Source organism: Streptomyces sp. NPDC005963, from assembly GCF_040638655.1.
GTDB lineage: Bacteria > Actinomycetota > Actinomycetes > Streptomycetales > Streptomycetaceae > Streptomyces.
The window spans coordinates 1-57,671 of sequence record NZ_JBEXVD010000029.1 but is presented as its reverse complement, the minus strand read 5'-3'; the positions used below and the strand labels follow the sequence as shown (position 1 = coordinate 57,671).

At 68.8% G+C, this 57,671-nt stretch carries 45 protein-coding genes and 1 pseudogene (1 of these 46 running past the window's edge); 27 read left to right on the top strand and 19 right to left on the bottom strand.

What is annotated here, in order from left to right; genetic code table 11:
* Window positions 1-985, bottom strand: partial view of a transketolase C-terminal domain-containing protein gene (locus ABZ348_RS29165; RefSeq protein WP_358938053.1) — the 5' portion only. 32 nt of this gene lie to the left of the window's left edge; only the first 985 of its 1,017 coding nucleotides appear in the window; its start codon is at window positions 983-985; its stop codon lies beyond the left edge, outside the window.
* Window positions 982-1,857, bottom strand: a complete 876-nt coding sequence (locus ABZ348_RS29160; protein ID WP_358938051.1) for a transketolase — start codon at window positions 1,855-1,857, stop codon at window positions 982-984. The genes ABZ348_RS29165 and ABZ348_RS29160 overlap by 4 nt, the downstream gene beginning before the upstream one ends.
* Before the next feature lie 303 nt (window positions 1,858-2,160).
* On the opposite strand from ABZ348_RS29160, the gene ABZ348_RS29155 reads away from it, so the two are divergent.
* The 16 genes from ABZ348_RS29155 (at window position 2,161) to ABZ348_RS29080 (ending at window position 20,080) form a co-directional block, all read left to right on the top strand.
* On the top strand, window positions 2,161-2,724 hold the full coding sequence (locus ABZ348_RS29155) for an Lrp/AsnC family transcriptional regulator (RefSeq protein WP_358938049.1): 564 nt from the start codon (window positions 2,161-2,163) through the stop codon (window positions 2,722-2,724).
* Window positions 2,717-2,941, top strand: coding sequence for a hypothetical protein (locus ABZ348_RS29150; protein ID WP_358938047.1), 225 nt, complete (start codon window positions 2,717-2,719; stop codon window positions 2,939-2,941). The genes ABZ348_RS29155 and ABZ348_RS29150 overlap by 8 nt, the downstream gene beginning before the upstream one ends.
* 607 nt (window positions 2,942-3,548) lie before the next feature.
* Window positions 3,549-4,628: a hypothetical protein gene (locus tag ABZ348_RS29145; RefSeq protein ID WP_358938045.1), complete on the top strand. Its 1,080-nt coding sequence runs from the start codon at window positions 3,549-3,551 to the stop codon at window positions 4,626-4,628.
* A 612-nt stretch (window positions 4,629-5,240) separates the two neighbouring features.
* On the top strand, window positions 5,241-6,440 hold the full coding sequence (locus tag ABZ348_RS29140) for a hypothetical protein (RefSeq protein WP_358938043.1): 1,200 nt from the start codon (window positions 5,241-5,243) through the stop codon (window positions 6,438-6,440).
* A 303-nt stretch (window positions 6,441-6,743) separates the two neighbouring features.
* Complete coding sequence (locus tag ABZ348_RS29135) at window positions 6,744-7,589, top strand: IclR family transcriptional regulator (protein ID WP_358938041.1); 846 nt, start codon at window positions 6,744-6,746, stop codon at window positions 7,587-7,589.
* Window positions 7,590-8,173: 584 nt separating this feature from the next.
* The gene (locus tag ABZ348_RS29130) at window positions 8,174-8,893 is read left to right on the top strand and encodes an aspartate/glutamate racemase family protein (RefSeq protein ID WP_358938039.1); all 720 of its coding nucleotides are present in this window, start codon (window positions 8,174-8,176) and stop codon (window positions 8,891-8,893) included.
* Window positions 8,894-8,942: 49 nt separating this feature from the next.
* On the top strand, window positions 8,943-9,926 hold the full coding sequence (locus ABZ348_RS29125; protein WP_358938037.1) for a membrane dipeptidase: 984 nt from the start codon (window positions 8,943-8,945) through the stop codon (window positions 9,924-9,926).
* A gap of 40 nt (window positions 9,927-9,966) precedes the next feature.
* Window positions 9,967-11,571 carry an NAD(P)/FAD-dependent oxidoreductase gene (locus ABZ348_RS29120; RefSeq protein ID WP_358938035.1) on the top strand — a complete coding sequence of 535 codons (1,605 nt, stop codon included), beginning with the start codon at window positions 9,967-9,969 and terminating at the stop codon, window positions 11,569-11,571.
* The gene (locus ABZ348_RS29115) at window positions 11,568-13,220 is read left to right on the top strand and encodes an ABC transporter substrate-binding protein (RefSeq protein ID WP_358938034.1); all 1,653 of its coding nucleotides are present in this window, start codon (window positions 11,568-11,570) and stop codon (window positions 13,218-13,220) included. Before ABZ348_RS29120 ends, ABZ348_RS29115 begins: the two co-directional genes overlap by 4 nt.
* Window positions 13,221-13,233: 13 nt before the next feature.
* On the top strand, window positions 13,234-14,181 hold the full coding sequence (locus tag ABZ348_RS29110) for an ABC transporter permease (protein WP_358938032.1): 948 nt from the start codon (window positions 13,234-13,236) through the stop codon (window positions 14,179-14,181).
* 19 nt (window positions 14,182-14,200) lie between these two features.
* On the top strand, window positions 14,201-15,148 hold the full coding sequence (locus ABZ348_RS29105) for an ABC transporter permease (protein ID WP_358938030.1): 948 nt from the start codon (window positions 14,201-14,203) through the stop codon (window positions 15,146-15,148).
* Window positions 15,149-15,160: 12 nt separating this feature from the next.
* On the top strand, window positions 15,161-16,183 hold the full coding sequence (locus ABZ348_RS29100; protein ID WP_358938028.1) for an ABC transporter ATP-binding protein: 1,023 nt from the start codon (window positions 15,161-15,163) through the stop codon (window positions 16,181-16,183).
* Window positions 16,180-17,217, top strand: a complete 1,038-nt coding sequence (locus ABZ348_RS29095; RefSeq protein WP_358938026.1) for an ABC transporter ATP-binding protein — start codon at window positions 16,180-16,182, stop codon at window positions 17,215-17,217. Before ABZ348_RS29100 ends, ABZ348_RS29095 begins: the two co-directional genes overlap by 4 nt.
* Window positions 17,214-18,695, top strand: coding sequence for an aldehyde dehydrogenase (locus tag ABZ348_RS29090; RefSeq protein WP_358938024.1), 1,482 nt, complete (start codon window positions 17,214-17,216; stop codon window positions 18,693-18,695). Before ABZ348_RS29095 ends, ABZ348_RS29090 begins: the two co-directional genes overlap by 4 nt.
* Before the next feature lie 68 nt (window positions 18,696-18,763).
* A complete protein-coding gene (locus ABZ348_RS29085; RefSeq protein WP_358938022.1) occupies window positions 18,764-19,051 on the top strand; it encodes a muconolactone Delta-isomerase family protein in 288 nt (95 codons plus the stop codon).
* Between the two features lie 261 nt (window positions 19,052-19,312).
* The gene (locus ABZ348_RS29080; protein ID WP_358938020.1) at window positions 19,313-20,080 is read left to right on the top strand and encodes an aminoglycoside adenylyltransferase family protein; all 768 of its coding nucleotides are present in this window, start codon (window positions 19,313-19,315) and stop codon (window positions 20,078-20,080) included.
* A 218-nt stretch (window positions 20,081-20,298) separates the two neighbouring features.
* Here ABZ348_RS29080 and ABZ348_RS29075 read toward each other — a convergent pair whose 3' ends face one another.
* The 14 genes from ABZ348_RS29075 to ABZ348_RS29010 form a co-directional block, all read right to left on the bottom strand.
* A complete protein-coding gene (locus tag ABZ348_RS29075; protein WP_358938018.1) occupies window positions 20,299-22,194 on the bottom strand; it encodes an ABC transporter ATP-binding protein in 1,896 nt (631 codons plus the stop codon).
* Between the two features lie 111 nt (window positions 22,195-22,305).
* Window positions 22,306-22,968 (bottom strand): lysophospholipid acyltransferase family protein, encoded by a 663-nt coding sequence (locus tag ABZ348_RS29070; RefSeq protein WP_358938016.1) that lies wholly within the window; start codon window positions 22,966-22,968, stop codon window positions 22,306-22,308.
* 227 nt (window positions 22,969-23,195) lie between these two features.
* Window positions 23,196-24,641 carry an IS607 family element RNA-guided endonuclease TnpB gene (gene tnpB / locus ABZ348_RS29065; protein WP_358938014.1) on the bottom strand — a complete coding sequence of 482 codons (1,446 nt, stop codon included), beginning with the start codon at window positions 24,639-24,641 and terminating at the stop codon, window positions 23,196-23,198.
* A complete protein-coding gene (locus tag ABZ348_RS29060; protein WP_358938012.1) occupies window positions 24,638-25,222 on the bottom strand; it encodes an IS607 family transposase in 585 nt (194 codons plus the stop codon). Before ABZ348_RS29060 ends, tnpB begins: the two co-directional genes overlap by 4 nt.
* Window positions 25,223-25,536: 314 nt before the next feature.
* On the bottom strand, window positions 25,537-25,968 hold the full coding sequence (locus ABZ348_RS29055; protein ID WP_358938010.1) for a nuclear transport factor 2 family protein: 432 nt from the start codon (window positions 25,966-25,968) through the stop codon (window positions 25,537-25,539).
* 116 nt (window positions 25,969-26,084) lie between these two features.
* On the bottom strand, window positions 26,085-26,801 hold the full coding sequence (locus tag ABZ348_RS29050; protein ID WP_358938008.1) for an SDR family oxidoreductase: 717 nt from the start codon (window positions 26,799-26,801) through the stop codon (window positions 26,085-26,087).
* A 56-nt stretch (window positions 26,802-26,857) separates the two neighbouring features.
* On the bottom strand, window positions 26,858-27,361 hold the full coding sequence (locus ABZ348_RS29045) for a DoxX family protein (RefSeq protein WP_358938006.1): 504 nt from the start codon (window positions 27,359-27,361) through the stop codon (window positions 26,858-26,860).
* A gap of 19 nt (window positions 27,362-27,380) precedes the next feature.
* Window positions 27,381-29,126 (bottom strand): FAD-dependent monooxygenase, encoded by a 1,746-nt coding sequence (locus ABZ348_RS29040; RefSeq protein WP_358938004.1) that lies wholly within the window; start codon window positions 29,124-29,126, stop codon window positions 27,381-27,383.
* A 56-nt stretch (window positions 29,127-29,182) separates the two neighbouring features.
* Window positions 29,183-30,106 (bottom strand): VOC family protein, encoded by a 924-nt coding sequence (locus ABZ348_RS29035; protein WP_358938002.1) that lies wholly within the window; start codon window positions 30,104-30,106, stop codon window positions 29,183-29,185.
* Between the two features lie 727 nt (window positions 30,107-30,833).
* Window positions 30,834-31,373: an ATP-binding protein gene (locus ABZ348_RS29030; protein WP_358938000.1), complete on the bottom strand. Its 540-nt coding sequence runs from the start codon at window positions 31,371-31,373 to the stop codon at window positions 30,834-30,836.
* A gap of 353 nt (window positions 31,374-31,726) precedes the next feature.
* Window positions 31,727-32,401, bottom strand: coding sequence for a CoA transferase subunit B (locus ABZ348_RS29025; protein WP_358937998.1), 675 nt, complete (start codon window positions 32,399-32,401; stop codon window positions 31,727-31,729).
* 70 nt (window positions 32,402-32,471) lie between these two features.
* On the bottom strand, window positions 32,472-33,254 hold the full coding sequence (locus ABZ348_RS29020) for a CoA transferase subunit A (RefSeq protein WP_358937996.1): 783 nt from the start codon (window positions 33,252-33,254) through the stop codon (window positions 32,472-32,474).
* Between the two features lie 80 nt (window positions 33,255-33,334).
* On the bottom strand, window positions 33,335-35,104 hold the full coding sequence (locus ABZ348_RS29015) for an FAD-dependent monooxygenase (RefSeq protein ID WP_358937994.1): 1,770 nt from the start codon (window positions 35,102-35,104) through the stop codon (window positions 33,335-33,337).
* A 364-nt stretch (window positions 35,105-35,468) separates the two neighbouring features.
* A complete protein-coding gene (locus tag ABZ348_RS29010) occupies window positions 35,469-36,308 on the bottom strand; it encodes a fumarylacetoacetate hydrolase family protein (protein ID WP_358937992.1) in 840 nt (279 codons plus the stop codon).
* Window positions 36,309-36,442: 134 nt separating this feature from the next.
* Here ABZ348_RS29010 and ABZ348_RS29005 point away from each other — a divergent pair, with 134 nt between their 5' ends.
* Both ABZ348_RS29005 and ABZ348_RS29000 read left to right on the top strand, forming a co-directional pair.
* Complete coding sequence (locus ABZ348_RS29005; protein ID WP_358937990.1) at window positions 36,443-37,144, top strand: GntR family transcriptional regulator; 702 nt, start codon at window positions 36,443-36,445, stop codon at window positions 37,142-37,144.
* A 251-nt stretch (window positions 37,145-37,395) separates the two neighbouring features.
* Window positions 37,396-39,756 (top strand): SpoIIE family protein phosphatase, encoded by a 2,361-nt coding sequence (locus ABZ348_RS29000; protein WP_358937988.1) that lies wholly within the window; start codon window positions 37,396-37,398, stop codon window positions 39,754-39,756.
* Between the two features lie 44 nt (window positions 39,757-39,800).
* Here the strand turns inward: ABZ348_RS29000 and ABZ348_RS28995 are convergent, their stop codons facing one another.
* Both ABZ348_RS28995 and ABZ348_RS28990 read right to left on the bottom strand, forming a co-directional pair.
* Window positions 39,801-41,609 carry an ABC transporter ATP-binding protein gene (locus ABZ348_RS28995; RefSeq protein WP_358937986.1) on the bottom strand — a complete coding sequence of 603 codons (1,809 nt, stop codon included), beginning with the start codon at window positions 41,607-41,609 and terminating at the stop codon, window positions 39,801-39,803.
* Entirely contained in the window at window positions 41,606-43,483 is a 1,878-nt protein-coding gene (locus ABZ348_RS28990; protein ID WP_358937984.1) for an ABC transporter ATP-binding protein, read from the bottom strand. The genes ABZ348_RS28995 and ABZ348_RS28990 overlap by 4 nt, the downstream gene beginning before the upstream one ends.
* 55 nt (window positions 43,484-43,538) lie before the next feature.
* On the opposite strand from ABZ348_RS28990, the gene ABZ348_RS28985 reads away from it, so the two are divergent.
* From ABZ348_RS28985 to murJ, 8 genes and pseudogenes are all read left to right on the top strand, one after another.
* Window positions 43,539-44,429: an AraC family transcriptional regulator gene (locus ABZ348_RS28985; protein WP_358937982.1), complete on the top strand. Its 891-nt coding sequence runs from the start codon at window positions 43,539-43,541 to the stop codon at window positions 44,427-44,429.
* A gap of 122 nt (window positions 44,430-44,551) precedes the next feature.
* The gene (locus tag ABZ348_RS28980) at window positions 44,552-45,571 is read left to right on the top strand and encodes an ABC transporter substrate-binding protein (protein WP_358937980.1); all 1,020 of its coding nucleotides are present in this window, start codon (window positions 44,552-44,554) and stop codon (window positions 45,569-45,571) included.
* Window positions 45,568-46,455, top strand: coding sequence for a siderophore-interacting protein (locus tag ABZ348_RS28975; protein WP_358937978.1), 888 nt, complete (start codon window positions 45,568-45,570; stop codon window positions 46,453-46,455). Before ABZ348_RS28980 ends, ABZ348_RS28975 begins: the two co-directional genes overlap by 4 nt.
* Complete coding sequence (locus tag ABZ348_RS28970) at window positions 46,452-47,567, top strand: iron chelate uptake ABC transporter family permease subunit (RefSeq protein WP_358937976.1); 1,116 nt, start codon at window positions 46,452-46,454, stop codon at window positions 47,565-47,567. Before ABZ348_RS28975 ends, ABZ348_RS28970 begins: the two co-directional genes overlap by 4 nt.
* A complete protein-coding gene (locus ABZ348_RS28965; RefSeq protein ID WP_358937974.1) occupies window positions 47,564-48,619 on the top strand; it encodes an iron chelate uptake ABC transporter family permease subunit in 1,056 nt (351 codons plus the stop codon). Before ABZ348_RS28970 ends, ABZ348_RS28965 begins: the two co-directional genes overlap by 4 nt.
* 28 nt (window positions 48,620-48,647) lie before the next feature.
* Window positions 48,648-49,649, top strand: a complete 1,002-nt coding sequence (locus ABZ348_RS28960; RefSeq protein WP_358937972.1) for an ABC transporter ATP-binding protein — start codon at window positions 48,648-48,650, stop codon at window positions 49,647-49,649.
* 107 nt (window positions 49,650-49,756) lie between these two features.
* Window positions 49,757-49,951 (top strand): annotated as a pseudogene (locus ABZ348_RS28955) (peptidoglycan bridge formation protein FemAB); the annotation flags it as partial.
* An 83-nt stretch (window positions 49,952-50,034) separates the two neighbouring features.
* Entirely contained in the window at window positions 50,035-51,714 is a 1,680-nt protein-coding gene (gene murJ / locus ABZ348_RS28950) for a murein biosynthesis integral membrane protein MurJ (protein ID WP_358938093.1), read from the top strand.
* Window positions 51,715-51,808: 94 nt separating this feature from the next.
* On the opposite strand, the gene ABZ348_RS28945 is transcribed toward murJ, so the two are convergent.
* The gene (locus tag ABZ348_RS28945) at window positions 51,809-53,248 is read right to left on the bottom strand and encodes an MFS transporter (RefSeq protein WP_358937970.1); all 1,440 of its coding nucleotides are present in this window, start codon (window positions 53,246-53,248) and stop codon (window positions 51,809-51,811) included.
* A 1,177-nt stretch (window positions 53,249-54,425) separates the two neighbouring features.
* Between ABZ348_RS28945 and ABZ348_RS28940 the strand changes: the two genes are divergently transcribed.
* A complete protein-coding gene (locus tag ABZ348_RS28940; RefSeq protein ID WP_358937968.1) occupies window positions 54,426-57,551 on the top strand; it encodes an RHS repeat-associated core domain-containing protein in 3,126 nt (1,041 codons plus the stop codon).
* Window positions 57,552-57,671 lie beyond the last annotated feature (120 nt).

Here is a 57,671-nt window from a genome sequence, read left to right as displayed (position 1 = left end):
TGCCGGGGGCGTCGAGACGGTACTTCGCGTACAGCGCGGCGGGCGGACCGACGGGGATGTATTCGTCGGGCACGCCGTGCTTGCGGAACGGCACCGCGCGTGCTCCGCCCTCGAACAGTGCCTCCGCGACGGCCGTGCCGAGCCCGTTGGTGACGTTGTGCTCCTCGACGGTCAGAATGGCGCCGGTATCGCGCGCCGCGGCCAGCACTTCGTCGACGTCCAGCGGGGCCACGGTGTGCATGTCGACGACGCGCGCGCTGATGCCCTGCGCGGCAAGGGATTCGGCGGCGTCCAGAGCGGGTTTGACCTCGCTGCCAGTGGCCACGATCGTCAGGTCTGCACCCTCGCGTAGCCGAATCGCCTTGCCCAGCGTGATATCAGGGACTTCGGCGTAGACCTCGGGATCGCGACCACGGCCGAGCCGGATGTACATGGCGCCGGGATGGTCCACCGACGCCCGCAACACCGCGCGCAAATGGTTCTCGTCGGTCGCACACACCACCGTCAGGTCGGCGAACGTGCGCAGGACACCAAGATCTTCCAGGGCGTGGTGGCTGGTGCCGTAGAACCCCATCGACATGCCGGAGTGGTGGCCGACGATGCGCACTGGCATCCGCGGATAGGCGCAGTCGGTGCGAATCTGCTCCGCGCACAACAATGCCGAGAATGAAGCAAACGTCGCGGCGAACGGCACATAGCCGCACGATGCGATGCCTGCCGCGGTGGTGATCATTCCCTTCTCGGCGATGCCCAGATTGAAGAAGCGCTCAGGGTGCCGCGCAGCGAAGTCGGTGGCCCGGTTCGCACTGGCGAGGTCGGCGGTGAGCACGATGACACGGGGGTCGCTGTCAGCGATCTCGGCGAGCTCTTCGCCGAATACGAACGCCGGTATGGAGCTGACGTCGCTGCCGTCGAAGGAGCGCTTGTCGCTCAGCTTTGCCGCGCCGCCGCCGAAGATCTCTGCCTGGTCTTGAGTTGCGGTCACTTTGCTGCCTCCAGCGGACGCAGACCCGCCTGCAGTTCCGCGATCACGTTGTCGTAGTCGGCACCGACGAGGTTGCCGACGTGCCAGTCGGGGTTGTACTCCATGAGCCGCACACCGCGGCCCTTCACCGTGTCCGCCACGATGAGTTGCGGAGGACCGTCCTGCACAGTGGGCAGTGCGTCGAACACGTCGAGCACAGCGTCGAGGTCGTGGCCATCGACCCGGTGGGTTTGCCAGCCGAATGCCCTGAAACGGTCCTCGATCGGCTCGACGCTCATCACGTCGTCGGTGAAGCCGTCGATGCACAGTTTGTTGCGGTCGACGATCGCAACGAGTCGGCCCAGCCGGTAATGGCCGGCGGCGTTGGCCGCCTCCCAGACCTGGCCCTCGTGCAGTTCGCCGTCGCCGAGCATGCAGAAGGTCCGATACGGCCGGTCACCAACGCGCCCACCCAGTGCCATGCCGACCGCGATCGACAGCCCGTGGCCGAGTGAACCCGAACTGAAGTCGATGCCGGCGATCTTCTTCATGTCGGGGTGGTCACCGAACGGGCTGCCAAGGCGCGTGTAGGTGTCGAGTTCGGACGGGTCGAAGAAGCCCACGTCGGCCAGCACCGGATACAGCCCGATCGCGGCATGTCCCTTGCTGAGCACGAACCGGTCCCGGTCCGCCCACCTCGGTTCCGCCGGTTTGTAGTTCAGTACCGAGTAGTACAGGGCCGCGAACAGCTCCGCGGCCGAGAACGAGGACGTGTAGTGGCCCGCGCCGGCGATCTTGGAGAGTCGCACCGTTTCGAGCCGGATGAACTTCGCGCGGTCGGCCAACTGGTCGAGCTGCGCCTTTCGTTCGGGCGTGTTGGTTGCTGGAATCACTGATTGCTGCTCCCTTGCAGGGTCGTGACGGTTTCAGGGTGGGTAGCGGCGAGCCACGCCGAATTGCGTTGTGGTGAAAGGTGCGTGGGGTGGGTCATGCCGACCCGTCTCGGGGTGACCTGGATCCCATGCTGGGAGATCGTTCGCCAGAACGCCGTCGAATCTGAATATTCTTCGAAGACACGCTTGACTCAGGCAGATTTTTCGCCCAGGGTCGAAATCGCCTGGGCACCTCCGAACGTTCTACTGTCTCGCGGACAGACCGCGACCCGTCGGCCCAGGCTGTGCACGAGGAGGTCACCAATGCGGCGCTACGCGAACGAGCGGTCCAGGGAAATCAAGATCGACGAGATCGACGAGATTCTGCTCTGGGAACTGACCACGGACGGCCGGATATCCAACAACGACCTGTCACGCAAGGCCGGCATCGCCCCGTCTACGTGCCACGCCCGAATCAAACGACTTGAGAATCTGGGTGTCATCAGGTCGATCAATACCTTCGTGAACTACGAGGCGCTCGGGTTCCCGATCCAGGCCATCGTGTTCGTGCGACTCCAGGCCCAGGCCCGGGATCAGGTGAAGGCCTATGCGGGCCGTGTCATTCGATTCCCACAGGTGCTCAACGTGTTCTTCATGGGCGGCCCGGACGACTTCCTGATCCATGTGACCTGCACTTCGAGCGCGCAGCTGCGCGACTTTGTCGCCACGAGGCTCAGTACGGGCCCTGTAGCCGCAACCACCACCAGCATCGTGTTCGACCACTTCATCGGTGTGCAGCACATGGAGTACGTGAGCGGATACGAGGAGATGCGCCGTCCCATTCCCCCACGCGACTCCACCGGCACGGCAGGTGCACTTCGTGACTGATGTCATCGGGGCTGGCGTGGTCGAACGCGTCTCCGGCTCGGCGGATGGCTTCGAGTGCGTGAGTGGTGTCTCCGTGGCGGGCGAGGACGCGGGCTTCCCGGCGGGCGCTCCGGTGGGGGTACGGTGGTGCGACGGGCGCCCCTGGAGCAGTACGCACACCACGATCACAACACCGCCGATGCCGGCGAAGCCCGTTGTGATGGGCGTCTTCGGCTAGAAGGAAGTCACGAACGGGGCCTCCACGTCACAGAAGTTGGTGACCGATGGTTCGGCGGCCGAGCCCACCCACCTCACCTACGGCCACGGCAAGGTCTAGGGCAGCCGAGATCGGCGGGCCCTCGGGCGTTCGAAGTGGCGGACGGTCGTTCCGGACGATGGGCCGCCGATTGCGGGAGCCGAACCGGTGCCGCGCCGTTGACGCATCGGAGCGGTCATACCGGGCCGCTCCTCCTGCATCCGAACGGGCGAAGCACAGATGTCCCACGCCGCAACGGCGCACTCATCTGCAGCGTCTCGATGGCCTGGTGGTGTCCACGCGCCCCGGCGCCCACCGTTGAACCGGCGGCCGGCTGGGCGCGTCACCGCCCTCACTCGCCCCCGGAGTCAGTCTTGTAGTGCGGCGGAGAGGTCATCCACACTTGCACCCGGAGTCGAATGCTCCGCCGGTTGACCGCCCCCCGGCACCGGCCGCCCATCCCCGATCTGGTCACCCGGCGCTCAACCGCCGCACCGACCGCCTTCCCACCACGGAGGAAACGGGCCTTGCACCCCCCGGAGAGACGACCGACGACCTCTTGCCCCAGGCCCCGACCAGGACGGACGTCGTGGAAAGACTGATCATCCGCAACCGCGCCGCCGACCGCGCTCGACGCACACCGTTCACCGATTCCCCGTACGGATTCGCCTCACTGACCCCTTCCGGCAGAAGGGCCGAGACTCCGGTCGTCATGCGACGACGCTGCGCGGACAGCGAGGTCTCGCCCGAGGAGGCGAGGACCCTACAGGCGATGTCCCAGGTCTTCGCGAACCGCATGGAACGCCATGGCGGTACGCACGCCCGCAGGGCTCTGGCGTCCTATCTCACCCACTACACCAGCGGTCTCCTCTCGGCGCCCGCCACACCTGAACTGCGCCGGCAGGTCCTCGTCGGCGCGGCCCAACTCATCCATCTGCTGGCCCGCATGACCATGGACGCCGGACGTCCCGGCCTGGCTGACCGCCACTTCGCCACCGCCCTGGACCTGGCGCGCCAGGCCGAAGATAGACGCATCTACGCGATCACCCTGCGGGCCATGAGCCTCAAGGCGCTACGCCAGGGCCTTCACGAGAAGGCATGGCAACTCGCCGACACCGCAATCGACATCGTGGGCCCATCGGCTGACCCGGCCACGCTGTCCTTCCTCCTGAGCCAACGGGCGCTCACCCACGCCCATGCCCAACAGCGCGGCAGAGCGATCGCCGATCTCTCGGCCGCCGAGGCCCGGCACGACCGTGCGACCAGTCCTCCGGGGGCCTTCAGCTCCTATCCCCGCGCCGGCCTCGACTACCAGCGCGGTCAGACGCTCCTCGCCCTCGGGGATTCGGCCCAGGCCGCCGAGGCCCTCACCTCGTCGATCATGGGTCGTCCACATGATCGACACCGGTCCGCTGCACTGACCCATGCCCGGCTCGCCGCAACGCTGTTGCCGCTGGGCCGGCTGGAAGAGTCCTGTCTGCACTGGCACGCCTTCCTCGACCACTACCCGAGCCTGCGTCTCGTTCCGGCCGACCAAGCGCTCAAGCACCTTCGGGTGTCGCTGCACTCGTTCCGTGACCAGTCCCATGCCACGGCCGTGCTCCATCGAGCGCGCTCCGTCACCCGTACGCGTTCCGCCTTCGGTCGGCCAGCCGGGCACCAGGACTGAAGCGGGTGGCGAGGTCCCGTCCGGCGCGGCCCACTCTCGGGTCGGGCGCGACCGACCGGCAACCACCGCCTAGTGGTTGACCGGTTCGTCGGGGACTGCGTGTTCGGCCGCTGCCGACCCGTGGGAGCGAGCGGGAACCCGGCCGTGTGTGACCCAGACACAGGGCACGGCCAGACACCCTGCCCATCTCCTGGGCTCGGGGATGACCTTGAGGGGCTCTCCCCACGCTCTCAGAGGACTGAACGCAAAGGGATCATCCATGCCCGATGTCTAACGTATGTGCGGGAACAGAACGGCGAATCGGCGGGCGAAGCGTGGGCATACACCCGCAAAATCGATTCGTGTCTACTCCATCTGCCCGTACGGATCGGGGGCTCGCCCCGGAGGTTCCCCTCAGCCGCGCCCCGGTCGCCACCCACACAAAGCGGGCCGTTCTGCAAGCACCAGAGCGAGGGCATCATTTCATCGCCTTTCCCGCTCTTTCACTCATTCGTGGATGAAGTGCATGTTCGACGGGATGCTCTGGGTAGGCCGACGCGGGCACGGTGCAACGACGCGCTCTCGGTCGGCCCGCACCGGCCGAACGCCTTCATCACATGTGAGGACCCACGCATGAGCGAGCAGAACGAGCCCACCATCGAGCCGTGGAGCTTTCTCGCCCCCACGCCGGGCACCGAGGTTCCGCCCGCACCGGAGCCCGACCGGACCTGGGAGCTTCGCGGTGGCACCGCCTGGGTCTACCACGGGGTCGGCAATCAGGGACTGACCAGGCCGGTCGTTCTCTCGGACGGCTTCGAAACCGGTGGCAGCAAGCTGGACGTGCTGTGGCACGGTCTGGAGCGGGGGCGATTCGCCTTCATCAGTGAACTGCGCTCCCGTGGCTACGACTTGGTCATCCTCGGCTATGACGACCGCAGTGCTTCGCTCCTCAAGAACGCCGATGTCGTCCAACAGTGCATCTTCCAGACCATCCAGGAACGGCACGGCGACCATCCGCTGACCGTGGGCGGTTTCAGCATGGGCGGTCTCGTCACCCGGTACGCCCTCGCCGAGATGGAGGCCCAGTCCATCGACCACCAGACAGCCGTGTACCTCTCCTACGACAGTCCCCACCGGGGGGCGTGGATCCCGATCGGGTTGCAAGCCCTCGCCCACTTCCTCAAGGCCACCCCCGCCCTCTCGCGTCAGATCAACAGCGACGCCGCGCGCCAGCTCCTGTGGCGACACATCTCCACCACCACGGCGACACCCGAACAACACCAGTTGCGCACCGAGTTCCTCGCGGCGCTCGAACGGGTGGGTTCCTGGCCGGCGAGGCCGATCAAACTGGGGGTCGCGAACGGCAGCGGTACCGGTACGGGGAACGGGGTGAAGCCCGCCACGGACGCCGTCAAGGTCACATCGGGCTACTTCAACGGCACCACTCTGCGGACCCAGAGCACCGGCAGTTCCCAACAGGTCGCGCGCCTCAAGGGTCTGCTCACCGAGCGCACCATCACCACCGATGACCTCCCCGAACTCGACGGCGCTCCGGGCGGGACCCTGGAGAGCTACGGGATCGCCGGCCGAAAGCTGAAGATCACCGGCAGCACTGAGATCGAACCCTCCGCCGCGTGGGTGTGTTTCGTCCCCGCCGTCAGTGCCGTCGCCGTGCGTGATCTCGATCGTCAGGAGGACCTCTACGTCGACATCAGCGACCTCGATCCGGGGCAGAGCGAACTCGACGACTTCAAACTGTCCACCGAGAACACACCGCACAGCCAGATGACCGAGGAACTCGGCACCTGGATCCTCGACCGGCTGCCCCGCTGACCTCCTCGCGACCTTGCCGGTGCCCCGGACCCGTACGACGGTCCGGGGCACCTCCGGGTGCGAGCGCGTCGAGGAGCAGCGGGAACGGCGAGGGCTTTGACCAGGTCATGGGGTGGGCGTAGTGACAGGCGGCAGCCCGGGGAGAAGTGGCCCCGGCAACCGTTCGGAAGTGACTCCTCCTGGTCGCTGTGTGATAATCGCGAACGATCACTCGATTTGGCACTGTCCGACAGCGGAGGGCGTCTTCGCTGCGCGGAGCCCGCACCGGGCTTCCGTCGTTCACACGGAGAGGAACCGGTCTCCATGGCGACCGAGCAAGGGTCGGAGCCTGCGGAGCCGGCCTGGCCGCGATCCGAGTCGGAGCCATCGTCCACCGCGGGAGAGCCCGCCGCGCCGAGCGGCAACACGGTGCAGATCGTCGACCACGCGCTCTTGGTCCTCAAGGCGATCGCCGAGGCCGACAGGCCGCGCGGCGTCCGTGAACTGAGTCGCGATCTGATGATCAGCAAGAGCTCCACCCAGCGGATCCTGGCCTCTCTGGAGCGTGTGGGCCTCGCAGTGTTGGAGGAGCACTCCCGGAAGTACGTCATCGGACCGGCCGCACTGACCCTGGCGTGGAAACACGCGGCCAACAGCGATCTGGTGGGGGCCGCGGCCGAGGCCACAACCCGTATCGCGGCGGTGACGGGCGAGACCGCCTGCGTGTCCACCGTGGTCGACGGCCGTCGGGTGACGGTGTTCGAGGCGGAGAGTTCACAACCTCTGCGACTGATCACCGGGGTCGGCCGACCGTACTCCCTCTTCTCCGGCGCCACCGGACGGATCCTGCTCTCCATGCTGCCCGAGACCGAATTGGGGCGGCTGGTGCAGGCCCATGAGACGAGCGGTGCGGGTGTGGCATCGGACTCCCCGGAGCTCGTCGACCGGATCGCCGCCGCCCGGGACCTCGGGTACGCGGTGAGCCGCGGCGAGTGGATCAACGGTGGCTGCGGAGTGGCGGTGCCCATCGGTACCCAGGGCAGCATCACCGCCGCATTGAGCATCTACGGGCCGGAGGCGCGGCTCAGCGACCAGAGGATGACGGATCTGGTCCCCGCCCTGAGGTCGGCAGCCGCGCAGATCGCGGTTCGGTGGCGCCAGCCCGCTTAGGACCCACCGGTGCGTTTTCCGCGCGCCCACTTCCCCGCGGCCTTCGGCCCTGACATGGGGAGGTGGGCGCGCGGCGCTTCCCCACCGTGTTGTGGCCTGCCGTGGGAGTGCACTGTCCCGTGCGCGGCCGGACGAGCCGGTCCGCCACGGCGTGGCAGGGGGCGCCCTCCTTCGGGAACGCCCAACGGGCGCGTACCCGATGCTCGTGTCCTGAGCGCCGCCGGCAGACCTCGCCAGGTCTGACCAACACCCGCGGTGCGTCCGCCGCGATGGGGAGTGCCTTCGTCGGAGCCTGGCGCACCGAGGCCGGTGCGGCCCCTGCCGGTCCAAGGAACACGGCCCGTGTGCCCCATGAGTTCGACGGTTGTCTTCGCCTACCCCATTGACCTGGCCGAAAGCCGTCGGTACGTTGTCCCAAACAATCTGGTCCACTGTCCCAGATTGACGGAGCGGCGCACGAGGGCCGGTGGAACCCGGTCCCGTCAACAGCTCGGACCGCGCTCGGAGCCACCCCGTCGGCCAAGGCGGGCAACTGCCGGGTGCTAGGACAGTTCCGTACATATTCCGATGTTGAGGAGAAACCCATGATGCTCGGCTGGCGTGCACGCATCGGGCAGATACGCCCGGCCACCGCGATCGAAGGCGCGGAGGAGTGGCGATCGGTCGCTCCCACCGGAGTCGCGTTCGCCGATGCCCGGACCATCGTGCCCCGAGTGGATGCGGAGGGGCTCAAGGAGATGATGAGTCAGGTGCTCGAAGCCTCGCGGCAACTGGCGACCGCGAAGGTGGACCTGATCGTGCAGTGCGGTGCTCCCGGCACCTTCATCCCGGGCCCCGGCACCGATGAGAAGGTCACCGACGAGATCACCGCCGAGACGGGCATCCCGGCGATCACCATGATGCAGGCGACGGTCGACGCCCTGCGCGCAGTCGGTGCGACCTCGGTCGCCGTCGGGAGCATCTACACCGACGAGGTGAATGAGGCCCTACGCGACTACCTCACCGCGCTCGGCTTCGAGGTGCCGGTGATGGAGGGCCTCCAGATGACCGATCCCTACGAAGCCAGCGTGCACGACGCCGACAGTGCGTACCGGCTCGGACGGCGCCTGCACAAGGCCGCGCCGGATGCGGACGCGCTCCTGATCTCCTGCGGCACCTACCGGACCTTCGAGATCCTCCCCTACCTGGAGATGGACACCGGCCGGCCCGTGGTGACCAGCAACCAAGCCTCGCTGTGGAAGGCATTGCGTCACCTCGGACTGCGCGACGAGATCGCCACGCTGGGACGCCTCGGCCGCATCTGAGCTTCCCCGACCCCACCCTTGCCGACCGGACCAGCTAAGGAAGTAATCCGTGCTCATCGATGCACTCCAGTTCGTCAAGCCCTCCCGTGAGCGTTTTGAGGAGTGGCACAGCGCCGGCATCTCCGCAGTTCACGCCACCGTGGCGATCTGGGAGGACTCCACCGAGACCATGCGCGAGGTGGGCCGTTGGCAACGACTGCTCGCCGAGAACGCCGATCTGCTCCGCGAGGGCCGCTCCGGCGACGACATCCGCGAGGCCGACCAGGACGGGCGCACCGCCATCGTCCTCGGGTTCCAGAACAGCAGCCCCTTCGAGGACGACCTCGACCTGGTCGGTGCCTTCCACCAGGCCGGGGTGCGCATCGCACAGCTGACCTACAACACCCAGAACTCCGCGGGCGCCGGCTGTTGGGAGGGCGACGACGCGGGACTCTCCCGTACGTACGGCGTCAATCTGATCCGTGAGATGAACCAGGTCGGGATGCTCATCGACATCTCCCACTGCAATGAGCGCACCTCGCTCGAAGCTCTGGAGGCATCGGAGCGACCCGTGGCGATCACCCACTCCAACCCCAGGGAATTCGTGGGCGAGGACGTCGAACTCGCCTTCCGCAATAAGTCCGACACGGTCTTGAAGAAGGCCGCGGAGAAGGGCGGCGTGGTGGGTCTGAGCATGTATCCGCGCATCGCCCCGCAGGGCATCGACTGCACGATCGGCGAGTTCTGTGACATGGTCGCCTACACCGTCGAGTTGATCGGTGTCGACCATGTGGGTCTGGGCTCCGATTACTATGCGGGGCAGGGCGACGAGGAACTCCACTGGTGGCGTCAGGGACGCTGGAGCCGTAAGCCCATGGTGCCCATATCGGGCCCGGTGGAGTTCCCCGGGTGGTTCGCGGCCGGCCGCGGTTACGCCCCCGTACTGGAGGAACTGCGCAAGCGCGGTTTCAGTGATTCTGAGGTCGCGCAGATCTCCGGCGGCAATTGGCTGCGGATGTTCGACGAAGGATTCTCCGCCGGCTCGCAGAGCTGATGTCCGAGGGCTCGGGAATCGGCGTGGACAGGAGCACGGCATGAACCGGTTTGACGTGGTGGTCATAGGCGGCGGACACAACGGTCTGGTGACCGCTGCCTATCTCGGACGGGCGGGACTGAGCGTCGCCGTGCTCGAATCCCGCCCGGGCCTCGGCGGCCCGTGTGGAGCGTACGAGTTCCTCCCGGGGCGCAGCCTCTCGTTCACCAACTCCCCGGGCTCGCTCAACCCAGCCGTCGTACGGGAGCTGCGACTCGCGGACCACGGTCTCCGGTTCGTCCGGGCGGATCCGACCGTGGTCCAGCAGTTCGACGGGGAGTGCTTCCTCGGCTGGCGCGACCAGGCCCGGGTGGATCGGCAGCTCGATGCGTTCGCACCCGGTGAGGCCGGCCGCTATCGGCAGTTGATCAGCGCACTGGAGCGTCTCGGCGCAAGCCTCGGTGTCTCGTTGGACGAGCCGCCGCCCGCCTTGAGTGAGCTGCGGGAGCGGCTGACCGACCCCGATGAGCTGAAGCTCTTCACCGCGGTCTTCGAGGGCAGCCTGTCCGGACTCCTCACCGAACATCTGAGGTCAGACCAGGCCAGGGCGCTGCTGGCACTGCTGGCACTGAATGCGCAGTTGGTTTCGCCGTCCGCTCCCGGAACGGCCGTCGGTCTGATGATGCGCCCGTTCGCTCTCGCAGCGGCGGGCGCGGACCCCGGTGGTGGGGCCGAGCGGGTCGCGCTGCGCGGCTCCACCGGGCTCCCGGTCGGATCCATGAGCGCGATCATCGACGCGTTGGAGGGGTGCTGCCGCCGCTACGGCGTGCAGATACGCACGGGTACCGCGGTGGAGCGCATCCTGTACGACGCGTCAGGTGCGCGCGGGGTGGTCACGTCGACCGGTGAGGAGTTGAGCGCCGACCGCGTGGTGGCGGCCGTCAATCCCGTGCACCTGTTCCGCGACCTACTCGACGACGGGGCCATGGGTGGCGCCGTCCGGGCCGAGGTGGCGGGCACCGAAATGCGGGGCTCGGCTTTCAAACTGGTCCTCGAAGTCGACGGGCTGCCCGCTTATGCGGGACTTCCGGACGACGTCGACCCGGATCGGGTGAGGGCCTGCCAATTCCGTGTCGGATCCTCGCTCGCCGCCATCGAGGAGTCCATTGCGGATGCCTTGGCGGGACGTCCTTGTGAAAACCCTTTGATGTGGGGTCTCATTCCCACGCTCACCTCCCCCGGGCTCACCCCCGAAGACACCCATCTCATCAGCGTGAATGCCTGGCACGCTCCCTACCGCCCGCAGGACGGCGAGTGGGACGCTCGGCGGACCGAGGAATTCGGTCGGCGTTGCATCGATGAACTCTCGCAGTTGATGCCGGGCATCGCCGATCGCATCGTCGACTACCGGCTGATGAATCCGGTGGACATCGAGAGCGAACTGGGGCTCGTGGAAAGCAACATCACCCACGGCGACATGCTCCCGGAGAACCTCTTCGGAAGCCGCCCCCATCCCGCCCTGGCCGGATACCGCACCCCGCTCGCCGGTTTTTATCTCACCGGTGCGGGGACCTGGCCCGGTGGCTATGTCACCGGTACGCCCGGCAGGAACGCGGCCACCGCGATTCTCCGCGACCTTTCCGACAAGCAAAGGCGACAAGCATGAGGCTTTCGCACCGCAGTGGGTCGGCGCACCCACCCATACGTCGTCTGCGCAGCGCTGTCGGCTGTGCGGTCGTCGCCGCCGTCCTCCTCACCGGTTGCAGTACGAACCCCGGGTTCGGCCGCGACCCCGAGACGGTGGTCATCGGCGCCGAAGGCGAGATACCCGCACTGGACCCGCACCGGCTCTCCGGAACCGTGGGACTTCGGCTCGTCGACGCGCTCTTCGATCCCCTCGTCCGTGAGGACCTCGGCCGTACGACGGAGCAGGCGCCCGCCCTCCGTCCTGCCCTGGCCGAGTCCTGGAAGACCTCTCCGGACGCCCTGACCTACACCTTCGCCCTCCGCGAGGGCGTCACCTTCGCCGACGGCACACCGTTCGACGCAGCGGCCGTCAAGGTCAACTTCGACCGGATCATGGACGAGAAGTCGGCGGTCTACGATGCGACGGCCGGCGGGAACATGAAGTTCCTGACCCGCTGGATCGAACGCGTCACCGTCCCCGACGCCCACACGGTCTCCCTCACACTGACCCGCCCGTACGCCGGCCTGCCCCGGCTGCTCACGGACCGGCGCATGTCGATCGTCAGCCCGAAGGCCCTGCGCGACCACCGGCCCGATGACATCGGACTCCATCCGGTGGGGACGGGGCCCTTCGCCCAACGCCACGCCGACCACGGCAAGCGGATCAAGATGGAGCGGAACACCGAGTACTGGGGCGGCGCCCCAGCCGCCCCCTCCATCATCGTCGAGTCGGTGACCGATCCCACCACACTGGCGATCGCCGCTCAGACCGGCGAGGTGGACGCGATCCTCAGTGCCGGCGCCCAGCAGGTGGAGCAGCTCACCCACGACGACATCATGTCCGTGCAGTACCCGGAGCCGGCGAACCAGTACTTCCTGCGCCTCAACACGAGGATCGCCCCGACCAACGACACCGTCTTCCGGCAGGCGTTGAACTACGCGGTGGACCGTAAGGCCATCGCCACCCTGACCGGTGGGCAGGTCACCCCGTCCACGGGCCCCTTGCCACGTGGCAACGAGGCCTACTCGGCCGCGGCGGTGCAACGTACGAGCGGTGGGAACGCTCCGTACTCCCACGATCCCGAGCGGGCGCGGCAGCTCATCCGGGAGAGCGGTGTGAAGACACCGGTGCGGCTGAAGCTGCTGGCACCCGACAGCGGACCCGGCTTCTCCCAGGCGACCGAGATCATGTCGCTGGTCCAACAGGACCTCAAGGCGGTGGGGGTGCACCTGGAACTCCAGTACATGGAGTTCGCGTCGCTCGTCGCCGAGGAGGGCAAGGGATACAACGGAAGCACCCACGGCTCCTTCAACGGCTGGACCACCGGCGCGGACGCCGCTGACTTCCTGGAACGGATGTTCAGCGGTGAACTCCACCCGCCCAACGGCGTCAACCGGGGTTGGTACCGCAATGCGGACGTGGACTCCCTCTTCGACCGTGCGCGGGCCGAGCCCGACAACGCCCGCCGCATGGCGCTCTATCAGGAGGCCGCCGCCGACATCGCAGCGGACGCCCCTTGGCTCTTTCTGTACCAGGACCGATTGCCGCGGCTGCTGAGCCACAAGGTCAGCGGGGTCACCTCCGCCGCATCGGCCTACATCGACTACACCACCATCCGCCGTCGGTGAGGAGACAACAGCCGTGAAGGCCACTGTGGCAACCGGCCCCGACACTGCGGGCGAGACACGCACCCGCTGGCGGGACCGACTCCGCATCCGCGCGGGGGGCGGCCGTGCCACCGCCGTCATCGGCGGCGTCATCGTCGCCACCACCGTCCTCGTCGCCGTGCTGGCGCCGCTCATCGCGCCCTACGACCCCCTCGACACCAATCCCTCGTCGGTGGGTCTCGGCCCCTTCAGCGACGGCCATCTGCTCGGCACCGACGAGGTCGGTCGGGACATCCTGAGCCGACTGATGTACGGGGCCAGGCTCGCCCTGCTGGTCGCGGTGCTGCCCACACTGCTGGCCCTGGTGGTCGGCGGTTGTCTGGGACTGCTCTCGGGCTATGTGGGCGGCTGGCTCGACAGCACGCTGATGCGCATCTTCGACGTGATGTTCTCGTTCCCCGGCATCCTGCTGGCCCTGGGCATCAGCGTCGCGCTCGGCCCCGGCATCACCTCGATGATCATTGCGATGGTCGTGGTGACCGTTCCGGAGTTCGGACGGATCGTGCGAGGCAATGTCGTGGCCCTGCGCCAGGAGCAGTACGTGGAGGCGGCCGGCGCCCTCGGGTACGGGCATCTGCGCATCGCGTTCCGGCACATCACACCGAACCTCCTGGGCGGTGTGGTCGTCTTCGCCACCCTCCAGACCGGTCGCAACGTCATCCTCAGCTCCAGCCTCGCCTTCCTGGGTCTCGGTGCCCAACCGCCGACGCCCGACTGGGGGCAGATGCTCAGCGGTGGACGGGCCCTGCTGGTGACGGCACAACACGTCGCCACGATCCCCGGCCTTGCGATCGTGGTGCTCGCGGTGGGGTTCAACCTGCTGGGGGACGGCATCCGCGACCGCCTCGACCCGCGCACCCGGCAGTCCCGGGCGGCCCGCGGAAGCAAGCCCACGCTACGGACCCGGTGGAGCCGGTCATGAACAGTCCTGGAGATTCGACATGCTGACCTTCACCCTGCGCCGTGCGCTCCAGATGCTGCCCGTCATCCTGGGTGTCACGATCGCCACCTTCGGCCTCGGTCAGATCATTCCCGGGGACCAGGCGAGTGCACTGCTCGGTCCGAGTTCCTCGGAGGAGGACCGACAGGCCCTGCGGGAGGATCTCGGACTCGACGAACCCGCACTGTCGCGCTACTTCAGCTATCTCGGCAGTCTCTTCAGCGGAGACCTGGGGCGTTCGCTGTCGTTCGGGCGGCCCGTTTCGGAAGTCCTGTCCGAACGCCTGCTCAACACGGTGTTGCTCTCCGGCACCGCGATCGTGGTGGCGGCCGTGGTCGGTGTGGCGATCGGCACCTGGGCCGCGCAGAAGCCGGGTTCGGCCCGCGACCGGGGGCTGACGGTCGGCGTCCTGTTCTTCAACTCCGTACCGTCGTTCTGGTTCGGCTTGGTGCTGATCGTCGTCTTCTCCCTCCAGTTGCGGGTGCTTCCCGCCACCGGAATGACCTCGATCGGCGGAGGCGGCGCCCTCGACGTCGCCGCCCATATGGTGCTGCCGGTGATCACGCTCGCCGCCTGGTCGTTGGCCGTGATCGCCCGGATGACCCGCTCGGCGGTGCTGGAAGTGATCGGCAACGACTATGTGCGGACCGCCAGGTCCCGCGGTGTCGGCGAGTTCCGCGTCATCGTCCGCCATGTGCTGCCCAACGCCATGCCGTCGGTCATCACCGTCATCGGCCTCCAGGCGGGCTTCCTCCTCAGCGGAGCGGTGCTGACCGAGACGGTGTTCTCCTGGCCCGGCATCGGACTCGCCCTCCACCAAGCCATCTCCACTCGGGACATCCCGCTCGTCCAGGGCGGGATCCTGGTCATCGCCATCGCGTTCGTACTGATCAACTTTCTGGTCGACGTGCTCCAGGCGTACTTCAACCCCAAGATCAAACTGGCGTAGGGAGGGATCACCATGACCGTTTTGGACGTAGAACACCTCAAGGTCGCCTACCGCGGCCAGGACGCCCATCACAGCACGCCCCTGGAGACCGTGCGCGACGTCTCCTTCAGTGTGGCGGCGGGCGAATCGCTCGGAGTCGTCGGCGAATCCGGCTGTGGAAAGAGCCAGACCATGCTGGCCGTGCTGCGGATGCTCGGGAGCAACGGGGTCGATGTGTCGGGCCGGGTCGACTTCGACGGCAAGGACCTCACCTCGCTCACCCCCCGACAGATGCGGACCGTACGCGGCTCGGGCATCGGACTCGTCTCCCAGGACGCGCTGTCCGCACTCAATCCGGCGATGACCATCGGCGCGCAGATGGCCGAACCCCTCATCCACTACGACGGGTTCAGTCGTCGCGCCGCGGCCGAACGCTGTGCCGAACTCCTGGACATGGTGGGCCTTCCCTCGGCCCGTGAGCGCCTGCGCAACCATCCGCACGAACTGTCCGGAGGAATGCGCCAGCGGGTTCTGATCGCGATGGCGATCAGCCGCAATCCACAGGTCCTGATCGCCGACGAACCCACCACCGCACTCGACGTCACCATCCAGTCGCAGGTGTTGCAACTCATCGACCGGCTCCGCAAGGAGCTTCAGATGGCACTCATCCTCATCACCCACGATCTGGGCGTGGTGGCCGGCATCACCGATCGCATCGCCGTGATGTACGCGGGACGGATCGTGGAGATGGCGCCCACCACGGCACTGTTCGACACGCCCGGCCACCCGTACACCCGCGCCCTGATGGAGTCGATCCCCAGGATGGACCGCGCACGCGTGGACCATCTGCCGGCGATCCCCGGCTTTCCTCCCGACCCGGCCGCCCCGCCGCCGGGGTGCGCGTTCCAACCCCGCTGCTCCATCGCCCGGGCCGAGTGCGAGGAGTCCGTACCGGAGCTCCTCACTCCCGCGGGCCTCGTTGCCGGGCACCACGTCCGCTGCCCGTTCACCACTGCGGCCGGTGCCGGCGCGGCTGACCGAGGAGAGAGCGCATGACCACCGAGGCATCCCCACCGGACGCCGTCGTCGTCGAGGACCTGGCGGTTCGCTTCCCGATCCGCACCGGCGTGCTCCGTCGGGTGACCGGCACCGCGCACGCCGTGGACGGCGTCTCCTTCACCGTCCCCGCACGGAGCATCGTCACCATCGTCGGTGAGAGCGGCAGCGGGAAGACCACCACCGGACGGGCGCTGGTCGGGCTGTCGCCGATCGCATCGGGACGGGTGCAGGTGGAGGGCAGCGAACTCGACCTGCTACGCCGGGAGAAGCGGCTCCCCCGGCTGGCTCAGATCGTCTACCAGGACCCGTACGCCAGCCTCAATCCGCGGATGACCATCCGGGCGATGATCCGCGAGGTCGTCACCGTGCACCGCACGGTTCCCCGGGAGGCGGTCTCGGAGCGGGTCGAGGAACTGCTCGGGCAGGTGGGCATCCGCCCCGAGCTCGCCGACCGCTATCCGCACGAGCTCTCCGGGGGGCAGCGGCAGCGCGCGGCGATCGCCCGGGCCCTGGCGGTGGAACCCCGTTTCATCGTCTGTGACGAGATCGTCTCCGCCCTCGACGTCAGCATCCAGGGGCAGATCGTCAATCTGCTCAAGGACCTGCGTCGGGACCGCGAGGTGAGCTTCCTCTTCATCTCGCACGACATGAGCGTGGTGCGGCACATCTCCGACCAGGTCGTGGTGATGTACGGCGGGAAGATCATGGAGAGTGCTCCGTGCGAGGAGTTGTTCTCCGCGCCGCGCCATCCCTACACCCATGCGCTGCTCGGGGCCGTCCCGGTGCCGGATCCCCGCTCCCCCGGGCTCAGAAACGGCATTCGGACCCGGGCCGAACCGCCGGACCCCGCGGCTCCGCTGCCGGGTTGCCGCTTCCAGCGGTCGTGCCCCTTCGCCACCGACGTGTGCCGCGAGGGTGACTCTCCCCCGCAGGTGCCCGTCGGCACCACAGGTCACTCGGTGGCCTGTCACCACTTCGACTCACCGGCCGTCCGCGACGCCCTGTCCATGGAAAGGACCACCGCGCCATGACCTCATCCGCCCCTGCTGCCGAGCCCTACACCTCGCACACGCAAGGACGACGACGGCAGCCCGCAGGACCCGTCGTACCGTTGGTCGACCCGGCGACGGGAGCGACATGGGCCCGGGCGCACGTGGATCCCGATGCCGTCGACGACGCGGTCCGTGGCGCTCGTGAAGCGTTCCTCGCACCGTCGTGGGGAGGGCTTCCCTCGCACGCACGCGCCGATCTGCTCTACCGGCTCGGGGACGTCCTCGTCGCCCACACCGATGAACTGGCGTCCCTGGAGACGCTGGCCAACGGCAAGCCGTTGGCGGCGACCCGGGCCGAGGTGGGTGCACTGGCCCGTTGGTACCGCTACTTCGCGGCGGCGGCCGAGACCCTGGAGAGCCGGTCCCGTCCGCTCAGCGGTACCGCCGCCGCCCTGATCACCCATGAGCCGTTGGGAGTGGTCGCCGCGCTCACTCCGTTCAACGGCGCTCTTTCGCTGGGCTCGTGGAAGCTGGCGCCGGCCCTGGCCGCGGGCAACACCGTGATCCTCAAGCCCCCGCCGCAGGCACCGGCCTCCTCGGTCCGTCTCGCCGAACTGGCGTTGGAGGCGGGTTTCCCGCCAGGGGTGGTCAGTGTGGTGATCGGCGGTGCCGAGGAGGGGCAGCGACTGGTCCAGCACAACGACGTCGCGATGGTGACCTTCACCGGGAGCACCACGGTCGCAAGGACTCTCGGTGCCCAGGCCGCAGCGCAGATGAAACGTTACGTCTGTGAGGCGGGCGGCAAGTCCGCGCACATCGTCTTCGCCGACGGCGATCTCGACGCAGCCGTCACCGCCGCCCGACAGGGCGCCTTCTCCGCGGCCGGGCAGACCTGCGTCGCGGGCTCCCGCATCCTCGTCCAGCGCGAGGTGTACGAGGAGTTCCTCACCCGCTACGTCGACGCGGTCGCCCGGCTGCGCGTCGGCGACCCCCGCGATCCCCGTACCCACATCGGACCGGTCGCATCGGCAGCGGCGTTGGAACGCATCGAGTCCCTGGTCGACGACGCCCTGAGCCGAGGGGCCAAGGCGGCGACGGGCGGCCGTCGGGCCGCCGTCGCCGACGCCGAGGCCGGGTTCTGGTACGAGCCGACCGTCCTGGTCGACGCCGATCGGGAGCTCGCGGTCTGCCGTGAGGAGGTCTTCGGCCCGGTGGTCACAGTCCACCCGTTCGACACCGAGGACGAGGCCGTGGCGATCGCCAACTCCGTCGAGTTCGGGCTGGCCGCGGGCTTCTGGACCGCGGACAGTGCCCGTGCCCACCGGGTGGCCCGACGGTTGGAGGCCGGTGTGGTCTGGGTGAACACCTACCGCCTGCTGCACTGGAGCGTGCCGTTCGGCGGCTACAAGCAGTCCGGCATCGGGCGCGAAAACGGTGTCGAGGCGGTCGCCGAGTTCCTCCAGACGAAGTCCATCGTCACGGAACACGGCACACCGGCGGACCCCTTCGGCGACTGATCACGGGGCCGGCACGGCACCGTGCTGCGACCCATACGCACAACCCGACACCCACTAAGGAAGTACCGATGGAGTTCCTCGTCAACATCCGGATCTCATGGCCCGAGGGCATGGAACCCGAGCGCAAGGAGTCGATCTCGGAGGCGGAACGCCTCCGTGCGGCCGAACTCGTCGACGCCGGGCATCTGGTGCGCATGTGGCGCGTGCCGGGTCGCACGGAGAACTGGGGATTGTGGCGGGCGGCGGACCCGACCGAGATGCACACGATCATCTCCTCCTTGCCGGTGTGGCCGTGGATGGACGTCACCGTCCACGCCATGGCCACCCATCCGGTCGATCCGGGGCCGGTGGGCTGACGCAGGGCGGTGCGGGCGGTGCTGCCGTCGTGCGTCGGGGCATCCCGTCGCCCGCACCCGCTTGCACGGCCGCGGGCAGGGCGATCGTGTTCACCGCTCGCGCGAGGACGTGCGAGGACGTGCTTCGGCGGGACGGCTCGCCCGGTGAATTCGGTTGTTCCGGGCCGGTCCGTTGTCTACCATCTGCCCCTTGTCCTGGTGTCGACCGAGGCGGGGCAGGGTGTGGACCGTGGCCGATGGCCCGCGAAGGAAGGGTTCCCCGTGACCCAGACGAACGACGTGGTCGCCCTGGTCCATCGGGTGCTGGGTCCCCAGGTGATCGGGGTGTACTCCCATGGTTCCGCGGTGCTCGGCGGAATGCGTCCGCACAGCGACATCGATGTGTTTGTGCTGATCACCGGACGGACCACGGAGACCCTACGACGGGAGTTGGTCGAACGACTGCTGTTGGTGTCCAGCCCGGATGCCCTCAGCGGTGTCCGACCGGTGGAGCTCACCATCGCCGTACGGTCCGATGTACGACCGTGGCACTATCCGCCGCGGCGGGAGTTCCAGTACGGCGAATGGCTGCGCGACTCCTACGAGGGCGGCTGGATCCCCTCGCCGACGCCGGATCCCGATCTGGCTCTGCTGATCACCATGGTGCTCCAGGGCGACAGCCCGTTGGCCGGCCCGCCACCGGGCGAGGTCCTCGACCCCGTTCCGTACGGGGACGTCATCAGGGCGTTGACCGCGGGGGTGCCCGAACTGCTGGGCGAACTGCACTCCGACACGCGCAATGTGGTCCTCACGCTCGCCCGGATCTGGATGACCTTGGAGACCGGCACCATCGATTCCAAGGAATCGGCGGCAGACTGGGCCCTCGTGCGGCTCCCGGCCGACCTCCGCCCCGTACTCGCCCATGCACGGGCCGTCTACCGGGGAGAGACCGAAGAGCGTTGGGACGGGTTCGCCACCCTGCTGGAACCGTTCGCCGACCGGGTCGTGCGGGCCATCGCCGCGCTGGGGGACGGCACACCACGGGTGTGAGGAGCTCGCACAACGGCAACCGGGCATCACCGGACGGATTCACTGTTCGCTCCATCCGCTACTGCCGGGTCGGAGGACGATCCGTCCGTCGTGCCGGATGCGGAGGATGACGACGACTCTGCACATCACGGCTGTTGTCGTACTTGACCGAGAACACGAAGTGCGGCAGCCCCGTCGGGCCGCCCGGGACGGGCCGGCCTCGTGGGACTGCCGCACCTTCACACCAGTGCACCCGCGTCGGCGTTCCGCTCCACGGAGTCGGCGAACTGTGTCCGGTACAGCTCCGCGTACCGCCCCTCCTGTGCCAACAGGTCCTCGTGAGTGCCGCGTTCCACCACCCGGCCCTCCTCCACGACGAGGATCAGATCCGCGGCGCGCACCGTCGAGAGCCGATGCGCGATCACCACGGCGGTACGGTCCTCCAGTGCCTCGGCGAGCGCCGCCTGCACCGCTGCTTCCGAGGTGTTGTCGAGGTGGGCGGTGGCCTCGTCGAGGATGACGACGCGCTGCCGGGCGAGGAGGAGCCGGGCGATGGTCATGCGCTGACGCTCGCCGCCCGACAGCCGGTAGCCCCGCTCCCCGACGATCGTGTCGAGGCCGTCGGGCAGTGCCCGCACCAACTGGTCGAGCCGGGCGCGGCGCAGTGCGTCCCACAGTTCGTCCTCGGATGCCCCGGGTCGGGCCAGGAGCAGATTGTCGCGTACGGACTCGTGGAAGAGGTGGCCGTCCTGCGTCACCATGCCCAGGGTGGAGCGCAGCGATTCGGCCGAGAGGTCGCGCACGTCGATCCCGCCGATACGGACGGCGCCTTCGTCCACGTCGTACAGCCGGGGCAGCAGACTGGCGAGGGTGGACTTGCCCGCCCCGGAGGAGCCGACGAGGGCGACGGTCTGTCCCGGCTCCACCCGGAAGGAGATCCCGTGCAGGACCTCTTCGCCGTCCCGGGTGTCGAGAGCGGCGGCCTCCTCCAGCGAGGCGAGGGACACCTTGTCCGCGGAGGGGTAGCTGAACCGCACATCGCGGAACTCCACCGACACCGGCCCCTGGGGCACGTTGCGGGCATCCGGCTTGTCTTCGATCAACGGCTTGAGGTCGAGGACCTCGAAGACCCGCTCAAAGCTGACCAGGGCGCTCATCACCTCGACGCGTGCGCCGGCCAGGGTCGTCAGGGGCGCGTACAACCGGGTCAGGAGCAGGGCGAGGGAGACGACGGCGCCGGGCTCCAGGCTGCCCCGGAGTGCGTAGTAGCCGCCGAGACCGTAGACCAGGGCGAGCGCGAGGGCGGAGACCAGGGTGAGTGCGGTGACGAAGGCGGAGTACGCGAGGGACGTGCGCACGCCGATGTCACGGACCCGACCGGCCCGGGCGGCGAACTCCCGTGACTCGTCCCCCGGTCGTCCGAACAGTTTGACCAGGGTCGCTCCGGGTGCGGAGAACCGCTCGGTCATCCGGGTGCCCATGGCTGCGTCCAGTTGGGACGCCTCGCGCCGCAACCGGGCCATCCGGGTGCCCATCAGTCGTGCGGGCACCACGAACACCGGGAGCAGGACGAGTGCGAGCAGGGTGATCTGCCACGACAGCGTGAGCATGACGACGAGGGTGAGCACCAGGGTGACCAGGTCGCTCACCACGCTGGACAGGGTGTTGCTGAAGGCCCGCTGCGCCCCGATCACATCGTTGTTGAGACGGCTGACGAGCGCCCCGGTGCGGGTGCGGGTGAAGAAGGCGACGGGCATCCGCTGGACGTGGTCGAAGACGGCGCGTCGTAGATCGAGGATCAGGCTTTCGCCGAGGGTGGCGGAGAGCCAGCGTTCCACCAGGCCGAGGGCGGCTTCGACGACCGCTATCAACGCGATCAGCAGGGCGAGTTGGATGACGACGCGGGACTCGCCTCCGGAGACGATGACGTTGACCACGCGTCCGGCCAGCACGGGCGTGGCCACGGCGAGCAGTGCGGTGAGGACGCTGATCAGGACGAACTGGAGGATGCGGCGGCGGTGTGGGCGGGCGAAGGCGCCGATGCGACGCACGGTGGCGCGGGCGAAGGGGCGTCGTTCCTGTTGGGCGTTGACGACGGACTGGACCTGTGTCCAAGCGGTGACTTCGATGCTCATGAGCCCGAAGGTAAAACCTCAAGCTTGATTGAGGTCAAGGGGCGACTTGGCCGTCGGGAAGCAGCCTCATGAGGGACCCCGAGTTCTTCAGCGGTCGGTGCCGTCTCACGGTCACTCCACCCGGGCGGCCGGTTCGTCGAGGTGTGCGGCTGCCGTACGCCAGGCGGCGGTGACCGCCTCGTGGGCACGCGCAGTGGGAATCGGATGCCCTTCCGACATGAGGACGGGCGCCCCGACATGGACGTGGAGCGTCGGCCGGCGCAAGGGTGCCGTGACCGCTCCCGCGATTTGCTTGGCACGGCTTCCCGACGTGATGCGCCGGGCACCGGCCTGCCCCAGCGGAATGATCGGGGCTCCGGTGCGTTGCGCAAGTCGGGACAGCCCGGTGCGGAACGGCTCCGGGGCTGCTTCCGCGACATCCCTGCGGCGCGGCAGACCGCCTTCGCCGTAGATCAGGACGATGCGGCCCCGGGCCAGGGCTTCGGCTGCACCGTCCAGGGCGGCGGCGGCTCGACGGTCCCTTCGGTACACGGGTATGTGCCCCTCGCGCGCCAACGCCCCGCCGAGTAGGGGGATCCGCCAGAGACCCGCTGCCGCCATGACGACCGGCTCGACCCCCAGTTGGCGCAGGGCGGCGAGCACGACCACGGGGTCGGCCAGCGAGGTGTGATTGGCGGCGACGATGCTGCCCGGCGCGAAGTCGGCGTCGGCATCGACGGTGACCGACAGACGACCGACGGCGGGCACCAGGGCGCCGGCGAGACGGCTGAGCATATGCGGATCCTCGGGTTCTCGAACGAAGTGATCTCCATCGTCGCCCGAGCCACTTCCTCGGACGTGAGTACGAGTACTCAACCACCTCGCGCAGCGTCCCCACCCGAGATTGCCCGGTTTCGGCGACCGAGGGGTCAACTGGTGAGATGGGCGCTGGTTCCTCCCGTTGCCAAGACCGTAGCCAGGTCTCAGCATTCCGGGCATTTCGGCCCGGAAGGTCCGTCACATCACCAAAGCGTGAGGGCTTCGGCTTGAGTACGGTCTCTCGTTTCCGTCTGCCGCTGGTGCGGCAGGGTTGCGCCACCTGCCCGCCCCGCACTCGTCTTGCGACGGGTGCGGGTGGCGCGGGTCTTCTGGTCGGCTCCACGAGGCTTCGACACCGCTGGTGCGGTGTCCTGGTCTCCGGCCACTCCGGTACCAGTTACTACGGCTGCCGCGAGGGCGGCGAGGTTGCGTGCGGCGTTGTCGTCCCGGTCGATGACCAGGTGGCAGGCGTCGCACTGGTAGGTCCGGATGTGCAGCGGCAGCTTGGCTTTCACCGCGCCGCACCCGGAACAGGTCTTGGAGGAGGGGTACCAGCGGTTCGCGACCACGAGGCGGGTGGCGTGGCGCTGGCGCGTCTTGTAGTCGAGCTGGCGGCGGATCTCGCCGAATCCGGCGTCGGCGATGCGGCGGGCGAGGCGCCGGTTCTTGAGCATGCCGGCGACGTTGAGGTCCTCGACCGCGACCGTGCCGTACTCGGCGGCCACGGCCGTGGTGAGCTTGTGCAGGGCGTCCTCGCGGAGGTTCGCCACGCGGTGGTGCACCTTGTTGCGGGCGGCGTTGGCCTTCTCCCACCGCTTCGACGGCTTGCGTCCGGTGCGGCGGTCGGGGCCCTGGCGGCGGGACACGGTCCGGGAGGCGCGGCACAACTGCTTGCGCGCGGCGTCGTAGTGCCCGGGATTCGCGACGGTGCGGATCTCACCCGTCGAGTCGGCCATGACTGCGAGGGTCTTCACGCCGAGGTCGATCCCGACCGCGACATCCGGGCGCGCGACGCGTTCCAGGTCGCGCTTGACCTCGACCTGGAACGAGACGAACCAGCGCCCGCGTTCGTGGCGGACGGTCGCGGACAGGATCCGCGCCGTCCCGGCCTGGACGCGGGCCAGGAGCTTCACCGTGGGTTCGTGGGTGCGGAGCGTGCCCAGCCTCGGCAGGGTGACGTGTCGGCCGTCCGTGTCCACGCGGATCGTGCCGGTCGTGAACCGGCAGGAAACACGCGCCTTCCGCTTCGACTTGAACCGGGGCGCGCCCATCCGCTTGCCGTTCTTCGACTTCGCGTAGTTGTCGAACGCGGCCGAAGCGTTCGCGAGACCAGTGTTGTACGCCTCCTTGGAGTTCTCCTCCCACCAGGCGGCGAACCTCGGATCGGTGTGCTTGGTCTCGTTGAACGCCTTACGCAGGGCGGGCAGCGACCACGGCCGCCACTCGGTCAGCGACTCTTCGGGGACGCCGTAGGACTCCTCCGCGCGGCGCTGCCACCACGACGCCTCAACCCAGCCGACAGCCCAGTTGTACGCGGCACGCGCCGCACCGCAGTGCGAGCGCAGCGCGTGCTCCTGGGTGGCGTTCGGGTCCAGCGCGAACCGGAACGCCTGCACCACGAACCCGGGCTGCGGCTGGAACTTCTTCATTCGGCGGCCTCGCCGGTCGCCACGGCCACCGCGCGAGCGGCCCGGTTCCTCGCCGCGCGCCGCCCGTACAAGCGGGCGCACATCGACGTGAGGACTTCGGTGATGTCCCGTACGAGGTCGTCAGCGGTCTCGGTGGGGTCGAGGACAACAAGGCGCCGCCCGGACGCCGACAGGACCGCTTCGAGGTGCTCGACGCCGAACCGGGCCAGCCGGTCGCGGTGCTCGACCACGATCACCGCCACCTGCGGGTCGGACAGCACCCGGTGCAGCTTGCGCCGCCGCCCGTTCAGCCCCGAACCGACCTCGGTCACGACTTCCGCGACCGACAGACCAAGCCCGTTCGCCCCGTCCACCACCCGTGACGCCTGCCGGCCCAAGTCGGCCTTCTGGTCGACTGACGAGACACGGCAGTACGCCACCACCCGCCCCGACACCGCAGAGGCATCCGGAGCGGGCACGGCGACCAGCCAGGTCCCGGACGGCGCCTGGGTGACTGGAACGGGCATCTTGCCGTCCTTCACCCATCGCCAGGCGGTCTGGTAACTCACGCCCTGCTGCCGCGCCCACTCCGAAAGCTTCACAAGATCAAGATATCCGGGACGTGCGACTAGAAGTGACTATGAATGACTAGAAAATCCGTAGCAGCTTTCACCCCCTTCAGTCCGCCGGGGCCGCCCCACACCACGGTCAGCGAGCCCCTGGCCGTACGGGTGCCCACCACTTGTACGGCGCCGGAGGCTCTCCCGGTGGGCAGCCCCCGGCGCTGCCCACCCACTGCGGTCCCCCCGGCCGACTGCTCTCCTCGGCCGGGACGCTCCTGCGGAGTGCCCCGGACCGCGCCACACACCGCGGGACCGTGGCGTACCGTGCCTCGGCCCGTACGTGCGTAGGCCGGTCAGGCAGCCGCGAGCCAGGGGTAGCGCTCGGTGTCGGCATCGCCGTAGTCGGGGTCGAGGTAGATGTGCAGACGCCGGATCTTCCCCTCCCGGATCTCGAACACATTGCAGAACCGTCCGCCGAGCCCTTCGGTGGCACGCCATCTCGTGCCGTCCGCCAGTTCGCCGTGGGTGGTCCCCTCCACGATGAGGAAGTCCCCCTGGGCGATGTAGTTGAAGTAGGCGATCTCGTGGACCACCGAGCGGAACAACACGAAGATGTCGCCGAAGAGGCCCCGGACCTCCTCAAGACCCCTGGCCGGCGCGTGCTTGGGGAAACAGACGTACGCGTCGTCCGCGAACAGGTCGAGGAAGTCCTGTCCGGCGTCCATGCGCTTGAAGTACGCCTCCGCTACGGCCCGCGGAGAGAGGTGCGAGGTGCTGTCGGTCATGACGGTGTTCCTTTCGGGAGGGTGCGCGGTTCAGGTGGGGGGCGGTACGACAGGGCAGGTCTGCGTTTCCCGGCACCGGCCCGGCCGTGGCCGGGGGACGGCCGCCGGGCCCGCGGTCAGGCGAGGTGCATTCCGGCGTCGACGACGAGGTTGGCGCCGTTGATGCCGCGGCATTCGAGGAGGAACAGGGTCGACTCGACGATGTCGTCCGAGGTGGGGAGGCGCTTGGCCGGCGTGCGCTGGCGCATCGCCTCGAACCAGTCGCTGCGCACGTCGTCCGCGTCGTCCACGGCGGCGGTTCCGGTGACGATGCCCGGCGTGATGGCGTTCACCCGTACCGGCGGAACCTCCACGGCGAGCGAGTTGACCAGGCCGATGATGCCGGCGTTCGCCATCGAGATCGTGGTCGAACCGGGTACCGGGCGCCACATCGAAAGACCGCTGAACATCACCACGGAAGCGTCATCGGTGAACTTCGGCAGTGCCTCGTGCACCGCCGTCGCATAGCCGACCGTCTTCATCAGCGTCGTGCGGGCGCAGTCGTCCGGACGGAAGTCGGCGATGGTGTTGAAGTCCCGGTCCAGGGCGGTGAGCACGAGGTGGTCCACACGGTCCAGCCCGGCGAACAACTGCCTGATGGAGTTCCAGTCCGTGAGTTCGCAGACCGCGCCCGTGGCGAGGGGTCCGAGTTCCTCGGCGCGGGCCTGTGCATCGGCCTTGTCGCGCCCGGTGAGGGTGACGCGGGCGCCGCGTGCCACACACGCCTTGGCGACCTCGTACCCCAGCCCTTTGGTGCCTCCGATGACAACGACGTGACTGTCTTTTCCGACCATGAGTGATGCCTTTCGCTTTCGCCGCGGGGAGTTGCGGTGTGTTGGGAGGAGTGCGGTCACGCAGCTTGGCGGCGGAGCTCCCGGGACGCCCTGGAGATGGCGATCAGCCCGGTGACGAGGCCGAGTGCCAGAGCGGCGGAGCCCCAGCCCGCGCCGGACAGGTCCTCCCACCCCAGTGCACGATCGAGCGACCACTCCCCCGGGCCGGTGTATCCGAGGCCGAGCGCCAGGCCGCCGTACACCAACGGGAGCTCATAGCCGCCGTTCTGGGCCCAGATGCCCTTCGACACATTGACCGAGCCGGCGACCAGCATGGTGCCGAAGGCAATGGCTGCGCCCAGGGGCGTCAGCAGTCCGAGCACCACGAGCGCCGCAGCGGTCAGTTCGCAGACGGCGGCCAGGATGACCAGGGACTTTCCGGGGCGGAACCCCCACGTCTCGAAGACCTTGCCGGTGCCTTCGGGGCCGTGCCCCCGGAACCACCCGAACATCTTCTGTGCCGCGTGGCCGAAGAGGAGTCCTCCGAGGAGGAGTCTCAACAAGAGCAGGCCGATTTCCATGATGGTTCTCCTTGGGTGCTCAGCCGAGGCCGAGTAGTTGCCGCATGACGTTCCGCAGGGTCTGGGCGGGATCGGCGGTCATGTCCTGGGAGCGCCAGGCGATGTGTCGGTCCGGACGGACGAGCAGACAGCCGCGGTCGTCGACTTCACGGGCGCGGCTCCAGTCGCCGTAGACGTCGTCATACGCCAGGCGGTAGCCCACGGGACGGGGCACTATCTCGACGCCGAGTTCGGTCGACACCTGTTCCGCTGCGGCGAGCCACGGCTCGCCCCCGATGCCGGTGAGCAGGGCGAAGTCGCCGTGGCCCGTCAGATCGAGGGTCGAGATGCGCTCTCCCGCGTGCTCCAGCCATACGTGCGGCAGGCTGGCGCCCGGGTGGGTCGTGGGCTGGTGGAAGAGTTCGGCGTCCCGGAGTCGAGCGGGCTCCGCCGTGCCATCGGGAACCACTGCGCCCGAGGCATAGCGCTGTCCGAGCTCCACACCGTGGGCGTTGAAGTGGTAGTCGTTCTCCCGCAGGATCTCTTCCAGTTGGTGTCTGCGCTCGCGGCCCTGCTCGCTGTCGCTGAAGAACTCGGCGAGGGCCGCTTTGCCCTCCTCGTCGCTCTGGCCGGCGCGGACACCCAGTACGGAGGGGATTTCGGCAACCAGTCCGACGCTCTTCAACGCCCGGTCGACCACCTGTCTGCCGACCGGATGGCGCTCGGCGTGATAGCTGTCGAGCAGTCCGTCGCCGGCCTTGCCACGTACCGCCAGGGCGATTTTCCAGGCGAGGTTGTAGGAGTCCTGGACGGAGGTGTTGGTGCCGAGTCCGTTCGCCGGGGGGTGCCGGTGGGCCGCGTCACCGGCGAGGAAGACGCGTCCCTTGCGGTATTCGGTGGCGAGCACGTGGTTCATCTGCCACTGGCTGATGTCCTTGATGCGCACGTCGACGGAGGGGTCGCCGATGGTGGCGTGCACCCGGGCGAGCATGGCTTCCTCGCTGATGTCGAGCTGTTCGACGGCGGGGTCGTAGACGACGATGAGCACCCACTCGGTCCAGGGCTTGAGACAGATGTAGGTGCCCGCGCCGAGCCAGAAGTCCTTGCCCGGCTGGACGGTGAAGAACAGCGTCCCGGGCCGGTGTTCCCGGTAGCGGGTGAGATCGGCTTCCAACCACACGTTGACCGCGTGGCCCAGTCCGGTCTCGCCCTCCAGGGAGAATCCGAGGCGTTCGGCGACGGTGCTTCGACCGCCGTCGGTTCCCAGGGCGTAGCCGGCCTTGATGCGGTAGGTCTCGCCTGTGGCCCGCTCGATGACGGTGCCGTACACCGCGTCCTCGTCCTGGGTGATGTCCAGCAGTTCGGTGCCGAAGCGGATGTCGGCCCCGTTGTCGAGTGCTGATTCGAGGATGATCGGTTCCAGCAGGTGCTGTCCGACGTTGCTCATCGTGCACGGGCTGGCCGCCTCGTAGTCGGCCTTGCGGTCCACGCGGGTTCCCCACGCCTTCATCCGGGCGAGTTCCTGCCCGGCGAAGCTGGTGGCCCACACGTTGTCGCCCATCAGGTCGCCCGGTGTGGCGACCGCGCGCACCCGGTCTTCGATGCCCAGGTCGCGATAGATCTCCATCGCTCGCTGGTTGGTGATGTGCGCACGCGGGGTGTGGGCCGTGGCGGGGTACTTGGTGACGGTGATCGCATCGACGCCGGAGCGCGCGAGGAGTGCGGAGGCCGTGAGTCCGGCGGGGCCCGCGCCCACGATGAGGACGTCGGTCTCAAGAGTGCGCATGGGCGTGACAGCCTCTCTGGCGGACGGTTTCCCGGAAGTGGGAGATGACGTGCTGGTCATGACGCTTGGTGCGAACCGGTCATCAGCGCCGCGAGGTCTTCGGGGTGCAGGAAGGACGCCGGGGGCGGCGGACCCCAGCTGAAGAGGCCCTTGGCGCCCTCCAGCGTCTCGGGCGTCCACAGTTGGTCGTCGAGAATGGTGTCCATGTCGGAGTAGTACTCGGAGAAGTTGCCGGCGGGGTCCTTCAGGTACCAGAAGAAGTTCGACCCCGCGTGGTGGCGACCGAGGCCCCACACATGGCGTTCGGGGTGTTCCTCCAGCATGGAGAAGGCGCCCCTGCCGACCTCGTCTATGTCTTCGACCTGCCACGAGGTGTGGTGCAGGAAGTTCACCGGGGCGGCGAGCACGAGGACGTTGTGGTGGTCGGTCGAGCAGCGCATGAAGGTCCCGTGGCCCTTGATGGCATCGCTGGTCTTGAACCCCAGTCCGTCCGTGAAGAAGCGCCGGGTCACCTCGTGGTCGGTCGAGCCCATCACGACGTGCCCGAGCTTGCGGGGGCGTACGGAGTGTTCGCGCAGGACGCCGGGGGCACGGCCGGGGCCGCGCTCCCTTCGGCCCGGTCCGTTGTAGGGCGTCGGCGGCTCCTCGGCCTGGGTGATGCGGTCGGCGACGCGGATCACGGCCCGGAACCCGGCGACGGGCTCGTGGGTGACCACCGCGGTGCCCTCGCGCCAGGAGGGGATGTCGAGCTTCGCCAGACGGCTGACGATCCGGTCCAGGTCGTCGGGGTCGTCGACGCCCATGCTCAGTTCGAGCAGACGACGGGTCGGGGCGTGCTCGATCTTGAGCTGCTGCCCGGCGTCGCGGGTGGTGAACCACCCGGTGTCGTCCTGGGTCAGACCGAAGTCGGAGTAGTAGGCGGCCGTCTCGCCGACGTTGGGAACCCCGATGACAAGAGAGTTGAGGCGGTGGAGCGGCATCGTTCCACACTCCTTACGGATGCTGAAGTGATCTCAGAAGCTCCGTGCTGCGGCCCTCTGCGCGCAGTTCGCGGATGTCCCGTGTGTGGTTGGTGGGGTCGCGGATCACGGGCGGACCGGGGGCGTTCCCTACCGCGGAAGCGGCCGGACGACGCTCACGGACGGTGTTCGCGACTCCTTCGCCGGGTGACCGCCGGGCTTCGACGGCCATTCCGGATGTCATATGTGTACGGCACCACATTCGGCGAGTCAATAAGCTTTCGAAAGTTACAGATACTTTCGCTAAATGTTTCGCGGGGCCCCTCCCGCCGCCGTCCCGCAGCGGCCGCGACGGCGCCGACGGGTGTCCGACGCACATCGATGCGACATCCCACCCCACCGACGGGCGGCCGATCGAGGAATACGCCACCCCGAAGGAGCACCCTTCGATCATCATCACCGAATCTGATGACAACTTTCGAGAGTGTCTTGACGTCTGGAACCGCGTGGGGCTAGAACGGGTCCCAGGACGACCACCCCCGCGCGCCCCGCCGGCGCCCGGGCGCACCGCCTCGGGCGATGCCGCCGGGCCGAAGGGGCGGGGCGCGACGGGGGTCCAAGACCCCGAAGGTGCGGCTCCTGTCCCTGCCCTGGCGTGGAGTCGCACCTTCGGACCGAGGGGCGCACGGATGGCGTGGACGCGCTCGACGCGACCGCCACTCGACCGCTGCCCGAACACGGGCCCGCCCTACCCTTGCCCGCCGCGAGCGACGGCGGCCACCGGCAGCGCGACGCTGACCTGACAGCCGTGCTCCTTGAGTTCGACGTGCATCTGACGCGCGAGGGCCTCCACGATGCACGTGCCCCGGCCGTGTTCGTCGGGGTCGAAGTCCTCCTGGGGGCGGTGCGTGACGCACGCGCCGGAGTCGACGACGGCGATCAGTAGTACGCCGTCCTCCAACGCCATGACCAGGGTCGTGTCCGCATGTCCGTGCTGCACGGCATTGACGGTCAACTCGTCCACGATGAGCACTGCCGAGTCCCGGTCCTCCTCCACGATCCGCCAGGCGCGGAGCAGGTCGGAGGTGAAGGTGCGCGCCGTCCGCACCCACTCGCCCCGGGAGGGCAGGGCCAGCAGGGCGTGCCGACTCGTGGGGCGGGGACAGGGGATCGGAGAGGTCGAATGGGTCAGGGTCTTGGGTTCGCCGGAGGAGAACATCGTCGTCCTCTCATCGAGGGTGACCGACGAGTGACGGGGCAACCACCGCGCGGCACTGGCGGCTGCCATGATCCGAAGGCCGAAGAGGGCCCGGCCCTGCGCCGCGGGTGGGGCGACCCGATGGATCGTCCGGCCCGGCGAGGCCCCCGTGGGTCGCTGTTCAGGTGCCGCTTCGAACAGCTCTACCCCGAATCTTTTTGTATGCGCATGAATGTAACATGGCCGACTTGGGCGCTATTCCCGTCCGATGTGCGAAATCGGCCTGGATGTGAGTGCGAGCCTCAATGAGCCGCTCGGACCTGCCTGACCTGCACAGACATCTCTCCCTTGCGCTCGCTCCGGGCGGGCGCGGGAGGAGGGGAGCCCGTCCGCCCCGCCCGGCGGACGACGCCACTCGACGACACTCCCCGGGATGGGTCCCGTCAGAGCGCTTCGACCGGAGGGGCCGCCATGGAGACGGGCGGTGCGGGCACCAGCAGATCGGGCTCCGTACGGTCGCGCACGTCCTGCACGGTGACCCCCGGAGCCAGTTCCCTGAGCACCAGGCCCTCGGTTTCGACGTCGAGGACCGCCAGGTCCGTGATGATGCGCTGCACGACCCCGCGACCGGTGAGCGGCAGGGTGCAGGAGTCGACGATCCGGTACGCACCGTCCTTGGTGAGGTGTTCCATCAGCACGATCACCCGTCGGGCGCCGTGCACCAGGTCCATCGCCCCGCCCATGCCCTTGACCATCTTCCCGGGGACGACCCAGTTGGCCAGATCACCCCCGGCGGACACCTGCATCCCGCCCAGGACGGCGACGTCGAGATGACCGCCCCGGATCATTCCGAAGCTCAGGGACGAATCGAAGAACGCGGCTCCCGCAATCGTGGTGACCGTCTCCTTGCCCGCGTTGATCAGGTCCGGGTCCACGTCCTGGGGGGCCGGGTAGGAGCCCACGCCGAGGATGCCGTTCTCGCTGTGCAGCATCACTTCGACGCCCGCGGGAAGGTGGTTGGGGAGAAGGGTCGGCAGACCGATCCCGAGGTTGACGTACTGTCCGTCCGAGAGTTCCCGGGCGGCCCGGGCAGCCATCTGCTCCCTGGTCAACGACACGCGCTCGCTCCTTGTCCGTACGACGATGGATGGGGTCCCGCATCCCCGAAGGAGCGGGGTGGGTACGCGATCACGGTGTCGTTTCCGGCTCGCGGGGAGCGCTCACGGTTCGCCGCTCCACTCGTTTGGCCGCCCGGGGGTCGCTGGCCGACGCCAGCACGATCCGCTGGACGAACACCCCGGGCAGATGGATCTCATCGGGGTCGAGTTCGCCCGGTTCGACCAGTTCCTCGGTCTCGACGACGGTGATCCTCCCCGCCATCGCCACGAGCGGATTGAAGTTGCGCGCCGAAGCGTGGAACACGAGATTGCCGTGCCGGTCCGCCTTCGCGGCCCGTACCAGGGCGAAGTCGGTGGTGATGGCCCGCTCCAGTACGTGGACCCGGTCGTCGAAGGTCCTCAGCTCCCGGGCGGGCGAGGCGACGGCGACCTGGCCGTTCGGCCCGTAGCGCCAGGGCAGTCCGCCATCGGCGACCTGGGTGCCCACCCCCGCGGGGGTGTAGAAGGCCGGGACACCCACACCGCCCGCGCGCAGCCGCTCGGCGAGGGTGCCCTGGGGTGTGAGTTCCAACTCCAGCTCGCCCGCCAGGTATTGGCGGGCGAACTCCTTGTTCTCGCCCACGTACGAGGCGGTGACACGGGAGATGCGGCCGGCCGCAAGGAGCAGACCGAGGCCCCAGTCGTCCACGCCGCAGTTGTTGGACACCACGGACAGTTCGCGTGCACCGGAGTCGAGTAGGGCTCCGATCAGCACACTGGGTATGCCGCAGAGGCCGAAGCCGCCGGCGGCGATGGAGGCTCCGTCGCCGATGTCGCCCACCGCTCGCGCGGCGGAGGGCACTGTCTTGTCCATGTGACCTCTTCGGGAAGGGTGTCGTCAGGGGTTGTCCCGCTCCGAGTGGCACGGCACCCGGCTCGGGAGGGCTGTACGGGTCAGGCCCCGGGGCGGCGCACTGCGGCGGGCCGGGCGAGGATCACGTCGAGGGCGGCCCGTAGTGCCTGCTCGGGGTCGGCGGCCAGGTCCTGGCTCCGCCAGGCGATGTGCCGGTCGGGCCGGACCAGGAGGCAGCCGCGCTCGGCGATCTCACGCAGGCGCGCCCAGTCGCCCAGGACGTCGTCGTAGTCGCACCGCTCGCCCACGCGGTGGGCGGGCAGTTCGATGCCGTACTCGACGGCCAGCTTCTGCGCGGCGTCGAGCCAGGGCTCACCGCCGATCCCGGTGATCAGGGAGAACGTTCCCCCTCCCGCGAGGTCGAGGGTCGAGACGCGCTGTGTGCCGTACTGGAGCCAAGCGTGCGGGAGGTACGCCCCGGGGTGGGTGGTGGGGTGGTAGTAGAGCTCGGGATCACGGGTGAAGGGCGGGTAGGGCGTGCCGTCGTCGATCACCGCGGCGGATGCGTACCGCTGTCCCATCTCCACGCCGTGACAGTTGAACTGGTAGTTCTGGAGTTCCACCGCGGCGTTCAGTTCGCTGCGGCGCCGGCGTCCCGTGTCGCTGTCGCCGAAGAGTTCGGCCAGGCTCGCCCAGCCGTCCTCGGCGGTCTGTCCCGGGCGGAAGCCCAGGGCCTGGGAGACGGGGAGCATGTCGGTGACGCTCTGGAAGGCGCGCTCCACCACCTGGCGTCCCACCGGACGGCGTTCCTGGTCGTAGCTGTCGAGCAGTTCGGCTCCCGCCTGGCCGTGGATGACGGCGGCGAGCTTCCAGGCCAGGTTGTAGGAGTCCTGGAGGGAGGTGTTGGAGCCGAGGCCGTTGGCGGGCGGATGGCGGTGGGCTGCGTCACCGACGAGGAAGGCGCGTCCCTTGCGGTACTCGCGGGCGACGACCCGGTTGATCTCCCAGCGGCTGACCGATTTGATGCGGATGTCGACGGTCGGGTCACCGATGATGGTGCGGGCGCGGGCGAGCACCGCCTCTTCGCTGACGTCCGGCTCGCCCGCGGCGGGGTCGTACATGAAGAGCATGACCCACTCGGTCCACGGCTTGACGCAGATGAAGGTGCCACTGCCGACCCAGTAGTCGTTGCCCGGCTGACACATCCAGTAGAGGGTCCCCGGCCGGTGTGCGGTGTGGTGGGTGAGGTCGGCCTCCAGCCAGACGTTCGCCGCGGCGCCGAGTCCGCTCTCACCCTCGAAGCCGAACCCGAGTTCGGTGGCGACCGTGCTCCGTCCGCCGTCGGCGCCGATCACGTACTGGGCGCGAACGGCGTACTCGGTGCCGGTGGTGCGCTCCCGGACGGTGGCGAGCACTCCGTCGTCGTCCTGGTGGATCGCCACCAGTTCCGTGTTGAAGCGGATGTCCGCCCCGGCCTCCTGGGCGGCTTCGAGGAGCACGGGCTCCAGGACGTGTTGGGGAGCGTTGCACATCGAGGACGGGCTGGACGCCTCGTAGTCGGCGCGGCGTTCGATGCCCGCGCCCCAGGTCATCAGTCGGGCGATCTCCTGGCCGGAGAAGCTGGTGGCCCACACGTTGTTCCCCATCAGATGGTGGGGCGTCGCGAGTGCTGCCACGCGTTCTTCGATTCCCAGGTCTCGGAAGACCTCGCCCGAGCGCTGGTTGGTGATGTGGGCCCGGGGTGAGTTCGCCGTCCCCGCGTACTTGGTCACGGTGATCGTCTGGACGCCCGAGCGGGCGAGCAGGGCCGTGGCCGTCAGGCCGGCCGGTCCGGCCCCGACGACGAGGACGGAAGTGTCGAGGGTTCGCATCGAAGCCTCTCCCTACTGAGCTGGTCCGAGATGGTTTCCGTGTGGTGGTTCACGGTGGTCATGAGGGCACGAGGTGGTCGGGGTGGGAGGAGGGACGGCGGAGTGGTCCGTCCCTCCTCCCACCCCGTGCGCCCGGTGGCCGGCGTTCGTTGGCGTCGGCGCTCCGGACGCTGATCGAGGTCGGCCGACCCCGACCTCGGGGACACCTCCGCACTGCTCGACCGAACAGGGCGGGGGCGCGGCGACACGGGTGCGGCCGGGTCGCCGTGGTGGACCGGGACCCGCGCAGGTGAGGTGGCACGCCCTGCGCGGGCGGAGTGGTTCGGTGCCGTGGTGCGCATGGCTCACCGATCGGCGGTCTGCGTCAGTTGCGGACCATCCGGTGCCGCATTTCGCCGATGCCCTCGACATGGCTGACCAGCTCTTCGCCTTCGACCAGATACCGTGCGGGCCGACGGCCCAGTCCCACTCCGGCCGGTGTGCCCGTGAAGATCACGTCACCGGGGAGCAGGGGCAGTACGGCGGAGAGCCGGGCGATCAGGACGGGCACGGAGAAGATCAGGTCCGCCGTACGCCCCTTCTGCATCTCCTCGCCGTTGATCGCACAGCCCAGTTCGAGGTTGTCGGGGTCGTCGAACTCGTCCGGGGTCACCAGATAGGGGCCCATCGGAGCGAAGCCCGGGTGGGACTTGCCCAGACTGAACTGCGGTACGGGACCCGAGAGTTGCTTGTCGCGCTCGGAGAGGTCCTGCCCGACGGTGAGTCCGGCGACGTGCTCCCAGGCGTGCTGTTCGTCGACCTGCCATGCCTCCCGGCCGATGACGGCGACGAGTTCCACCTCCCAGTCCACCTTGCCGTCGGGCAGCACGACATCGCCGTACGGGCCGGTGATCGAAGACACGAACTTGGTGAACACGGGGGGGTGCTCGGGCACGGCGAACCCGGACTCGCCCGCGTGGTCGCGGTAGTTCAGGCCGATCGCCAGCACCTGGCGCGGGTTGGGCACCGGAGAGCGCAGATCGGCCGGGGTCGGCTCCACGTCACCGCCCGGCGGCGCGGAAGCCGCCCAGTCGCGGAATTGCTCCCACCGTTCGAAGAGCTGCTGGGGGTCGGAGGGGAATCGACCGCCGCTGGCACGCTCCACGTCCGTCCACCCCCCATCGGTCAGCAGCGCCGCCCGTCCCGCCACATTCGCCACACGCATCGCACGCTCCTGGAGTGGTCTGCCTCGATGTCGTCATCGAGGAGGTACTCCACCGTTCTAAGCTCCCAGATTCGATGAGTCAATAGACTTTCGAAAGTTTGCGATCGATTCGATGCATCGTTACACTGACGCGCATGGCGACCAAGGGCGGCAAGCAGACGCTGAGTGACGACGTGCGCGCACGACTGCGCGCCGACATCCTGAGCGGACGGCTCCTCCCCGGTTACCGGCTGAAGTTCCCCCTGCTCAGCACGCGGTACGACGTCAGTGTGAGCGTGCTCAGGGAGGCCCTCGTACGGCTGGCGGAGCAGGGCCTCGTCCAGTCCGAACCGCACCAGGGCTTCGTGGTGACGCCGCTCTCCAAGGAGACCCTCGGCGAGTTGACCGATGCGCGCATCGAGTTGGAGACGCTGGTCCTGCGCCGCTCCGTCGTCGAGGGCGACCTCGCCTGGGAATCCAGCCTCGTCGCGGCCCACCACACGCTCGAACGCACCCCCTACACCGCCCAGGGCGACGCCGACCGTATCGACGACTGCTGGTCCGAGGCCCACGCCGACTTCCACAAAGCCCTGCTGAACGGCTGCGCGAATCGGCGCCTGCTCCAGATGGCACTGGGCCTGCGGGACGAGGCAGAGCTATATCGCCGCTGGTCACAGCCCCTCGGCGATGAACCGAGCCGAGATCTGGCAGGCGAGCACCGCGCCCTCCTGGACGCCGCACTGGCCCGGGACCCGGAAGCCTCGGCCCAGGCACTGTGCACCCACGTCCGGCACACCACCGAACTGTTGCTGTCCGCCGCGGACCGGCTCGACCGACAGACCGCACCCCTCGGGTGACCCGCTCGTACGGAGCGACGGCGGGGCGCTGGACACATCGCCCACCCTCGCCACCGACACCACGGGCGGCTCCGGGGCGGCCGTGACGGGAGTCGTCGCGACCACCACTCCACGGGCCCCAAACCATTGCACCGCGTGTTCGTCCTCCCCCCTGCATGGGAACACCTAAAGAGGGGGAGAAATGGTGTGGTATGCCTGATTTTTTGGAGAATTTGAGCGGCCAATCGGCCCCTCTGGTGCCCTACAGCCCCATGGTCACCACGGATAGCGGTGGCACGGTGACGGAGTGGGACGAGAGGGCCCGCGCACTGCTGGGCCACCCCCGCGCCGTAGCCGTCGGACGGTCCGCGACCGAGGTCTTCGGCGAGCAGGTGTCCCACGAGGTGGGCGAGGCCCTCCAGGAGCGGACCCTTTGGATCGGTACGGCCCCCGTACGCCACCGCGACGGCCACTTCGTCAGCACCTGGCTCATGGCGAAGCGGCAGGAGGGTGATCGCGGCATCGAGTGGCTGCTGTCGGCCAGCCCCAAGGCGGGCCCCCTGGCCGAGGAGGACCGGTCGCTCGCGGAGTGGGGATTCAACCGGTCCTCCCACCACATCGGACTCTTCGACACCGATATGAGGGCCATGCGGGTCAATGTCGCCTTCGAACGCGCCGCAGCCCTCCCCGAGGACCAGATACGCGGACTGCTCCCCTCGGAGATCGTCGTGAGCGAGGCCAGCCCCCAGGTCGACCAGGCCATGCGCGAAGTGATCGAGACCGGCGAAGAACGCCAGGTGGACACCTACGCCCGGGTGCCGGGCGAGAGCGAGGAGCACGCCTGGTCCATCGCCCTCGCGCCCCTGACCAATCCCGAAGGCGTGGTGTGCGGTGCGCTCCTCACCGCATCCGACCGGACGAAGCACTACTGGGCCCGGCGGCGCCTCCAATTGGTCAACGAGGCCGGCAGCCGCATTGGCAGCACCTTGGACATCACCCGCACCGCCCAGGAACTCGTCGACGTGACCATGCCCAGGTTCGCTGACTACGTGGCCGTTGACCTGCTCAGCTTTACCCACCAGGGTGACGAGCCGTCGTCCACCTCGCCGAGCGGTCCCGTACGGATGCGCCGCACCGCCATGGGGGCCGTGGGCCGGGAGTTCCCGGAAGGCACCATGCAGCCGGGCGACCCGATCGACTACCCCGTGGGCTCGCCGGTGGCCGAACGCCTGGCCCTGGGGGTCCCTTCGATGTACGAGATCACCGAAGCCACCCTTGCCGACTGGGCGGTCCACGACCCCGAGCGCGCGGCCCGCATCCGCCGCTACGGCGCCCACTCCATCATGGTCGTACCGATGCGGGCCCGCGGAGTGACCCTCGGAGTGGCGCTGTTCGCCCGGAGGGAGAGCCCGACCCGGTTCCAGTCCGATGACTTGCTCCTCGCCGAGGAGATCACCGCCCGGGCGGCCGTGTGCATCGACAACGCCCGCCGCTACGAGCGCGAACGCCAGACCGCCGTGACCCTACAGCGGAGCCTGCTGCCGCAGGCACTGCCCGACCAGGCAGCGCTGGAGATCGCCACCCGCTATCTACCGGCCGGGGGCCAGGCGGGCGTCGGGGGCGATTGGTTCGACATCATCCCGCTCTCCGGGGCCCGGGTCGGCCTGGTGGTGGGCGATGTCGTCGGACACGGCATCCAGGCAGCGGCGACGATGGGACGGCTGCGCGGAGCGGTCCGTACGCTCGCCGACATCGACCTACCACCGGACGAACTGCTCACCCACCTCGACGACGTGGTCATCCGACTGGGCGCCGAGGACTTCGCAGCCGAAGCCGAAGCCACCGGTGACATCGGAGCCACCTGTCTGTACGCGGTCTACGACCCCGTCGTCGGCCGTTGCTCGATGGCCAGTGCAGGCCACCCCCTGCCGGCCGTCGTCCGCCCCGACGGCACAGCGCACACGCTCGACGCGCCCATCGGCCCACCACTCGGGCTGGGCGGTCTGCCCTTCGAGACCGCGGAGTTCGACCTTCCCGAGGGGAGCCTCCTCGCCCTCTACACCGACGGTCTGATCGAGGCCCGCAGCCATGACGTGGAGGCCGGGCGGGACACGCTGCTCCGCGTGCTCGACTGTCCCGACGAGACCGAACCGTCACTGGACTCTCTCTGCGACGATGCGTTCGCCGCCCTGCTCCCCGACCGTCCCGACGACGACAGTGTCCTGCTGATCGCCCGCACCCGACGTCTCGACGAGAGCCAGGTCGCGACCTGGGAGGTGCCGTCCGACCCGGCCGCGGTCGCCGAGGCCCGTACGGACGCCGTCCGCAGGCTCGCCGCATGGGAACTGGACGAGGAGATCAGATTCACCGCCGAGTTGGTGGTGAGCGAGTTGGTCACCAACGCCATCCGCTACGGACTACCACCGATCCAACTGCGCCTCATCCACGACCGGGCCGTCATCTGCGAAGTGTCCGACACCAGTTACACCTCTCCGCGGCTGCGCCGGGCGCGTGTCTACGACGAGGGCGGGCGCGGCCTGTTGTTGGTCGCCCAACTCACCCAACGGTGGGGCACCCGGTACACGCCCACCGGGAAGACCATCTGGGCGGACCTCACTTCCCCCTCCGAGTGAGGGGAATCCGTCCTCCGCCGCCCACGGCCCGGGACGGAGCGGGCTCAGCGGCCCCGGGACCAGGCATCCCAGAGCCGCGCGTACCGGCCCCCGGCCCGTACCAGTTCCGCATGGGTGCCGCACTCGACGGCCCGGCCGCCTTCCATGACGACGATCCGGTCGGCGCGTGCCGCCTGGCTGAGCCGGTGGGCGATCACGATGCCCGTACGTCCGGCCAGGGCCGCGGACGCCGCCCGGTCGAGCAGACCCGCGTCCGTACTGCCCGCCTCGGCCGTCGCCTCGTCGAGAACGGCGACCGGGGGCGCGGCCAGGGCAAGCCGCAGGAGCGCCAGGTGTTGTGATTGGGCGGCGGTCAACTCCCGGCCGGCCGCACCGACCGGGGTGTCGATTCCTGCGGGCAGTCCCTCGATCCAGCGGGCGTCGAGCCGTTCGGCAACCTGGTCTATGTCGCCGCTGGCGGCACCGGGGGCGAAGAGGCGCAGGTCCTCCGCGATCGTTCCGTCGAAGACATGGACCTCCTGACTGACCAGGACGACCCGGGGGCCACCGTCGGCGGTCGGGGCCGTGGGTGGAGTGCCGTCGATGGCGATCTGACCGCTGTCGGGGGTCAGGACACCGGCGATGAGCTTGGCGAGCGTCGTCTTCCCGGCCCCGCTGGCACCGACGACCGCAACGGTTTCGCCGGGCTCGACGGTCAACGAGACGCGGTCGAGCGTCGGTCGGCCCGGAACGTACCCGTAGGAGACCTGATCGAGCACCACCCGGCCGGGACCAGGCGGTACGGGAGTGGTGGTGTTCACGGTCGACGGTCCGGGCAGGGCGGTGACGCCGATGAGACGGGCCAGGCCGGCGCCTGCGTCCTGGAGTTCGTCGACGTTGGACAGGAGGACGCCGACCGGGCCGAACAACTGGTGGAAGTAGAGGGCTGCGGCGGTGGCGGCGCCCAGGCTCACGCTGGAGTCGGCGACCAATCGGTAGCCGACGGCCAGCACGGCGGCGAGTCCGATGCACTCGGCGACGTTCAGCAGGCCGTAGAAGTTCGCGCGCAGGCGCACGGCGTGCAGTTCGTGGTCAATGGCGTGCTCGGACGAAGCAGCGATCCTGGCGAGGTGCTTGTCCCTGCTGCGGAGTGCGGCGACCGTCTCGGCACCATTGAGGGTCTCGATGATCTCCTGTCCACGTGCCGCCTCGGCTCGGCGGAGTGCCCGGTAGACGGGGCCCGAGCGAACGAGGAATCGACGCAGCGCGAGGTACTGGAGGGGCGCCGCGGCGAGGACGGCGACGGCGAACCGCCAGTCGATGACCCCGATGCCGATCAGGGTCAGCGCAATGGTGAAGAACGCGGAGACGAAGGCGGGCAGGACCCGGCCGATCACGGTGTTGACGGCTTCCGCATCACCCGCCACGCGGGACACCAGATCGCCCGTTCCCGCCTGCTCCAGTACGGCGGCGGGCTGGGCGACCGCGGTGGCGAAGACGTCTTCGCGCAGCCCGGCGAGGGTGTGTTGGGCGGTGCGGGCGAGGAGCAGTCGGCCCCACCGCCCGAGGCCGGCGCTCAGGAGCGTTGCCGCAAGGACACCGCCGGCCGGGGGCAGTAGTTCCGTCCAAGGCCGCTCGGCCACCACGGTGTTGACCATCACCCCCAGAAGAGCGGGTGTGACCAGGGCGAATGCGGCCGTGGCGAGCAGCACCGCAACGGTTCCAGCGAGCCGGGTGCGATGGGGTGCGAGGAGTCGGAGGGTGCTGCGGGTGGTCTCGCGGGCGGAGGCGACGGGGAGCAGTGCGGGTTCGGGGGTCGACACCGATGCCTCCGCTTCTGTGGGGTGGGTGTGAGTCGTGGGTGTGGTGGTCATCGTGCGGTCACCGCGTCCGGGAGCGTGTCGCCCGTCGAGGCCGTGCCGTCCGCTGGGGTCGGGTCGTCCGTCGGCGCCGTGTCGCCGGGTGAGGTCCGGTCGCCGGGTGAGGTCCGGTCGCCGGGTGAGGTCCGGTCGCCGGGTGAGGTCCGGTCGGGGATGTCGTAGACCCGGTCGCAGACGGCGAGGAGTGCGGGGCTGGTGGTGATGAGGACGATCGCCCGGTCGTCGAATCCGCGCAGCGCCCGGGCGATGCGATCCTCCGTGACGCTGTCGACGGAAGTGGTCGGCTCGTGCAGGACCAGAACCGGCTGCGGTTGGTGCAGGGCCCGCGCCAGCAGCAGTCGCTGTCGTTGACCTCCCGAGAGGAGTCGGCCCTGTTCCCCGACCGCGGATCGGGTCCCGTCGGGCAGTTGGCCGAGGACGTCGTCCAGTCCGGCGGCGGTGAGCGCGGCCGGGTTCGGCGCATCGGCGGCGAGGTTGTCGGCGATGCTGCCCGTGAACACGACGGCGTCGTGCGGCGGAGCGAAGACGGTCCGGCGTGCCTCGTCGGGCGAGAGCGCCGAGACATCCTCGCCGTCCAGTGCGTACTGCCCGGGGTCCGGAACCCGGCGGCAGGAGATCAGTTCGACCAGTTCGACGGCGCTCTCTCCGCTGGCGTGGACACCGATGATCTCACCCCGTGCGGCGGTGATGAGGTGGTCGTCCCGACGCAGGGCGAAGAGCGTCCTGGGAGCGTTGTGTTCCGGTGCTTCGCCATTCGGGGGGCGGACAGCGGTGCCGTTGTCGGTCGTGGGTGGCGCGGACAGCGCGGGGAACCGGTGCGGGACCGCGAGGAGTTCGGCCAGTCTGCGGGCTGAGCCGCGTTTGGAGGCGACGGCCGCGCCGAGGAACCCGAGTGTCTCCATCGGACCCGCGACGACCTGGGCGAGCCCCACGGCGGTGACGAGGTTCCCGACGGTGATGGTGTCGTTGAGGGCCATGGCGCCCGCGGCCAGTGCAACGCCCGCGAGGAAGAGCCCGGACAGCGCGGAGTTCAGGGCGGACAGATCCGCCAGCGAGCGGACCCGACGCAGTGCCGCTCGGACGGATTTCTGGCTGGCGTCCCGGTAGCGGTCGGCCGCGGTCTGTTCGGCACCGAATCCCTTGAGCACGCGCAGCCCACCGGTGAAGTCGGTGGCGAGCGCGCCCGCCCGTGCGGCACCGCTCTGTTCGGCGTACACGCGCTGCTCCAGCGGCCCGCTCAGGAAGTGGAGCAGCAGGAGTTGGAGGGCAGTCACCAGCAGTACGACGGCGGCGAGTTGCCAGGAGATCAGGAGCAGTGCGACGGTCGCCGTGATCAGTCCGGCGAGCGCACCGCCCTGTTCTGCGAGGACCCAGGCGAGGCCGGAGACGTTCGATGCGTCGGAGGTCGCGACCATCAGCACCTCGCCGGGAGCTCGTTTCGCGGCCATGCCCCTCGGGTGGAGCACCCGGCCGGAGGCGAGCAGGCGCAACTCGTGCTCCCCGTAGGAGTACACACGGGTGGCGAGGAGGCTGCCGGTGCGCCAGCAGAGGATCAGTACGACGAACAGGACGGCCAGCACGGTCAGCCAGTTCAGCAGGGCGCCCGGGTCGCTCCGGCGGACGGCCCGGTCGATCACCACCCCGATGAGGACGGGAACCATCGCCTCCGCGATCTGGTGTCCCGCGAATCCGGCGCTCGCCACCCCGAGGCGCCATCCCCGACCCGAGTCGAACGATCCGTGTCGGATCAGGGCGCCCGCGCCGGGCGGGCCGGTGGGGTGTCGCCCGGAGTCGGTCGGGGCAGTGCGGCTGGCGGTCGGGGCGGTTCCCGGTGGCTTGGGGGCGTGAGGGGTGTCGGGAGCGGTCACCGCCTCACGCTAGGAACGCCGACGATCACAACACAACCAGGTATCGTGACACGTTATGACGGTAAAGCGACACAGGCCGTCCGCCGTACGGCTCTGGGGAGCACCGACCCTGGAACCCGACGAGTGGACCGCTTACACCCCCAGCGGTGAACGCCAGGTCGAGGACCCCTGGCTGCTCACGACGCGCACCTTCACCACGCCCGAACCGATGGAGTGGGAGAAGATGTCCCACCCCGAGCCCGAACTCCTGTGGTCCAGTACGGGCAATGTGACGGTCGAGGCGGCCGGGCACGTCTGGCTCGTGCCGCCGGCGTTGGGCATCTGGCTGCCCGCGGAAATGCCACACCGGGTGAAGGCCAGCGCGGACACGGTCACGTACGCAACCTTCCTCAAGCCCGAACTGGCCAACATCACCTGGCACACCGTCACGGGAATCCCGCTGAGCCGGCTTCTGCGCGAGATCCTGCTCCACAACCAACGGGAGTCGATGCCGGACGACGTGCGGCTGCGGCTCCAGCAGGTCGGGGTGGACCTCATCAGGCCGGTCCAAGCCGCCTCGCTCGACATCCCCCTGCCCAAGACCCCGGAGTTGCGTTCGGTCGCCGAGCGGATCATCGCCGACCCGGCGGACGACCGGACGACGGAGGAGTGGGCGAGGGAACTCGGCTTGAGCGGGCGCACCCTGATGCGCTGGTTCCAGCGCGACACCGGGGTCAGCCTCACCCAGTGGCGCATCCTTGTCCGGGTGCGGTCCGCGCTCATCGAGATCGCGGCGGGCAAGCCGGTCGTGGCCGTTTCCCGTCGTCTCGGCTACGCCAATCCGAGCACCTTCATCGATCTGTTCCGCCAGGTGACCGGCCATACGCCCGCCGCCTACTTCCGGACGATGAGCGGCTTGGACGACGCCGCTCCGTTAGCCGCGCTGCCCCGAGCCAGCGTGTCGTGAAACCAGAACAGAGTGTCGCCATACCCTCATGGGAACTGAGTTACCTTACTTAGGCAAGCCTGCCCTAAGCCCGCATTGGTCGGTCATGTGTGACCGCCGTACGGGGTTCCCAAAGGAGTCCGATGACACCCCGCACCACCCGCGGATCACGCCCATCGCGACGGAGATTCCTCGCGACGGCCGCCGCGAGCGCCGCCGCCGCACTGCTCCTGAGCGCCTGCTCGACAGGCGGAACGGAATCCGAGAAGGGCTCCGGCGCCAAGACCCGTACGGTCACCGACATCGCGGGCAAGGTCGAGGTCCCCGCGAAGCCGCAGCGCATCGTCTCCGTCGACTTCTACTCGCCCGCGACCCTCGTCGACCTCGGAATCAAGCCGATCGGGGTCGTCGAGGGTTTCGACGACCCCGATCCGGACCTGCGCCCCAAGCGCTACCACGAAGCGCTCAAGAAGACCGCGACCGTCGGGACCTACTACGAGCTCAACGTGGAGGCCGTCGCCAAGCAGAACCCCGACATGATCTTCGCGGAGACGAGGTTCCTCAGGAAGGGCGAACTGGAGCGGCTCCAGGGCATCGCACCCGTCGTCCAACTCGATGCATCGGGCGTCGGCGCCTGGGAGGACCGGACGCTGATGATCGCCGCGGCCGTCGACAAGGCCGAGGAGGGCAAGCGCCAGCAGGCGACGTTCAGAAAGCGCGCCGACGAACTGAAGGCCAAGTACGCGGACCTCCTGGCCGACAACACCATCGGCGTGTTCGCCTATGGCCAGGACATGTCCACCTGGGGCACCTACCCCACCGGGCACTTCTACGTCCCCGGCTGGGACGCAGTCGGCGCCACGTTCCGTCCCTTCACCCCGGGCGAGCACAAGGGCGAGCCCGGCACGGTGAGCGAGTGGCTGTCCCTCGAACAGATCGGCAAGCTGTCCAACGCCGACGTGCTGATCCATGCACACGGCGCCAAGGACTTCGTCACCTCCCTCGCCAAGAACAAGGTGTGGCAGAACCTCCCGGCCGTGAAGAACGGGCTCGTCTTCGAGAACACCCCCGCCGCGGTCGTCTCCTCCTTCGACTGGGGCACGGAGAACCTGAACCACCTCGACGGCGTCCTCGCGAAGATCGACGCCAAGGTCACCTCATGACCGGGACGCCCGCGTACATCCTCGCGGAAGTGACCGCGTTGCACCTGCTCTCCCCGGGCATGACCCGGGTCACCCTGGCCAGCGAGGCGCTGCGCTCCTACCCCTCGACCCGGGTGGGCGACGAGTACGTCCGCGTCCACTTCCCCGAGGAAGGCGCCGACCCCGTACTCCCGGAGATCGACGAGGACGGGAACTGGCACTATCCCGAAGACCGCTACCCGCACGTCGCGCCCTACACGATCCGGCGGTTCGATCCGGACACCAGGGAAGTGGACATCGACTTCGTCCTGCACGGACACGGTCGTGCGGCCGGCTGGGCGAACCGCGCCCGAACCGGCGACCGCATCGTCTTCGGCCCGCCCCGACGGCTGTACGAGCCCCCCACCGGGGCCGCCCGACAGGTCTTCGTCACCGACGCCACCGGGTTGCCCGCCCTGGGCCGCCTCCTCGAACAGCTCGACCCCTCGACCGAGGCGACGGCCGTCATCGAGGTCGCCGAGCCCTCGCACACCATCGAACTCACCAGCCCCGCCCACCGACTCGACGTGCGCTGGATCCCGGGCCGTGGCAACGGCGTCGGCCCCAGCGCCATCACCGAGGCACTGCGCGAACTCGCCATCGCCCCCGGCACCTACGTCTGGGTGGCCGGCGAGTCCAAGGAACTCCGTACGGCACGACGGTATCTGCGCCACGAACTCCAACTGCCGACACAGTGGTACCAGGTGATCGGCTACTGGACCTTCAAGCACGAGGAATGGCTCAAGCGGTACCAGGCCCTCGACGGCGAGACCGTAGACCGACTGGAGGGTATCTGGGAACAGACCAGCGACGAGGAACTCGGACGCGACCTCTACGAGGTGCAGCTGGAGCGTCTCGGACTATGAGCACCACAGTGGCCGCCGCTCCGGCCGGACGGCCCGGTCGGCACCAGGCCCCGCCGGCCGGGCCGTCCGACCAGGGCGACGGAAACAGCGGGCGGCACCGGCCGGGGCTGGTGAGCACCCATGCGGGCCGGGCCATCGGGCTGGTCGTCTGCCTCGTCGTGCTGGCCGTGAGCCTGGTGCTGAGCCTGGCCTTCGGAGCCAAGTCCATCCCCTTCGGGGACGTCTGGAACGCGCTCACCGCCTACGACGGTTCGGAGGACGCCTTCATCGTGCGCGACCTCCGGGTCCCGCGCGCCTTCCTCGGCCTGCTCGTCGGGGCTGCCCTCGGCGTCTCCGGGGCGCTCATCCAGGCCCTCACCCGCAACCCACTCGCCGACCCCGGCATCCTCGGCGTCAACGCGGGCGCCGCATTCGCCGTCACCCTCGGGATCGCCTTCCTCGGGCTCTCCTCCATCGGGCAGTACCTCGGCATGTCCTTCGTGGGCGCGGTCGTCACCACCACCCTGGTGTATGTGCTCGGGTCCGCCGGTCGGGCGGGCGCGACGCCGGTGCAACTGACCCTCGTCGGCGTGGCGCTCAGCGCGGTGCTCGCGGGGGTGGCGTCCGCCATCGCCCTGTTGAAGCCCGAGGTCTTCGACGCGATGCGCGGCTGGGCGGCGGGATCGCTCGCCGCCCGCGACTGGCACGTCTTCTGGACCGTCTTCCCCTTCATCGTCACAGGTCTGCTGCTCGCCCTCGTATCGGCGCGCTCCCTGAACGCCATCGCACTCGGCGACGACCTCGCCCGGTCGCTGGGCGCCGGTGTCGGTCGTACCCGGGTGACCGTGGTCATCGCCGTCACGCTGCTGGCCGGCGCAGCCACCGGCGCGGCAGGGCCGATCGGCTTCGTCGGTCTGATGGTCCCGCACGTCGTCCGCTGGTTCGTCGGCCCCGACCAGCGCTGGATCATGCCCTACACCATCGTCTGCGCGCCGATCCTGTTGATCGTCTCCGACACCGTCGGCAGGATCGTCCTCACCCCCCAGGAACTCCAGGTCGGCATCGTGACCGCATTCATCGGCGCCCCGGTGCTGATCCTTCTCGTACGACGCAAGAAGGCGAGCGGACTGTGAGCGACACCCGCGTCGACTTCGGCAAGCCCGTCCTCGTCTCGCGCGGCCCGAGCTGGTCGTTCCGCTTCGATCTGCGCACCGCAACGGCCTGCGCGGTCTTCCTGGTGCTCACGGCCGGAGCCGTACTGGTCTCGCTTGCGTACGGCACCTACGAGATCCCCCTCGGCGAAGTGGTCCGCACGCTGACGGGCGGGGGCGAAGCAGGCACAGAGAAGATCATCATCGAGTGGCGGCTCCCCCGGGCGCTCCTGGCCGTACTCCTCGGTGCGGCCCTGGCCATCGCCGGAGCGATCTTCCAGTCGGTCAGCAGGAACCCCCTCGGCTCCCCCGACATCATCGGCTTCTCCTCCGGCTCCTACACAGGAGCCCTCGTCGTCATGTTGCTGACCGGCGGCGGCTACTACCAGGTGGCCGCGGGATCCCTGCTCGGCGGCATCGCAACCGCCTTCCTGGTGTTCGTGCTGGCCTACCGCGGGGGGACGCAGGCATTCCAGCTGATCATCGTCGGCATTGCCATCTCGGCCATGCTCGGCGCGTTCAACACCTGGCTGATACTGAGCGCGGACATCGAGGAGGCCATGCTGGCCGCGGTCTGGGGCGGCGGCTCCCTCAACAGCCTGGGGTACGACCAACTCTGGCCCGTCCTCGGCATCCTCGCCGTTTTGGTGCCGCTCGCACTGGCCTTCGGTCCCGCCATGAGACAACTGGAACTCGGTGACGACGCGGCAGCCGCGCTCGGCACCCGTACCAACGCCGTACGGTTGGTCGTGGTCGTCCTCGGCGTGGCACTCACCGCACTGGTCACGGCGTCGGCGGGGCCCATCGCGTTCATCTCCCTCGTGGCACCGCAGATCGCCCGGCGCGTCACCCGCTCCGCATCGGTGGCGCTGGTGCCCTCGGCGGTTCTCGGGGCGTTCCTGCTGGTCCTCGCGGATCTGATCGGCCAGCGCCTGTTCGCCCCGGTCCAACTCCCGGTCGGCATCGTGACCGTCTCGATCGGTGGACTGTACTTCGTGTGGCTGCTGGTGCGCGAAGCCCGCAGGGCCAACTGACCCCACCGCTCAGCCAAGGAACCCGGACATGAAGCAAACACAACGACACACCCCCGAGAAGATCAAGCCCTCCGAACCCTCCAAGTCCCCCGAGTGCACCGCAACCACCTCGGCCACCGAGATCGCCGAGATCGCCGAGATCGCCAACACCACGGGCACAACCGGCAACACCGACACCACGGCACCGGCCCGGTTGCGGGCCGAGAGCATCACCATCGGCTACGACCGGCGCACCATCTCGCGGGACCTGTCCGTCCGGATTCCTGACGGATCGTTCACCGTCATCGTCGGTCCCAACGCCTGCGGCAAGTCCACGCTGCTCCGGGGCCTGTCCAAACTCCTCAAGCCCAGCACGGGTCAGGTCGTGCTGGACGGCAAGGCGATCACGTCCTACCGGTCGAAGGAAGTGGCCCGGATACTCGGCCTGCTCCCACAGACGTCTCTCGCCCCGGACGGAATCACCGTCGCGGACCTCATCGCCCGCGGCCGACACCCGCATCAGAAGCTGATCAAACAGTGGTCGGTCGCCGACGAGACCGCCCTGTTGCGGGCGATGGAGGCCACCGACGTCTCCGCCCTCTCCGGCCGCCCGGTGGACGAACTCTCCGGTGGCCAGCGCCAACGCGTGTGGGTCGCGATGGTCCTGGCGCAGGAGACTCCGCTCCTGCTGCTCGACGAACCGACGACGTTCCTCGACATCGCGCACCAGATCGAACTGCTGGAGCTGTTCACCCGGCTCAACCGGGAGGGTCGGACCCTGGTGGCGGTGCTGCACGACCTCAACCAGGCGGCACGCTACGGAACGCACATCATCGCCATGAAGGACGGAGATGTCGTCGCCGAGGGCACGCCCGCGCAGATCATCACAAGGGAACTGGTCGAGGAGGTCTTCGGACTGCCCTGCACCATCATCGAGGACCCCGTGGCGGGAAGCCCTCTCGTCATCCCCCTGGGCAGCGCGGGAGCGGCACGGGCCGCCACGGCGGGCGCGTCGACCGCCTCTGAGCGACGACAGGGCTCAACCGGCTGAGCCACTCCGCCACCATGTGACGGGCCGCTACGGGAAACGGTCGTCGTCCCGTCATCATCGCCGCTCAGGACGGTCACGCCAGGCTGTGAGCGTCCATGGCCCGTTTGGGTGCTGAGGTGCACCACATGCGCGGGGTACCCTCCACACTCGATCCCGCCGATCGTTCGTACGGGCTGTTGCGTTGGAAGCTGGGCACCGGAGGTCAGGTCGTGGAAACCCTGGGGGAATGGGAGATACCGTTGGGCGGCACCGCCAACCGCGCGCTGTACCGGGCCTTTCGAGCCTTTCTGGTACGCCGGTGAGCGCGCCGCCCGTGGCACCCGCGACGGATGGTGCATCAGGTCGGACGAAGGCCGGGCCGTCCGTCGCCCGGAGCGGCGCGATCATGGCGGCCGGGTCGGTGGTGTCCCGCGCGACCGGGTTCGTACGGTCCTCGGTGATCGCGGCGGCACTCGGCATCGGGCTCGCCGCCGACGGCTATGCCGTGGCCAACGCGGTACCCGCGATCGTGTACATGCTGCTCGTCGGTGGCGCCCTGAACGCCGTCTTCGTACCGGAACTGGTCCGGGTCGCCAAGGAGCACGAGGACGGCGGCGCCGCGTACACCGACCGATTGCTGACCATCTGCTTCGTCGCCCTGTTGGTGATCACCGCGGGTGCCGTGTGGGCGGCGCCGTCGATCGTGGGCGCTTACACCGGTTACAGCGGGCGACAGGCGGAGATGACGGTTGCTTTTGCGCGCTACTGCCTCCCGCAGATCTTCTTCCTCGGTCTGTTCACCCTCCTGGGACAGGTACTCAACGCCCGCGGCAGGTTCGGCGCGATGATGTGGACGCCTGTCCTCAACAACGTCGTGGTGATCGCGGTGTTCGGGCTCTATCTGGCGACCGCCGACGGCGCCGCACTCACGGATGCGGAGATCGCGCTCCTCGGCTGGGGCACCACGGCCGGCATCGCCCTCCAGGCCCTGGCCCTCGCACCGGCCCTGCGCGCGGCCCGCTTTCGCTGGCGCCCCCGCTTCGACTGGCGCGGCAAGGGCCTGACCAGGCCGCTGAGGGCGGCCGGTTGGCTCGTGCTGCTCGTCCTGTCCAACCAGGCCGCGTACTGGGTCGTCACCCGGCTCGCGACGACAGCGGGCGAACGGGCCGCCGCCCAGGGCATCGACGGCGGCGTGGGCTTCAGCGCGTACAGCAACGCCTATCTGCTGTGGGCGGTGCCGCACGGCATCATCACGGTCTCCCTCGTCACCGCGCTGCTGCCCCGGATGAGCCGAGCGGCTGCCGACGGCGACCTCTCGGGCGTGCGGCAGGACGTGTCCTACGCCCTGCGGACCAGCGCAGCCATGATCGTTCCCGCTGCCTGTGCCCTGCTGGCCCTGGCGCAGCCGCTGATGACGGTGGTGTTCGGGTACGGAAGGACCGACGCGGACGGCATCGTGATGATGGCCGGGATCCTGATGGCCTTCGCACCCGGTCTGATCGCGTTCTCCGGACAGTACGTGCTCTCCCGGGCCTTCTACGCGCTCTCCGACACCCGTACCCCCTTCCTCCTCAACCTGGTGATCGCCGGCCTCAACGCGACCCTGTCGGCGACCGCCTACGCACTGCTCCCGGTGCGCTGGGCGGTCACGGGCATGGCCGGAGCGTATTCGCTGGCGCTGACCGTCGGCTGGGTGGTGACGGCGATCGTCCTGCGCCGCAGGCTGACTTCGCCGGCCCCGGTCGGCGTGCCCGCCCCGCGCGACGGCGAAGAACCGCTGGCCGGAGTCGAATCCCGGCGTGCCGACCGGGGTGCGCACCGGCCGAGGGGACGGGACGCAGTGTGGCGCTCCGCCTCGGCCGGCGCCCTGGCCCGGATGCTGGTCGCCGGAGTGCTCGCCGCGTCCCTCGGGCATGTCGCGGCGAACCGTGCCACCTCCCTGGGTGCCATCGGCGCGGGGCTCGCCGGCGCCCTGGTGATCGGGCTGGTCTTCGTCCTGCTCGCCCGACCGTTGCGACTCACCGAACTCGACGCCGCCCTCTCCGGTCTCGTCCGACGCATCCGCAGACGCCCCGCGGGACGCTGAGACCCCTACTGAGGAAGTCGGCGCCCGCGGAAGCCGATCCCCTGCGGACGGCAGTCAGTCGGCCAGGACGCCGGTTCCACCGGCAGGGGAAGCCTCAGCCCGAGGAGGGAACGTTCGCGGTGGAACCCACCTCGTTCCGCTCGCTCGTACTGTTGATCGGCTGAACATTGCGGCTGAACAGAATGGCGAACGCGGACAGCAGGATCGGTAGGCAGCCCCAGATCAGACCGGAGCGTATCCAGGCATCGGCCTGCTCGTCCGAACCCGACCCCGCTGCCGACAGCGTCGCCGTGAACAGGGCGCCCCCGATGATGGCCCCGACCTGCCCGAGCGAGTTGATGAAGGAACTGCCGGTGGCCCGGGTCTCCACCGGGAAGGACTCACCGGTGAAGAACAACACGGCCGCATAGGGGCCGATCAGAAAGAAGGTGCCCACTGCATACGCGCTGACCAGGAGCGGAAAGTTACCCGCCGGACCCAGGACCATGATCGTGAAACAGCAGGCGGAGATCAGCCACCCCGCGAAGATGGTCGTCCGGCGGCTGATGCGATCGCCCAACCAGCCGTGGAAGAGATAGCCGAGGAAGCCGGCCGCATTGGAGACGATGAGGACTTCCAGCGCTCCGGTGAAGGAGACCTCCTTCCCGTTGACCAGGATCAGCGTGCCCTGGAAGGCGAACGCCAGGATGCCGAGCCAGTTCAGCAGGAACGCCGTCGACAGGGAGATCGTCGCCCGCAACGACTGTCCGCGGAAGAGACCGCCGATGCCGGCCTGGTGCTCGATGTGGTCCTGCCCGGTGAGCCGGGCCAGTTCGGCGGCTTCCTCCACACGGCCCTCGGCCGTCAGCTCCGCGATCCGCCGTCTGGCGACGAAGACCGGGCTCTCCTTCAGCCGCCGTGCCGCGAACAGCATGAAGACCGCGGGGAACACGGCCACGACGAAACACAGTTCCCAGCCGCCGATCGGCTCCAGGACGTAGATGGAGAGCGCGGCGAGCACCGCGCCGACGGGCCAGCCGCCCTGCACGATGGAGAACAGGAAGCCACGGCGTCGGATGGACTTCTCGTCCGTGTACACGTGCGCGAACATCTCGTTGAGATAGGTGGCATTGACCGCCTGCTCGCTGTATCCGACGCCCGCGAGCGCCCGGATCAACACCAACAACACGATGCCCGCGGTCCCGATGGCACCGGCCGCATAGCCGCCGAACCAGGTGAGCAGCGAGGCGATCGCCGCCCCCACGACACAGCCGACGATGCCCGCGCGCCGTCCGAACCGGTCCACGAAGGGACCGACCATCAGGGCCACCAGGGCGGTGCCCGCCGTCACCCAGGTGTTGACTCCGGTGGCCCGTGCGCTCGTCCAGTCCAGTTCCTCACTGATGACGGGCAGCAGGTTCGCGAAGAGGATGAAGTCGTACACGGCGAACGTCCAGGCGAGGAAGCAGATGACGATCGACCGTTGGACGTCCTTCAGCGTCACACTCGCATGGATGCGCTCGGCCTCGCGCTGGACGTCGGTTAATGCAGACATGACATGACTCCTTGCCGCACCGGGGGTGCACGGGACTGTGCTGAAGGTCCCCCTGGTGCACTGATTTCGCCGGGAGACGACCGTCCTTCGGGGCGTCCCGGGGAGCGGATCGTACGGAAGCACTCCTGGACGCCCGGGCAATCGGCACCCGGCACGTGAGGAAAGGGCGGCGGTGGTCGCGCGCTGATGGGAGCGGGCGCGTGCTGCCGTGGTCCGCAGAAGGCGGAAGGCAGAGGGAAGAGGGCGGATGGGTGGAACCCGCGGCACCAGCGGCCGGCCACGCGCGGAGGTCGCGTCGGATCCGCACGGGCGGTTCCACCACCGATCCGGGTTCCGCCGGTCGCTTCGACGACAAGTCCGTCCAATCCCATGGCCTACGGAGGTGTCGGCGGGCCGGAGCCTGGCAGGCCACGGGTGGTGCAGACCGCCGGCAGCGGAGTGAGGGTACTCCGGCACGCAGGACCGTTACCCGCGCGGGGCGAGCGGAATGCGTACCCGGGCCCATCACGTATCCGATCGGCCCCGACGAGCCACCGACCGGACGAGCACGGCCGGAACCACACTGTTCGGATCACGGGGTCCCCGTGGCACGCACGGCCGACCACCCGTGCGTGTCTCGGCACTTCCCCTTCACGTGATAGCTGCCGCAGGGGTAGGTGTTCTCAGCCAGCCTCAACGCCTCGACACAACGGTTCACTCGCTGCCCGGGCGCTCAAATCCGTTGGGATTGGCTTGTGTTGGATGCATCGGACCTCAAAAACAGAGGGGCTGATTACCCACCGAATACGTTCGGTGTTCGGGGGCACGTCCGGGATCTCTGTGAAGGAGTTGTGTCAGCGTGTCGTCCCGGACGGCCGTGGAGTCGTCCGCTCCGCCCCCTCCTCGGGAGCCTTCCATGCGTTCACGTGCCTCCGGCACGCCTCTTCGGCGTGTCCGCAGACGGACCGGTCTGCTCATCGTCGCCTCTCTCGCCTCCCTCTCCCTGACGGCCACGGTGTCTCCGGTTCTGGCCGCTCCGGCGGACCCCGGTCCGTCGTCCAGTTGGGGAAAGGACGACCCTCCCCTGACATCGCCCCCTGTGCGGGTTGGTTCCAACAGGCCGGTCGCCAACAGGCAGGAGGCCACTCCCCCGCCGGAGGTGGCCGCATGGCGCACTGCCCAGGAGAAACGTTCCCGTATGTCGACGGAGGTGGCGCAGAGTCGTCGCGCGGGGGTGGCTTCCCCGTTCGATCCGGAGGGGCAGGGGGCGGTGCCCTGGCACCGGCTCTCGGACTTCCGTATCACCGACTCCCTGGTCGCCCGGATCAATCTCTCCAACGGCAATCTGATGCTGGCCGGAACGGACTTCGACATCGCGGGTGTGGGACAGAAGCTCCGTCTGACGCGCACGTACAACTCGCTGGACGCACCGTGGGGGAAGGTCTCCCAACGGTGGTGGCAAGGGTACGAGCGGTATCTGAAGGTAGCGGCGACCGAGGTCGTCCTGTACGACGCGACGGGGGCGACGGTCCGCTTCACCCCCGGCTCCGGGGGCAACTTCACCACTCCGGTGGGCTACTCGAAGGACCTGAAGGAGAACACCGACGGCACCTACACGCTGACCAGCCGCAAGTCCGGGGTGAAGGACACCTATGACCAGCACGGCACCCTGACGAAGGTCACCGACCGCAACAAGGGCACGATCACCGTCACGCAACACAACCAGGGGACCGAACACAAGGGCTTCAAGCTCACCGAGACCCGCTCCGGCCGTTGGGTCGACCTGGTGAAGACGTACCCGAACCAGTGGCAGGCGAAGGACAACGCAGGTCGTACGGCGGTCTTCGACCTGAATCCGGCGGGCGATCTGGCGAAGACCACGGACACCGAGGGCAAGGCGACGGTCTTCGACTACGACTCCTCGCGTCGGTTGACGAAGATCACCACGCCCAAGGGGCGGGTGACGGTCTTCACCTACGACAGCGTCAACCGGGTGACCTCCATGCTGCGGGCCACCGCGTTCAACGGCTCCGGGCACACCGGACCCACGTACACGTACGCCTACTCCGCAGCCGATCCCCAGGCGGCCGGGACCACAACGGTCACCGATCCGGAGCAGCACGCGACCGTGCACCGACACACCGCGAACGGTGAGGTCACCAAGGTCACGGATGCCTTGGGCAGGGACCGGTCCACGTCGTTCGACGCCAACCGGAACATCGCCACGGCCACCGACGCGATGGGCGTGGGCGGTGGCGTGGGCAATGTCACCGCCTACGGCTGGGACAGTCGGAACAATCCCACGTCCGCGGCTCTGCCCACGGGCGCCACGGCGTCCATGACGGGATACCAGACCATCGCCGGGGCGGACCTCCCCGGCTCGCTGACCAGCGCCGACGACGAGAAAACCGACTACACGTACGACGCGGCGGGCAACACCACCACGGTCGCGGTGACCGGTACCGGAGGCGGGACGCGCACCTTCGAGCACAACCCCGCCTCCCCGACCTGTGGCGGATTCGAAGGCCAGCGCTGCAAGGCGACGGTGAAGATGACCGCCACCAAGTCGGTCTCCACCAGCTTCCGTTACGACGGACAGGGCAATCTGGAGAAGGTCACCCCGCCGGCCCCGCTCGGTGCCGTCACCTACACCTACGACGCCCTGGGACGCCCGCTGACCGTGACCGACGGCCGGGGGATCACCACCACCCGCACGTACGACCACCGCGACCGGGTCCTCACCGTCACGACCCCCACGTCCAGCGTGCGTTACGAGTACGACGGCGACGGCAACCTCACCCTGCGCTCCGACGGCACCGGGGTGATCCGCTACGAGTTCGACCCGCTCTCCCGTGAGACGGTCCGCACCCTCCAGAACGGGTCGCAAACGCAGCTCGCCTACACCCCCGCGGGCAACGTCGACACCTACACCGACCCCTCGGGCGTCACCGACTACACCTGGAACGCCGTCAACAAGCTCACCGCGCTCAAGGAGCCGACGGCAGGCAGGACGACCACGTACGAGTACAACCGCAATGACGTCCGCACACAGACCAGCTATCCCGGCGGCACCGTCCAGAAGGTCACGCTCGACAACTCCGGCCGCCCGGAGAAGATCAAGGCGACCTCCGCACAGGGCACCCTGACCGAGTTGGACTACAGCTACCGCAACGGCACGAAGGACGGCGGCAAGATCCGTACCCGTACCGACGCGGTGGCGGGATTGAAGACCACCTACACGTACGACAGCGCCGGGCGCTTCTCCTACGCCAAGGAGGAGCAGGGCACCGCACTGAACTCCTCCTGGCAGTACTGCTACGACCTCGCGGGCAACCTCACCTCCCAGGGCAACGCCGCCGGCTGCCCCCGCGGCACCACCTACACGATCAACGACGCCCAGCAGATCACCGCGAAGGACGGCTCGACGACCAACTGGTCCCACGACGCTTCCGGAAACGAAACGTCCGCCGCTTCCACCCCGGAAGGCACCCGCACCGCCGAACAGTGGTCGGACTATTCGCAGTTGACGTCACTCACCGTCGGTGCGACCACCTACACCGGGCAGTACGGCTCCACCGACCAGAGCGAGCGCATCCGGCTCGGCGACACCTTCTTCCACAACGGGCCGCTCGGTCTGTCCGCCACCAGCACGGCCGGCGTGGACCGGGGATTCAACCGGGAACCCGGGGGCACCCTCAACTCCATGACCACCGGCGGTGCTTCCCACTACTACCTCACCGACGCCATCGGCAGCGTCGTCGCGCTCGCCGACGCCACCGGGACCAAGGTCAACAGCTACACCTATAGCCCCCGCGGAGTGAAGCGCTCCACCACCACCGAAACCGTCCCCCAGCCCTACCGCTTCGCGGGCGGCTACCAGGATCCGAGCGGCCTCTACCACTACGCAGCCCGCTACTACGACCCCAACATCGGCCGCTTCACCAGCCCCGACCCCAGCGGCCAGGAGAAGAACCCCTACCTCTACGCCGAAGGCGACCCCGTCAACCGGATCGACCCCAGCGGGCTCATCAGCTTCGGCGGAGTGCTCGACGGGATCGGAAAGGGCATCGGGCACATCGGCAACGCGGAGAGCCTTGCGAAGGGGTGGAACGCCACCCTGGAGGGTGATTGGGGAGCCGTCGCAGGAATCGGGTTCGGCGCTGCGGTCGGTGCCGTCACGGGATCGGCTTGCCTGGCCGGCGGCGTCGCCCTGGGGGTACCGACGGCGGGCGCCAGCTTCGCCGCGGCATCCGTGGGCTGCGCGGTGGGGGCGGCGGCTGCCGGAAACCTCGCCGAGGAGAAGGCCACGGCCGCTTGGTCCTGAAGAACCAGAAGCACCCGAAGCACTCCTAGCACCCGTAGGGAGTGGGGGGGGGGGGCCCCCGCGCGGCCCCCCCCCCCCCCCCCCCCCCCCCCCCCCCCCCCCCCCCCCCCCCCCCCCCCC

Bases quoted from the DNA above. Each gene is read 5' to 3' on its own strand.
- ABZ348_RS29085 (WP_358938022.1), top strand. From the start codon at position 18,764: ATGGAGTTCCTCGTCAACATCCGGATCTCATGGCCCGAGGGCATGGAA.
- ABZ348_RS29140 (WP_358938043.1), top strand. From the start codon at position 5,241: ATGAGCGAGCAGAACGAGCCCACCATCGAGCCGTGGAGCTTTCTCGCC.
- ABZ348_RS29070 (WP_358938016.1), bottom strand. From the start codon at position 22,968: ATGCTCAGCCGTCTCGCCGGCGCCCTGGTGCCCGCCGTCGGTCGTCTG.
- ABZ348_RS29040 (WP_358938004.1), bottom strand. From the start codon at position 29,126: ATGCGCACTCTTGAGACCGACGTCCTCATCGTGGGCGCGGGCCCCGCC.
- ABZ348_RS29050 (WP_358938008.1), bottom strand. From the start codon at position 26,801: ATGGTCGGAAAAGACAGTCACGTCGTTGTCATCGGAGGCACCAAAGGG.
- ABZ348_RS29055 (WP_358938010.1), bottom strand. From the start codon at position 25,968: ATGACCGACAGCACCTCGCACCTCTCTCCGCGGGCCGTAGCGGAGGCG.
- ABZ348_RS29155 (WP_358938049.1), top strand. From the start codon at position 2,161: ATGCGGCGCTACGCGAACGAGCGGTCCAGGGAAATCAAGATCGACGAG.
- ABZ348_RS29035 (WP_358938002.1), bottom strand. From the start codon at position 30,106: ATGCCGCTCCACCGCCTCAACTCTCTTGTCATCGGGGTTCCCAACGTC.
- murJ (WP_358938093.1), top strand. From the start codon at position 50,035: ATGGCGGCCGGGTCGGTGGTGTCCCGCGCGACCGGGTTCGTACGGTCC.
- ABZ348_RS29095 (WP_358938026.1), top strand. From the start codon at position 16,180: ATGACCACCGAGGCATCCCCACCGGACGCCGTCGTCGTCGAGGACCTG.
- ABZ348_RS29020 (WP_358937996.1), bottom strand. From the start codon at position 33,254: ATGGACAAGACAGTGCCCTCCGCCGCGCGAGCGGTGGGCGACATCGGC.
- ABZ348_RS29100 (WP_358938028.1), top strand. From the start codon at position 15,161: ATGACCGTTTTGGACGTAGAACACCTCAAGGTCGCCTACCGCGGCCAG.
- ABZ348_RS28970 (WP_358937976.1), top strand. From the start codon at position 46,452: ATGAGCACCACAGTGGCCGCCGCTCCGGCCGGACGGCCCGGTCGGCAC.
- ABZ348_RS29045 (WP_358938006.1), bottom strand. From the start codon at position 27,361: ATGGAAATCGGCCTGCTCTTGTTGAGACTCCTCCTCGGAGGACTCCTC.
- ABZ348_RS29015 (WP_358937994.1), bottom strand. From the start codon at position 35,104: ATGCGAACCCTCGACACTTCCGTCCTCGTCGTCGGGGCCGGACCGGCC.
- ABZ348_RS29090 (WP_358938024.1), top strand. From the start codon at position 17,214: ATGACCTCATCCGCCCCTGCTGCCGAGCCCTACACCTCGCACACGCAA.
- ABZ348_RS28945 (WP_358937970.1), bottom strand. From the start codon at position 53,248: ATGTCTGCATTAACCGACGTCCAGCGCGAGGCCGAGCGCATCCATGCG.
- ABZ348_RS29075 (WP_358938018.1), bottom strand. From the start codon at position 22,194: ATGAGCATCGAAGTCACCGCTTGGACACAGGTCCAGTCCGTCGTCAAC.
- ABZ348_RS28940 (WP_358937968.1), top strand. From the start codon at position 54,426: ATGTCGACGGAGGTGGCGCAGAGTCGTCGCGCGGGGGTGGCTTCCCCG.
- ABZ348_RS29135 (WP_358938041.1), top strand. From the start codon at position 6,744: ATGGCGACCGAGCAAGGGTCGGAGCCTGCGGAGCCGGCCTGGCCGCGA.
- ABZ348_RS28975 (WP_358937978.1), top strand. From the start codon at position 45,568: ATGACCGGGACGCCCGCGTACATCCTCGCGGAAGTGACCGCGTTGCAC.
- ABZ348_RS29120 (WP_358938035.1), top strand. From the start codon at position 9,967: ATGAACCGGTTTGACGTGGTGGTCATAGGCGGCGGACACAACGGTCTG.
- ABZ348_RS28985 (WP_358937982.1), top strand. From the start codon at position 43,539: ATGACGGTAAAGCGACACAGGCCGTCCGCCGTACGGCTCTGGGGAGCA.
- ABZ348_RS29010 (WP_358937992.1), bottom strand. From the start codon at position 36,308: ATGCGTGTGGCGAATGTGGCGGGACGGGCGGCGCTGCTGACCGATGGG.
- tnpB (WP_358938014.1), bottom strand. From the start codon at position 24,641: ATGAAGAAGTTCCAGCCGCAGCCCGGGTTCGTGGTGCAGGCGTTCCGG.
- ABZ348_RS28995 (WP_358937986.1), bottom strand. From the start codon at position 41,609: ATGACCACCACACCCACGACTCACACCCACCCCACAGAAGCGGAGGCA.
- ABZ348_RS29115 (WP_358938034.1), top strand. From the start codon at position 11,568: ATGAGGCTTTCGCACCGCAGTGGGTCGGCGCACCCACCCATACGTCGT.
- ABZ348_RS29130 (WP_358938039.1), top strand. From the start codon at position 8,174: ATGATGCTCGGCTGGCGTGCACGCATCGGGCAGATACGCCCGGCCACC.
- ABZ348_RS29000 (WP_358937988.1), top strand. From the start codon at position 37,396: ATGGTCACCACGGATAGCGGTGGCACGGTGACGGAGTGGGACGAGAGG.
- ABZ348_RS28960 (WP_358937972.1), top strand. From the start codon at position 48,648: ATGAAGCAAACACAACGACACACCCCCGAGAAGATCAAGCCCTCCGAA.
- ABZ348_RS29030 (WP_358938000.1), bottom strand. From the start codon at position 31,373: ATGGCAGCCGCCAGTGCCGCGCGGTGGTTGCCCCGTCACTCGTCGGTC.
- ABZ348_RS28980 (WP_358937980.1), top strand. From the start codon at position 44,552: ATGACACCCCGCACCACCCGCGGATCACGCCCATCGCGACGGAGATTC.
- ABZ348_RS29005 (WP_358937990.1), top strand. From the start codon at position 36,443: ATGGCGACCAAGGGCGGCAAGCAGACGCTGAGTGACGACGTGCGCGCA.
- ABZ348_RS29105 (WP_358938030.1), top strand. From the start codon at position 14,201: ATGCTGACCTTCACCCTGCGCCGTGCGCTCCAGATGCTGCCCGTCATC.